Genomic DNA, 57671 nt, shown 5'->3' with positions numbered 1-57671 from the left:
GCTCTAAGCATGAGTGTTTAGGAATAGTGCATTAAGCATAATCGGCTTTGTGACGATACTGAGTAAATAAAGATGGCTTTGATTCATTTTTGAGAGTGGTTTCATATTTTCTGTTTTATTTGTGATATTGATCGGTTGAGGTGATTTTTTGTTCTGCTTCAGTAAGCCAGATAAGTGGCAAAATGAGGATTTACATTCAACAATTACATGAGAAGCGCAGACCAGTTCAAAAACTGACGCTAAGCTGCAGATGGAAACTCGACAAATGCCTAGCTTTAGCTTTGAATGGGAATGAGACAACGTAGCGTGAGTAGAGTATGGCGAATTCACAGGCTTTGAGTACCACCTTTCAAACCTATATGGAAAACCCTTTGTTATGGCCGATCCTAGAAGTTTTGAAGCGGCAATCTTCTGGTTGGAAGGTACATACCTTAGCGGCTCATCTTAGCGAGCAGGGTTTAATTCCTGTGCTTGATAGTGCTGCTGATAAAGATCTTTTTAAGCGAAACTTTCTGATCATGAACGCGTTATACCAGTTACAAGAGATGTTGTATCCGAAAAACTGGTTACAAGTTGAAGCGATGGATATTGCGCTATTGCCAGTATTTAGTCATTCGCACTATGCGATAGATCCTGATGATCCACTGCGTGATTATTATTCGCGTTGGGAGCACTATGAAGTCAGTGAAGGGGAAGTGAAGCGGTTACTGAATGAATTTTGGACCCGTTATCAGCGTTTTGTGGGTGGGGACGACATTAAAACCCTCGATCGTTCTCAAGCTTTACGATTATTTGAATTGCCCGCTGATGCCTCTTCTTTTGAAATTCGTAAGACTTGGCGTCGATTAGCGTTGCGTTGGCACCCGGATCGCGATAATGGTAATGCTGCTCAATTTCGAATCTTGTGCGCCGCTTGGAATGTCTTGAGGCATGAGCATTAGATAGGATTGAGCATTTATCGTCGTTGTATAATATCCCCAACTCACAGAAACGGTTTGTTATCATGTGTGTTGAGGATATTGAAAATGACCATCTTTAAGCGACGTGGATTATTCGGCTATTTTAAATTGTGCTTTACGTAGACGATTTAAGGTGGCCATCGCATCTAAAATACGTGGTTTCGCCAAATCGCCTTGATTGGGCATCTTGCTGTACCATTCACCTTCCAATAATGCCTCCAGCTCTCGTGCCGGATGAGTTGCCCAACCAGGCTGCTGGGCAAGTTGAAAACAAAGCCAGCCGATAGCGTTAATCTCCGCAGAGGACTCTAACTGTTCCAGTGCCGAGATATCAGCAAATTCTTTACCAAAGCGTAGTGAACTGGTGCCTTTAGCCGATACTCTAAATTTACCCTCTGCCAATATTTTTTGTAAAACACTGCGGTTTAATGATCGAGGAGGGAAAGCGGTTAATGGCGTTTCACACTCATTGCGACGTAAGGTTGGATGCTGTTGGATCACTTGTTGTGCTTTCGCAGTAACATCGATCGCTTGATAATCATGCATTTGAATCACGGTATCTGCGATATCTAAATAATCTCCCGAACCACCCATGACTAACAAGGTTGAAATGCCGAGTTCATCTCTTAATTGACCAATTCTATCCACCAATGGCGTGATGGGTTCATCGCCTTTCGCGACTAAAGCCTGCATTCTTTCATCACGGATCATAAAGTTGGTGGCAGAAGTATCTTCATCAATCAACAGAGTGCTTGCGCCTGCTTCAATAGACTCTTGTAACCAAGCGGCTTGTGAGGTTGAGCCTGAAGCATCTTGAGTACTAAAATCATGGGTGTTTTTACCCATAGGTAGATGATTGATGTAATTTGATAAGTTTAAGTTGTGAACACAACGTCCTTCTTCCGCACGAATTTTCATGGCTTGCGGATCGGTCACGATACCTTCTCGACCATCTCCGGGGATGTGATTGTAAATCGAACGCTCTAATGCGGTTAATAAGGTTGATTTACCATGAAAACCACCACCGACGATTAAGGTAATACCTTTAGGAATTCCCATGCCGGTGATCGGGCCTTGGTTTGGCGTCGTAAGTGTTATCTGCAGGGTTTTTGGCGCTTGAAAAGGCACCGCTTCTTTCATCGGTAGATCGCAGTTACCCGCAACACGAGGTAAGACACTACCATTAGCAACAAAAGCAACCAATCCATTAGCTGATAACTGATCACGCAGCGCTTGCTGATCTTCAATCACTTGGCAATGGGTAATCAACGCGGGTTTATCCAGTTCACGCTCTAAGGTGGCTCGACGGATAAATTTTGGCAGATGAAACGTTAAAATATTAATGGCTTTTTTGGCCAAAATATCACGACCTTCTGCGGGTAAATTGATTCGAAAACGAAGCTCAATACCTTGTTGATTGAACAGAACAGACGTGCTGTCCAATACGGTTTGCCCAGTCAATGAGATAGATAGGCTGTTTTCTTGTTTGGCTAATTCAGCAAAGCGGCGAGCGATAAAGTCGCGGGCGGCTTGTTGATATGTGGCTGAGCAGTCTTTTAACCACTCTAATCCAGTCAGTGACCAAGCACGTTGTGCTCGCAAACGAGAGGCTGATGCGTAAGGATCGGACTGAACGTGATCGATAGACAGGGTAAAATCACCAAAGTCATACTGGCCCTTAATTTTCTGATAGGCACGGTAGTTCTGTTTTTCGAGTTTTTTCAGGTTTGCAATTAATAGATCCATCTCGAGTATCACTTATTGAGAATGACAAAGGCGCGATTATAGGGACCGCTATAGACAGAGTAAAGCAATCATCCGATCTTCTCATCACCTTTACCTGTTAAGGTTTACGGCTTTACTGGTTTAGTACTATCATCTCCAAGCGCCAACTTATCGATACATCATGGGGAGATGATGGTTGATTGACGGAGTAGAACACCCATCACATGTTAAATGTGGTCCATAAAGGGCGAAAGGTCGACGTCTTGTTGGTAGTCAATCTCAGGAAAACCAAAGCCGTTTAAGCGTAAAAATTCTTGCTTGAAGCCTTGATAGTCACCCAATTCAGTGAAGTTAGAGCCATTCATTTGATGAACCAGATCTTGAACTTGTGCTTGAGTATCAGGAGCTAATTCCCATTCATCGACTCGCACTAATCGTTCACTGTCGACGGGAACAGGCTTACCTGTATAAAGCTTATCGCTAAATAGACGTTGCATTTGCTCAATACACCCTTCGTGGGTGCCTTTTTGTTTCATCACGCGATACAAGGCAAGCATATAGGGGGTAAATGCGGGGATAAACACACTGGCTTTGGTTACTAATGCTTTACAGACAGCGGCGTAAGCGTTGCCATCGTAATTAGCGAGTTTCAAGTTTAAAGCATGGCTGGTTTGGTGCAGATCGACTTTTGCTCGGCCTAATGTGCCATCAAGGTAGATAGGATGAGTCAGTTCAGAACCCACGTAAGAGAACGCTATGGTTTTACATCCTTGGGCTAAAGAATCATGGTTAATCAATGTGTCGATCCAGTTTTCCCAATCTTCGCCGCCCATCACTTTTAACGTGTCTGCAATTTCTTGTTCTGACGCTGGCGCTAAGGTGGTGTCTAGCCACTGATCATTTTCTAATAAGACCGTGGCACCCGTAACACTGTCACCAATCGGCTTGATGACTGAATGCCAAAATTCTTCGCTATCGCCTTTGCGGCGCATACCACTGGCAATACTATAAATCACTAAATCGACTTCACCTTCAAAATAGGTTTCAATCGCTTCCACCACTTGGTCTCTGATGTTTTTCGAAAAAACGTCACCAGTAATATTAATCGCTACTCGTCCGGCTTGTTCGGCGTATTGTTTAAAAAAATGATTATTATAAAACCCCGCGCTGCCAACGCCTTTACTCGAAGGTCCGCGTTCTAATGAAACACCGATGGTATCGGCGTCTGCACCACCAAAGGTCAAGGCAATGCGAGCGGCGAGCCCAAAGCCGGATGAAGCGCCTAAGATCAATACTCGCTTAGGGCCTTGACTGATCGATGGCGCGGATTTTACGTAATGAATTTGTTGAAGAACGGCTTGCTGGCATCCATAGGGATGAGCAGAGCGAGCAACCATGCCTTGAATGAGTGGTTCAATGCGCATAAAGATGGCCTGTGTGCAGTGGATGAACCAATAAAATAACGTAAAGCATGGTAAAGTTTATTGAGCTGAACCATTAAATCAGACAGTTTTAGGCAATTTACGGTTGCTAGGGTGATTAAATCGTCAAGCTGGTGTTGCCGTCATGAATGATTATTTACAGTAACGGCGCGAGTTTTTGGGCCATAAATTGAGCGATCCAAGGTTGAGCGGCTGAGTTTGGGTGTAGCCCATCGCTCATCATCCACTCGGGGTTGATGATCACTTGCTCAAGGAAAAAATCGATCAGAGGTAGGTCAAACTCTTTGGCTAAGCGAGGGTAGACGTCAGCAAATGAGTCACTGTAACGTTTACCATAGTTGGGCGGTGTTTTAATTTGCATTAACACAGACTGTGCATTGGCTTGTTTAATTTGTTCGATCATTGTGCGCAGATTATTTTCTACTACTTGAGGTGGAAAACCACGTAAGCCATCATTCGCGCCAAGGGTAATCAGTACGGTTTGAGGTTGATGCTGCTCAAGTAGTGAAGGAAGTCTCGCTAACCCGTTACCTGTGGTATCTCCAGAAATGCTGCCGTTAATAATCGTAACCTCGTGGTGTGATGCTAATTGGCTTTCAAGTAAGGTCGGCCATGCTTGCTCAATCGGCATTTGATAGCCTGCGCTCAAACTATCACCCAAAATTAGTAAGGTTTGACTGCGTGCCGTCGTTGTAAATAGCATCATGCTAGAAAAAATAAACCCTAAAAATAACAAAGGAAGTCGTTTCGCCATGCAAAGCTCCGTTAGCTCAGTACCATCTGTAATTTCAGTACAGTCGGTTTCAAAAGTGGTCTCCACTGAACAGGAGACCTTGACCATTCTTCATGATATTAATCTTACCATCGGTGCTGGTGAAAGCGTAGCGATTGTCGGTAGCTCTGGCGCAGGTAAATCAACCCTAATGACGTTATTAGCCGGTTTAGATACGCCAACACAAGGCGAAGTGTATCTACTTGGTCAGGGACTCTCTTCACTCGATGATGAAGCGAGAGCGGCGATCCGCAGTCAATCGATTGGGTTTGTATTCCAGAGTTTTTTACTGATCCCAAGCTTATCGGCGCTCGATAATGTCACTCTACCTTGCCTGTTAAAAGGGGAACCTGAAAATCGAGCGCGAGCTGAGGCGTTATTGACCTCGGTTGGTCTTGCTCACCGTTTACACCATTCACCCAATCAACTGTCTGGCGGTGAGCAGCAGCGCGTTGCCCTTGCTCGGGCCTTTATGGTTGAACCTCAAGTGCTGTTTGCCGATGAACCCACCGGCAATTTAGATCAAGAAACGGCCAGTAAAGTGATTGATTTGCTGTTTGAACTCAATCAACAACATGGCACAACGCTAGTGTTGGTGACTCATGACCCTAAACTGGCAGCACGTTGTCAGCGCCGCTTTTACATGCAAGCGGGTAAGTTGGAGGAACGCGAGTGAAAACAAGCCCAGCCCTTACTTTGAATCAGCGGTTTTTACGTTGGAGTTTGAGTGAAATTCGTCATGGTCAGTTGTGGCCGATTTCGTTGGCGTTAACCTTGATTATTGCTTGTTTGTTTGCATTAAGCGCTTTAGCTGAGCGCATGGAACAAGTGGTCGTCAAACAGGGGAAAGAGGCGCTTACCGCCGACAGCGTGTATGTGTCGGCTAATCCTATTCCAGACTCTTTATTGGCGCTCACGGAACAGAAGTCGTTAAGTACTTCGCAGATGACGCGTTTTGCGACCATGGCGTTCAGTGATCATGGTATGCAATTGGTCGGAGTTCGCGCGGTGGATTCATCCTATCCGCTACTTGGCAAAATGACCCTAAGTGATGGTGTTGCGCTGTCTCATCGTGTGCAAGCCAACCAGTTATGGTTGGACGATCGCGTGTTTGCTCAACTTAATGTAGAGATAGGTGATACGGTTACTTTGGGGGACGCTGATTTTCAGGTCAGTGGTCGAGTTATTGACGAGCCAGGGTTAAGTTTTAATCCTTTTCAACAAATGCCGGTAGTTTATATTCATCAAGCGGATGTAGCGAAGACGGGGGCTCTTCAACTGGGTAGCCGTGTTCAATATCGGTTATTCATTCTCGGCGCGGATCGTCAGATTGAGCCATTAAAATCATCGCTCGAACTCGGACCGAGTGACGAATGGCGAGATCAAGAAACCACCAATCAGAGTAATGAAGTTTTTGAACGTACTCAGCAATATTTGTCGTTAACCGTCGCGATTGTGATCATGATGGCGGCGACGACGTTAGTCTTAACCTGTCAGCACTATGTTTCGACGCGCCAACGTACGATTGCCATGTTAAAAAGTCTTGGCGCGAGCAAAAAATGGATCGTGCGTTGGTTAACGATTCAAATTGGACTGTTGCTACTCTTTGCTGCAATAGGCGGTACTCTGATTGGCGTTGGATTGGAATTTTTACTCAGAATACCGTTGGTTGATTTATTGCCTGATCCTCTACCGACTTATGGTTTCCAACCTGTCGCGGTGGCGTTGTTATCGAGTATTTTGATTGCCGTACCCGCATTAGGCATTCCTCTTGGTTATCTACTGAATGTTAACGCTGCCAGTGTCATACAGCCCGTTAAAGCCGCTCGCCGTCGCTTGTGGAATACCCTATTACTCGCTGTACCATTGGTGCCTATGGTGGTGGTTTATTGGCAAAACCAATTGGTGTGGATCATCTTATTTGGCATTCTTGGGCTGTTTTTTGTCTTAGCCGTGATCAGTCTGTTGTTAATCCGCGTATTGGGTTTGTTACCGCTGAATACGGCGATGCGTTTAGCATTGAGCCGAATCAATCGTTCGAGTGTCGCTACGGGGCTACAGTTTGGCGCGTTATCGTTATCGCTAATGTTATTGGCTGTGATGTGGTTGGTGCGTACCGATTTACTGACGGATTGGCAAAAAGTATTACCTGCCGATGCACCGAATGCCTTTGCAATTAATATTGCTGATTATGAAAAGCAGGCTTATTTGCAAGCTCTCGATGAGGCGGGTCTTGAACGATCTGAGGCGTTTCCGATTATTCGTGGTCGACTAACCCATATTAATGGTCAAGTCGCTCAGGAAAGAATTGAGAATGGAGATGGCCCTAACGCGCTGCGCCGTGAACTTAATTTTACTTGGGGTGATACATTACCGAGTTATAACACGATTGTGGAAGGGCAATGGGTAGCCAGTCAGGCCGTTTCAATTGAACAATCCCTAGCTCAAGAATTAGGGATTGAAGTGGGGGATACACTGAGCTTTATGATCAGTAGTCAAACCATTAGTGCGGTTGTTAATACGATTCGTCACGTAGAATGGCGCGAAATGAAACCGAATTTCTTTTTTATATTTTCGCCGGATGTGATGCAAAACGTATCAGGTAGTTGGATGGTGAGCTTTCGGATTGAATCTGATCACCAACCCTTGCTCAGTGAGTTGTCTCGCCAGCACCCGACAGTGAGCTTAATGGATATCCGAGCGATGGGTGAAAAGATTCAGCAGCTACTGACGCAAATCGTTTGGTCGATTACGGTATTGGCCGCGCTTGGTATGTTAGCCGGTATTTTGCTGATTTTTACCTTATTGCGTTTAAGTTTGAGTCAACGTCAACAAGAAATCCAGCTTTACCGTACGCTTGGTGCAAGTCGCCGCCGAGTAACAGCAACCTTATGGGCTGAATATGGGGTAATGGCGTTAATAGCTGGGTTGGTGGCGGCAATCAGTGCCGATGTGATTGTTGGCAGTATCATGTATTGGGGGTTTGACTTATCCCCAGTGACGCATTTTTCGATGTGGTTGGCTCTACCAGTGATGACCTTTGTTACTTTAGCCCTTGTGGTTAGTAGCTTGTTACAGCGATTGTTAACGCCGATTAACCGAGCTTTAAGTTAATCGTATCTTGAGTAAGTAAAGAACTTATCCACAAAAACGGTGGATAAAGGTTGGGATAACTTGATTGGTCATAGATAGCGATCAGCATGCTAAGCCAATGCCGCTCAAGCTTACTGATAATCCGTTATTCACAGTGAGCGACAGTTGAAGATAAGCGGATAATCAGTCAAGGCTTTTTTGATAAATTTTGCACAGTTGATAACGGTGCCACGTTACATCAAACCCCCGTTATCCTGTGTGCATTTAGGGAAGGTCTCGCGACTCATGGCTTTCACCGATGATCGGTTGAGTCCATTGTCGAGCGAGCGAGGCCCATTTGGGTATAACATCGATAAGACCTTGTGAAAAATGTGATTTTCATAACCTTTTACACGTTTTAGAATAGGCAGCAACGTAATGACCAACGGCAGTGAAATGTTACTTACTAAACCAGAAATACAAGCCCCGAGCGTCGCCATTATTGGTGGTGGTGTCGCAGGTGCCACCGCCGCGGTGCATCTAAGTGAACTCGGGTTAAAGGTGACCTTGTTGGAAAAGAGTGCTGGTCTCGTCAACGGACCACCGATTTGCCATCTTCATGCAGGCGGTAATTTATATCGAGAAATTTCTCAACAGCAGTGCATTGAATTACTGCGTCAATCGATAGAAACCGTAAGGTTATATCCGCACACCTTAAATCGTCGACCCACAGTGATCGCCATTCCACACGGTGATCCTGGATCTGTACAGGAAGTGTTACCGAGGCTAGAAGTCATTCGTTCCGCTTACCAGCAGCTCGTCGCCGAAGACTGTCACAATAAAATGCTCGGTGAACCCAGTGACTATTTTCGTCTTTATCAGCAAGATGAGCTTGAACGCCTTGCACTTAAGTCACAACCGAAGGTACCAACCAGCTTCGATGATTGGTTAATTCCTTTTGCCCAGCATACGGATTTATCTCAACTGAAATATCCGGTTGTTGCTGTGCAAGAATATGGTTGGAGCGTCTTCCGATTAGCCGCCAGTGCACACTTAACCTTAGACGCGTTGCCAAATTGCCAAGTCATCACCCAAGCGACGTTGGTTGACTCCCAGTTCGTCGATCAACAGTGGCAGTTAACCTATCAAGATCGTCATGGTCATCAGCAATTGTTACAGTGTGACTACTTAATTAATGCTTGCGGTTATGAAACGGGTAAAATTGATGATTTAACTCAACATCCTCGGCAGCGTCTGGTTGAGTTTAAAGCGGCGTTTGTGACCCACTGGCCGCGTTGTCATCAAGAGTGGCCTGAGGTAATTTTCCATGGCCCGAGAGGCACACCACAAGGAATGGCTCAGCTAACCCCTTATGCAGATGGTGTTTTTCAATTGCACGGTATGACACAAGACATTACGTTGTTCAGTGACGGCTTGGTGTCTTCGACGGCGGAATCCTCACAACCTTGTTTGCCCGCTTATCTGCAGGAAAAGCTGACTCAAGGCTGGTCAAGCCAAGCGCTAAGTGAACGGACTTTAAGAGCAATTCAACACATGAGTCAATTTGTGCCCGAATTCGCTTGTGCAGAGGTTGGTGGAAACCCATTATTTGGTGCTCAGCAGATCCCAGGTGTCGATGCATCACTGCGCGCGGCAGATGTTACGTTTGAGGCCAACCAGTATGCTCGCATTGAGGTAGTAAAAGGCTCATCGGCTTTGGAAGCAGCGAGACGACTGGTTTCGACATGGCAATTAGCCGACGTTGATTCTGGATTATCGATTGAGCAGCAGCACCCGGTGTGTTTAAGTTTTAGCGAGCAACAAATTGAGCAAAAAGCCATCGAGTTAGCGGAGCAGCGTGGTTATCCGATTGCGTTAGCTAAGGTTGTTGGCATTAGTAATCATTAACGCAACTGCTCACGGATGCGGTTGAACAATTCAACCGCTTTTGGATGTCCTGGGTTGACGCATAAGGTGTCTGCTTCAATCGCCAAAATAAAACCGTCTGCACTGGTTACTTTTCCATAACGAGAGATTTGTTTGACTTGGTTTAATACCGCTTCTTCGCTATGCAGTATCGCATTAGGTAGCGTGTCGGGCGTTAATTGCCCGTTAGCCAGATACGTTCTATCGGCAACCGCTTCAAATAACAGCGGCACATCAAAGCGATCCGCCAGATCAAGATAATCTTGGTTATTCGGCGAGGCTAAAATCATCAGGGGAAGATTAAAACAAGAGATCGCATCGACCATTGAGCGGAAAATATTTTTATCTCTCATCATGTCACGATATAACGCGCCATGGGGTTTGACATAGCTTAGCTCGGCATTTTTGCTCTCACACAAGGCCTTGAGCGCACCAACTTGATAAATCACAATATCGCATATCTCTTCATCCGATAGGGCAAAGGAGCGTTGACCGAAGCCTTGTTTATCAGGATAGCCGGGATGAGCACCAATCATGACGTCATTTTGTAGTGCTAAATCAATGGTTTTACTGATGAGATGTGGATCGCCAGCATGAAATCCACAGGCGATATTAGCCATATCGATATGAGGCATGATGTCTTTATCGGTCCCCATCTGCCATGCACCAAAGCCTTGGCCCATATCACAATTTAGTTTGATCGTTCGCGTCGTACTCACAGAAGGTGATCCTTATTGGTTATCCCTTACTTATCTGATGTTGAATATTAGTCATCGTTTGAGCCTATTTATCATTATCTTATAGGATAAGATCAATACGATGACAGGTTTTTTTCTTGGATTCTTTATTAGTATTTTGAAAGTACTTAACGATAGAATAGGTTTATGAACGTGGTCAATCGTGCTGCAATCGAATCAATGACTCAAACAGATAACTAATATGTACAAATTAACGAACAAAGGTAGCTAGGTATGAAAGTGTTAGTCACCGGGGGAATGGGCTATATCGGTAGTCATACTTGTATCCAGATGATTCAAGCGGGCATGACGCCAGTTATTGTTGATAACTTATACAATAGTAAAGCCTCGGTATTGGATAGAATTGAGAAAATATCAGGTTGTCGCCCCGTTTTTATTCATGGCGACATTCGTGACAAAGCGCGGTTAATGAGCATTATGGCCGAACATGAGATTGAATCGGTGATTCACTTTGCGGGGTTGAAGGCGGTCGGTGAGTCGGTACAAAAACCGCTCGAATATTACGATAATAATGTCAATGGTACCTTAGTGCTCGTTTCCGCGATGCGTGAAGTGGGGGTGAAATCATTAATATTCAGTTCTTCTGCGACCGTGTATGGCGATCCTGCTAGCGTGCCAATCACTGAACAGTTTCCGACCAGCGCGACGAATCCCTATGGGCGTAGTAAATTGATGGTCGAAGAGTGTTTGCATGATTTTCAACGTGCTAATCCAGATTGGAGCATCACGCTTTTGCGTTATTTTAATCCGGTTGGCTCGCATCCATCGGGAGAGCTTGGTGAAGATCCGCAAGGCATTCCGAATAATTTAATGCCGTTCATTTCTCAAGTTGCTGTCGGGCGGCGCGAATGTCTGTCTATTTTTGGCAGTGATTACCCCACCAAAGACGGTACTGGTGTACGCGATTATATTCATGTGATGGATTTGGCTGATGGGCACATTGCGGCACTACAAAAAGTCGGCATTCAGTCAGGGCTACATATCTATAACTTAGGCACAGGTCAGGGTTACAGTGTGTTAGAGATGGTCAAAGCCTTTGAAACCGCTAATCAGTGTCAAATACCGTATCAGTTAGTGGCAAGACGCCCGGGTGATATTGCCGAATGTTGGGCCGATCCAACGAAAGCTCAGAAAGAGCTAAATTGGCAAGCGACGCGTACCCTCCAAGAGATGGCGCAAGATACTTGGCGTTGGCAGTCACAAAATCCTCAAGGTTATCCGGATAGTGAAGCGATATAACTAAACGACGTTATTAGCCATCACTTATTTTGGGCTATGGTCAGTCGTTATTGGTCATCAACAAATGGTTATCAATAAAAAAGCCAGTCACATTAGTTGACTGGCTTTTTAATAAATCACTTTTCATCTCAAATGAGAGGAGAAAGCGGCGAATTAATTCGTTTGGTAGCGACTTAATATTTGACTGAGGTTTTGCGTCGCTTGACTGATTTCATTAATCCCAGATGAGGATTTTTCTGCGACGCGACGAATGGTATTGGACTGACTACGGATATCGCTCAATTCTGATGCAATATCATTGGCTACCGAACTTTGCTCTTCTGCAGACGTTGAAATTTGTACACTCATATCATTGATCATCCGTGCCGAATGAGCGATTTTTTCAATATCTTGGCCAATTTCCATTACTAAGCTGCTGCTACTTTGCGCTTGTCCTACCGTTTGTTCGGTCATTTTTGCTATCGTACGGCTTTCACTTTGCAGTTTTTCAATCATCGATTGAATATCAATAGTGGCTGATTGTGTACGGCTAGCGAGAGTGCGAACTTCGTCAGCAACCACAGCAAATCCTCGACCTTGTTCACCAGCTCGTGCGGCTTCAATCGCTGCGTTGAGTGCGAGAAGATTAGTTTGTTCAGAGATAGCGTTGATGGTGGTGATCACTTCATTAATCTTGATCGCATTTTCATTTAAGGTTGTTACCGATGAGGATGTTTGACCGATAAAGCGTGATAATTGTTCAATTTCGTTGATCGCTTGAGTGACTCGACGATGACCAATCTCAACTTGTTTCGCATCTTGTTCTGCTTGTTGAGTGGCTTGACGAGAAATGCTCGACACTTCCTGTGCGGAGGCGGTCATTTGTTCCATTGCGGTGGCAACAGAATCTAACGACGCGTATTGATTATGAATTTGTTTTTCACTCTCTTTCATTTCACCGGCAAACACTTTTGAGGTATCGGTGAGTGTCGCTGAGTTGTCTTTTACTGTGACCACTAATTCAGTCAAGGTATCCATGGCTTTATCTAGTGCGCAGCCAATGGTGCCAAACTCATCACGTCCAGGATGAAAGCCTAAGCGGGAAGTCAGATCGCCTTTCGCAATTTTTTGCGTCGTAGTGTAGAGATCCCACAATGCTCCACCTAAGAAAGTCGCAATCCAATAGCAAAGAAGCCCGAACGGAAGAACCCACAAGTAACTGAATAAAAGCACCTTGAAAGCGGCAGAGCGCATTTGCTGCTCTTGACGAGAGAAGTCTTCCGTTAAACGATAGACCTGCCCATTGTTGCTTTGAGCCGTCGCCATGACTCGACCTTGTTGATACTGCGTATCTTGCAAAGCAGCGCGAGATTCTAATCCCGGGATCAGGGTAATGGCATTTTGACTGATGATCCCTTGCAGCTTATATTCTACCGCTTGTTTCGCTTGAGTCTCAAAGTTGGTAATAGTGTTGATATAGCGAGCGCCAGCTAGGGCACTTAGTGTGATAAAAAAGAGCGCAAACACGGCCCACATCTTATCGTTGATGGATATTTTGATGAATACACGATCAATCATCCTGAATGGAACTTGTTTCATATCTTCTCCGGTGCAGCACAATGGCGTAGGGGTTGAGCGATTTTACGGCTATCTGAGCGATTAAAGTGTGTAATATCCCATATATTTATGAAATATATATGTACCAACATATAAGAATTGAGAGGTAGATCGATATATTCAGCATTTATATCAAAGCCCGAATAAGGATTCTTATTCGGGCTTTGATAAAGGTCATAAAGAATTCCAAGCAGGGCGCTTGAATGGCAGTGATTAGCCGAGTGCGGGAAGTGCGCCAATGGTGATCATTAATTGGGCGGCAACAATTAATAAGCCAATGACCCCTGTAATCATCAAGGCTGGCTTACCACCAATCACTTGGTAATACTCAGGTGAGGAGCTTTGACTTCTAACGCGCACGACCATCGCAATCGGTAAAAATATCGCCAACACCGCCAAAGCAATTGCCGCATAACCTAAGGCCATAATAAAGCCTTGCGGGTAGAATAAAGCAAACAAAAGCGGTGGGGTAAAGGTGGCGACAGAAGCGACGAACCGATTCACACCTGCCCCTTTTTTACGTAACGTATCACCCATAAACTCAAACAAACCTAAGCTAACACCGAGGAAAGAAGTCAATAACGCTAAATCCGCGAAAATACCGATCATACTCCCTAGGCCCGATTGATGTGCACTGCGTGCCAATGTGCCAATTAAGGCAGACAAACCACTATTTTGAACCAGCTCAGCTTGGCTAACGACACCGAGTGTGGCTAATTGCCACAGGATATAAATGATCAGTGGAATAGCCGAACCAAAGACGATGGCTTTACGCAGTGATGGGGTATGTCCATCAAGATAGTTGACGATAGCAGGGATACTGCCATGAAAACCAAACGAGGTGAAAATCACGGGGATAGAAGCAATGATCAGCCCCTGTCCAAGTGGCATACTCAATAAGTAGGACTCAGTAACATTAGGGGCAAGAAACGTCAGCACCATGATCATGGCAATGATTTTACCGGCAAATAATAAGCGGTTGACTTTATCGACCGTCGCTGTACCGATGGTGACTACCGCAGCGACAATAACGGTAAACAGCAAAGTGCCTGTTGGCGCAGATATAGTGAATCCAGTAAATTCACTGATCCGTTGAGTAAACTGCCCACCACCTCCAGCGATATAAGCAGCACATAACGAGTAAAATAAGAACAGCATAGCGAAGGTTGCTATCCACTTGCCTTTTGTGCCGAGTATCTCTTTCGCGAGGGTATGCAACGTGGCGTCTTGACTTGAGTATTGATGGATTTCTACCATCAATAATGCGGTGAAGGCCATTAAGGCCCATAGACCTAGCATAATCACTAATGCCGTCGAAAATCCAAGCCCAGCGGAAGCCAAAGGCAGAGCGAGCATACCTGCGCCAATCGTCGTTCCTGCAATAATTAAGCTACTACCTAACAGTTTTGATTTAATCATATTGTAAACTTATCTGTACGTATTTAGTGGTTAAATGGGTGCGACGGAGTCAGTTAAACGATGTTTAGGCCGCTGCTTAGGTGTTTTTGGCTATTTTGAATAAATTAATCAATAAGGTCAATGGTGTTGTAAAAAATTAAGTTCATTAGTGTAAATTTATTTTCACACTTAATCTTTAGTTTGGTCTGACTGGTGATGCATCGCTGACTGTGTTAAATCTGTAGTTGGTATTGTTCTCGTTGAGTACGACACAAAATTACACGGAGTGGAAAAGTGATTCACCTTTCCAGTAATAACACAGGAGGTCGAGATGACAGACCAGATAAACCTTAATGATGATACTTTAGAGCTGTTAGACGCGTTGGAAATTGGTTGTGAATTAAGTCACTACGATACTACGGCTTATGACACTAGCGAGGCTGACGTTACCTTACTCTGTTAGTTCGCATCATGATTTCCATTTGCGTACAAAATAATCACTATAGGTGGCGATTCTCATTTTCGCAAAGCCAAAGCCATAACTATTTGCTACAATCCGCGCCCAGATTTTCTTTACGCTCAGCGTCGAACGCTGGGCGTTTCTTGTATTTTTAAAAGGAAAGTAGCATGTCTTCACCCTTCAAAACCTTTTTAGACTTGGGTATTGCACCTACTTTAGTTGAGAGCCTGAATGCGTTAGGTATTGAGACGCCAACAGAAATTCAAATTCAGGCCATCCCGCCCATTTTGGCGGGACATGATGTGCTTGCTGGAGCGCAAACAGGAACGGGTAAAACGGCGGCCTTTGGTCTGCCAATATTACAACGCTTGGCGGCATCAAAAACTAGTATCGATTTGAGCAGCAGGGATATTCGTGCTTTGGTATTGGTGCCAACACGTGAGCTTGCCCAGCAGGTATTTGAGAGCCTGACTGCTTACGCGAAAGGCAGCGAGTTAAAAATTGTTGTTGCGTATGGCGGCACCAGTATGAGTGTGCAAAAACAGCATTTGCGTGGTGGTGCTGATGTACTCATCGCCACGCCAGGACGGCTTTTGGATCATGCACATGTGAAAAGTCTTTATTTGGGTAACGTACAAACCTTAGTGTTGGATGAAGCGGATCGAATGCTGGATATGGGCTTTATGCCTGATATCCAAAGAGTCTTGCGTAAATTAAATCGTGCACGACAAACGTTATTCTTCTCTGCCACCTTCGATCAAAAAATTAAGGCATTGGCTTATCGGATGATGCATGAACCGATAGAGGTGCAAGTGACGCCAGCGAATACGACGGCAGACACGGTGTCACAAATGGTTTATCCGGTTGATAAAAAACGTAAAAGTGAGTTATTGGCGTATTTGATCGGTTCACGTAACTGGCAGCAAGTGTTGGTCTTTACTAAGACTAAGCAGGGCAGTGATGCTTTAGCTCAAGAGCTGAAGTTGGATGGTATTAAAGCAGCCTCGATCAATGGTGATAAAAGCCAAGGCGCGCGACAAAAGGCGTTGGATGATTTTAAAGCCGGCAAGATTCGGGCGTTAATTGCTACGGATGTCGCCGCGCGCGGGATTGATATCTGTCAATTAGAGCAAGTGGTTAATTTCGATCTGCCTTATAAAGCGGAAGACTATGTTCATCGTATCGGCCGTACGGGACGGGCAGGACAATCCGGTTTGGCGGTCTCTTTAATGAGTCCACAAGAAGAGCCGTTGTTGCAAGCGATTGAGCGGTTGCTGGATCAGCGCTTATCACAAGAGTGGTTAAAAGGTTTTGAACCATCGCCATTAGAACGCTATGACGATACGCCTTCTCAGCGATTGAGCCGCTCGGCGGAGAAACGTCAATTAAAGGCTAAGCTGAAAATTCACGCCAAGCGTGGTAAAAGATAGTTAAACATATAACCCCCTGAAGACGTGAGCCTTTAGGGGGTTATATGTTAGATATTGGCTTAATCGGCTGTCGCTGATGAGTCTTCGTCAGTGGAGAGGTTTTCCGATGGCTGAGAGAGGGCGCACTGTTTTCGCCAATCATACTGCACATCATAAACCAGCTCTTTGACTGAGCGAGGAGATAAAGCGTACTCGTCGGTAATACGGTATTTTTGAATCATTAACCCATTAAACAGTTGCCAGTGATTGAGTAAGCATTGGTCGAGGTCCGCTTTTTCATCTCGCCATGTTTCTTTAAGAAAAGGCGTTAAACTGGCCGCACTGTGGGTGTACATGATCATCTGCCATTTTACTTCCCAAATTTTGATCGGTGCTTCAGGGCATTGCTGATTGTACTGTTCGGCAAAACCTTCAATTAATCGTTCTATTTCACCCGAAGTATCGATAAAGTAGTCGATTAATGCATCTTCTTGACGCACAGCATCGGCAATCAATTGGATGGGTTGCTTAACAATCAATCCATGAGCCAGCAGGCGCATGATAAACAGATAGACTTTCACGTTAGCTGGCATGGATTCTGGGATCTCTTTGATCACCCTACGCATATAATGCTCAACATACAGATGCAGGCCGTCACTAATGCTGTGCCAGATTTTCTCTTTACTACCGAAATGATGACGAATCAAACTGTGTGACACTCCGGCTTTTTCACTAATGTTACGCAAAGAGACTCGTGCATAACCGAAATCACAAAACAGTTGTGCTGCAACTTTGAGGATATGATAGCGAGTGTTCAGTGCATCTTCAGCACTGCGCCGCCCTTGTCGTTTTTCCGTCATGGCACTTCTTCATTGATTGATTACTGTGATGTTTTACCAGATCTACCGCAGAGTTTCACGGATAACTGGCGCATGGAGAGATTGACTGCACAAAACCTCACCTTAATTAATGCGAAGGTTCATACATAACCGCAGAGTTTGGCTTTACTTAAGCAAGCGATGGTTTTTGCATCGCTGATATCGCCATCAATAATGTATTGTTCGAGCTCTTCCATCGTTAGGCTTAATACTTCTATCAGTTCATCATCATCACACTGAAAGCGCTGTGTTTTCGTCAGTTGTTTGGCGACAAATAGATATTGTATTTCGTCACAAAATCCGGCCATCGGAGTGACTTGGCCTAATTCAAAAAATTGTTCGCCACTGTAGCCAGTCTCTTCCTCTAGCTCACGTTGTGCACATTCAAGTGCAGTTTCATTATTTTCGATGGTCCCTGCGGGTAATTCGAGTAACCATTTTTTTAACGAAGGTCTGAATTGACGAATAACGATAATTCGTTTATCTGCCGTGATGGGCAAGATGACTGCGGCACCCGGGTGTTTGATGGTGGTATGAACCAAGGTTTGTCCGTTTGGATAGATAATGGTTTCTTCAACCAGTGCAATGTTTTTCCAGTGGTGTATGGTTTTTATCATGGACTAATAATCTATTTTTATCTGTTGAAATGCCGTGGCAGTCAGCGATGAATAAAAGCAATAGGGTATCAACAGAGGGCGGTTATCGTTAAGCGACTAACCTTACCCCATTTAATCGGATACCCCAACTCAATTGATGTCCAGACGTGACGTTTCTATGAATTTGTTATTTACGCATCAATGAGTTGAGAAGTAATTCTGCAAACTTTGATCTCAACCCTTTTCTCACTATTGAGATCTGGTATAAGGCTGTGCGAGTTTAAAATACAACTTGTAACAAATTAATAACGAATGTATAAATCCCGCTGTACCCTCAGCCAGTTACGGAGCGCCTCTATGATCAACCCTTCTTCTCATGCACAAAAAGCGTTACTGGCAGAAAGAATTAATAAATTAGCCAAAGCATTGGCGGATGGCGTGTATGAGCGTGAAAGTACGATTAAGCTCTGTTTGCTCGCTGCCCTGACGGGTGAAAGTGTTTTCCTGCTTGGTCCTCCCGGGATTGCAAAAAGTTTAATTGCCAAACGTCTTATCCAAGCTTTTGATAGTAGTAGCTATTTTGAATACTTGATGACTCGATTTTCTACCCCTGAAGAGGTGTTTGGTCCATTAAGCATTCAAGAATTAAAAGATAATGGTCGCTATCTACGCCTAACGGATGGCTACCTGCCGACGGCACAAGTGGTTTTTTTGGATGAAATATGGAAAGCGGGACCGGCAATTCTAAATACATTACTGACAGTCGTTAATGAGAAGACGTTTAAAAATGGCAGTGACATTGAACGAGTCCCAATGCGTTTGTTGATTTCGGCTTCCAATGAATTACCTGATGAAGAGAGCGGTCTTGATGCTTTATACGACCGTATGTTAGTGCGTGTTTTTGTCAATCGTATTCAAAATAAACAGAACTTTAAATCGATGTTAACGGTAGGGACGCCACAAGAAGCGAAAATCCCTGATGGACTGGCAATTACCGATCAAGAATATCATCAATGGTTAAGTGAATTAGATAAGCTGACGTTAACCGATCCGCTGTTTGAAAAGCTCTATCTGCTAAAAGCGCAATTAGAGCAAGCGGCGCAAGAGAGCGGTTTACCGGCCGATGATGTCTATGTTTCTGATCGTCGCTGGAAAAAGTCAGTAAAGTTACTGAAAGCGTCCGCATTTTTTAATGGACGCGATCAGATAAGCCCGCTGGATTTACTGTTATTACAAGATTGTTTATGGAACAGTCCCGAGTCTCGTGAATTGGTGTATCGAGTGACGCGTGAGTTTGCTTTACGTGATGCATTTGATCAATCTCAGGTTGAGCAACAAATTGACCGCTGTCGTATTGAATTGACGTCCATTCAGCAAGCGTTAGAAAGTGAATTAGCCATGGAGCCGTCACTAGAAACCACCAATGGCTTAAGAAAAAAACAATTTCATCAATACGATCTCAGCCAAGCTAAACTTTATCAAGTGGGGCAAACAAAAAATCTCGTTAAACTGGTATTGCTGCAAAACAATTTATCGGTTGCTGAAGCCGAAAAAGGCGATAGCCGGTGGATTTATCTTAGTAAACCTGAGCTGCAAAAGGCGATTAAACAAGGGCAGGGAGAGATTTACGGTTACGTTAACCACAACCCGAATGTATTCCGTTTACGGATCGAATTGGATGGACAAGGGAAGTTAGTTATCAAAGATATTGCCAACCGTTCCGTGTTATTAGCCTTGGTGACTAAGCAAGGGTTAGACGAGCAACAGTATCAACTTTGGTTACAACAAGCAGAACAGGCGTTGGCACAACTCAAGCAGACGGAGCATCATTTACGTCAAGTACGTTCAGATTTTCATAGTGCGTTACCACATAACTTTATTGAACCAGAACTGCCTGTGGCGATGCAGTCGATACTGCATGAGCTACAGCAGCAATTAGAAGAGACGCACAGTGAGTTTGAGAAAACCGTTCAGCGCTTTAGACAGTTAAGCGATTTTTTTAGTTAATTGAGGTCGGATTATGCTCGGTGCAGACAGCTTGAATATTGTTTTAGCCATCGCGGAATCTGGCATTATTGAAACCGCCGTCAATGATTTATTAGCACGCTCACAAATGATGATGGTTGAAAATGATGGTATTCGTGCCTCGGTAAAAAATCATTTAGCGAAGTGGCATAGTCAAGTTAAACAACAGATTACCCAAGTCACAGAGAGTGAGCATTTTCAAACTGAAATGGCACTTTACCAACAAGTGATTCATTGGGATGAAGAAACCTTTTTTAGCAAACTACCGGAACTGGTCAAGCAATTAGAAGGGATGTCGCCTTTTTATCTGAAAGCTCGTCAATTAATGGAAGATAACAACGCACTGAAAAATCCGATGTTTGCCCATTTTTTCTGTGACCAATGGTATAAAGCTTTAAGCGAAGAAATTAAACAAGCGCAGATTATTGAGCTTGAAGCGAGTAAAGAACAGGCTTATGCCGAGTTGTATCAGCGGATGGAAACGTTGCGTAATATGGATAATGTCGCTCAAGCTGGGGATGAAAATCACGTCGGACGTTTATGGGATATGGCGGCCGCTAAATTAAGTCGAACCGATCTGAGCGTCATGAAGCGTCACGCTGACTTCCTCAAAAAACACAAAGGGCTACAAGAAATCGCTGAGCAACTTGGACGAATGGCCAGTCAAATTGATGATCCTTCGCTCAATCCAACGTTAAATGAACATCCCGAGGTGGTGGAAGAGAAATCTGATCAAGCGACCGATGATATTGTGGGCATTCACCCTAGTGATGATCTCAATAAGTTACTGCCGAATGAAATTCTTTTCTTGAGTCATCCAGAACTCGAAGTGATCTTCTATAAGCATCTAATAGATAAGCGCTTAATGAACTATCGTATGCAAGGTAAGTCACGCACGCTGCGTAAGGTTCGTGCTCAATCTACCGAGCATGCACAGTTAGAATTAGAAAAGGGGCCGTTTATTATTGCTATTGATGCATCAGGCTCAATGAAAGGCTTTCCTGAGCAGTGTGCCAAAGCGATGGCTTACGCTTTGATGCAAATTGCGTTAGCCGAAGATCGTGATTGTTTTGTGATGCTGTTTTCAACACAAGCGATTGTCTATGAGCTCACGCGACAAGATGGTCTGCGTGAAGCGAGTGATTTTTTAAGTTATACCTTTCATGGTGGCACCGATTTGCAGCCAGCGTTAGAAAAAGCGATCAGCTTGATGCAAGGTGAGCGATACAAAAATGCCGATCTGATGGTGATTTCAGACTTTATTGCTCCCAAGCAGAACGAATCGATTTTGCAGCAGGTCGAGGATTTAAAACGAAGCCGCAACCGCTTCCATGCGTTAACCTTGTCTCGTCATGGTAATCCCGAACTGATGACCATGTTTGATCACTGTTGGCATTACCATCCTAATTTATTGGGTAGACTGGTGAAGAAATGGTAGCCATCAACGTTTGCTGTTAAGGATCTGCTGAATACGTGGGTTGAGCGTTTTCCCGTGCTGTTGCTCATACTCTTCCCGTTTGAGATCATTAACGTTTTTCACTGAATGGGACGGCAGTAAATTATTAGGTAATTCAGTGACTAATTTCCCCTTTTCTTCAAGCCTTTTCGCTTCCAAATAATATTTCTTAAACAGTTGATCTAACTTGGCTTCCGCCACTCGTTTTAAGTCATACAGCTTGTTTTGAACTAACCATTTCTCAATATTATTCTCCGGTTCGCGAGAGAGTACGCGGATCCGGCTGTCGAGTAGCTCTTCGGCAGTAAGGGCATCACGCAGCACCCAAAGCTCGCCCATCTGTGGTGGCCAGCTATTGCCCAACTGAATACGTTCATGACAATGTTTAAGTACTCGGTTGAGACTATTAGGGTCAATCGATTCAGCGAAATCAACAAATTTCCCTGTAGGCAAACTGCCATACTGATATTCCCATTGAGTTTCATAAACACTCAAGAACGAGCCAAAAACATGTAAGCACCAGTCGGAAGGCTCCTCAGGATGAACACTATCGGCCACGATGGGCTCAGAAGGTGGGCTTTTTTCCTTTTTGGATAAGCTGCTGTCGGAAGCGCTCAGATGGGCTAAGCTTTGGTTTATACCCATTTCCCGTAGTTTGCTCTCGATTTCCTGAATGTTCAGAGGTTTTCGCTTGCTGTCTTTCATTGAGTTTCTCGTTGGTCAACCAATACTGGAGTTTGTTTTCTAATCGGGCGACGGTTAATAGCTCGCTGGCTTTAGACTTGTGCCAGAGAACAAATTTTTTCCACACTAATAGATGATCATTATTAATGCCAGAGAATTTAAAAGCCCGCTCTGCCCACATAGGGATTTCACTCTCATCCAAATCATGAGTCGCAATCGCGTTCCCTTGCAGTAAATTAGATGAGTTATTGCGATATTGTAACGCTTGCTTTGGCAGATTAGGAAAGTTTTCCTGTGGTGCAGGTGCAGGTGCAGGTGCAGGTGATTTCATCGTCATAGGGTGGTGCTCTTGAGCACTAATTCGCATCTGGAAAATATGCAGTTCATGACCATGACGATAGTCTACTTTGATTTTTTCAAGCCGTTGCTGCTCACACAAAGAACGTAAACATTCGGCTAAACCAAAGGTAGATAAGCAGCAGAGCGGGCCCATATGTTCTAAGTTAACCGTCACATAGCCCATATCATCGGTGCTATCGGCAAGCATTAATAACACCAGTTTTTCTGCTGCGCTTGCACAGTTGAGTTGCCAGGCTAGATGGGTATATTTTGCGCTCACTTATCTCGCTCCGACTTTATGTAATATTAAAAGGAAGCGTTATTGTATGTCAGTCGCATAGGGAGTTGTAGGCTTGAGAGTAATTAAATTCATTTGCACAATAGCGATAAGCCAAAGAAATGAATTGGCCCCATTATGTTTTGGGGCCATAAGTATGATCAATGGTGGCTTAGGCGTTGATTACAGTAGTGCAAGTAAGGTTTCTGCTTTACTGGCTTCGAATGTTTTCGCTTCTTCAACATTGAGGGTGGTGACCACACCATCTTCAATGATCATCGCATAGCGTTGTGAGCGAATGCCACCAAAGCCCGCAGTATCCATTTCAAGGCCCAGAGCTTTGGTAAAACTGGCATCACCATCGGCAAGCATTAACAGTTCAGAGGCATTTTGCGCTTCGCCCCATGCTTTCATTACAAATGCATCATTAACCGCAACACAGGCAATCAGGTCAACACCTTTCGCTTTGAAAGTATCGGCATGAACCACGTAACCAGGTAAATGGGCTTCTGAACAGGTTGGGGTAAATGCGCCTGGGACGGCAAATAAGACCACTTTTTTGCCCGCAAACAATTCTTGAACATTATGATTAACCATACCATCTGCGGTCAGTTGGCTGAGTGTTGCCGCAGGTAAAGATTGTCCTTGCTTGATCATCTTGGTTCCTTAATCGTGAGTTGTCCCTGCGGTTTGAAAATCAAATCGCCTGAGGGAAGAGATTACTCATCCAGTGTAACTCTAAATACGATGACCAACCACCGACAAACTGTAGGGAAATCATAATGAGTTAATGGCGTTATTATGCTTGTTACCGCATGCTATCGATGCCCCGAGTTTAGGGCTGATATTTCATTCTGCTAACCTGATTGAAACGGAGTGATAAGCACGGACAATTGGCGCGGCTTTTTCAGGGTGACTTTTTTCAACACGCTGATAATGGCCAAGTAATGTGGTTAAATATCTTTGCGCCTGCTGATATTCGGCGAGGGTCTTGACTTGCCAGAGTGAGTCGCCCACCAGACTGATCGTTGGTGCGTTATTATCAGTAGAAGGTGGGGCTGCGATATACAGCACTTCATAATAGCGGCGGTTGTCTTCGACCAGGCTTTCATGATACAGCTGGCAGGACAACTGACGTAACTGTTGTCTTAAGCGATAGGTATGATAAACCGGACAAAGTATAAAATCGATCGATTGGTTTGGATGAGCCGTGATGATTTTGCTCACCAACTCCGCGGTTAAATCACCACCGACACCCGCGATGATCACTAAATGACGACCATGATGCTTATCAAGCGGCAACCTTGCTACATCGATGCAGTCGGCGCTCCACTGAGTTTGATTAGGGTAGTGGCGAGAAAGGCGCTGGCGTAACACGTCAATCAGCTCAGGGACAATATCAACAAAATGAATGCAGCTCGCCGCTTGGCGCGTTAATAGCGCTTGTCCCAACCAACCATGATCACAACAGCAATCCCAAATATGATCATAAGGCTGGGTAATCAGTTGCTCAATGTGTTGTAGGCGTTGGCTTAGCTTCATGGACAATAACGGTTAGTCAAATAAGGAAGCGGATTATACTCAACTTAACTCGCGAACCATAATTCTAGATGCAAAACCAATACACATAGTAATAAGGAGAAGATAATGTTAACCATCCATGGTTTGGATCATGTGGTATTACGCACCACTCAGTTAGATAAGATGCTCTATTTTTATGGCACCGTGCTTGGTTGTCCGATAGTACGCACTTTACCCGATGAAGTGGGATTGATTCAGCTACGAGCTGGTTCAGCTTTAATTGATATCGTTACTGTTGATAGTGAGCTGGGTAAATTAGGCGGTAAAGCGCCGCAACAAGATGGCCGAAATGTTGAGCATATTTGCCTGCAAGTCTCTCCACTCGAAGAGGCGGCTTTATTAGCGTTTCTTGATCAGCACGAGATTCCGCATTCTGATTTTGACACTCGTTATGGCGCACAAGGTTTTGGGCGTTCGATTTATATTGAAGATCCAGAAGGCAACGTGATTGAATTAAAAGCTTTTCAAGTGTAACTGTCGATTTTCACGGGTTGAGAACTTAATCTTTACATCTTGTAACAACTGGTTATAGTAAGCAACGCGTTGAAATGAGAGAGGAATGCCATGCTGGCTCTGTTTTTGAAATGCTTACTGGGCGCAGTAGCGGTGTTGATTATTGCTCTTCTCTCGAAGAGTAAAAGTTTTTTCATTGCTGGTTTAGTACCACTGTTTCCGACTTTCGCTTTGATTGCGCATTATATTATTGGCGCTGAGCGCACGATGGCTGACCTGCGTATCACGGCTTTATTCGGCCTCTATTCCTTGATCCCTTATGCCGCCTATCTATTAGCGATTTATTATTTTAGCTATCACTTCTCTTTGCTTTGGACATTGAGTTTATCGACTTTGATTTGGCTAGCTTTCGCTGGGGTGTTGATTGTGAGCTGGAGCCGTTTTCATCCAAGCATGGCCGTGTGATAGGCGGTGTTATCTGTGAAGTGGGAGTCAGTATGTGCACTCGAATAATAAGCTTTAACCTAGTGGTGATTACCCTAATTGCTTTGTGCTCCATGTTAGTGGGAAGCTTTTTTTCCTTGCCGTTAAGCGAGTTATTTATCGCGGCTATCGTGGTGGTGCTATTGCGTAAGCAAGCGCAGATAACATTGAATTTACCAAAAAGTCTGTTGATGTTTGTGCAGGTGATATTGGGGATCAGTGTTGGGGCGACGATTTCGCTGATTGAGTTAGGGCAAACCCTGAATGTCTCGGTAGTGGCTGGATTAATGGTCTGTCTACTGTTACAGACGGGCGGCGGTTTTTGGTGGCTACATAAACGGGAAGGTTGGCACCCGTTTGAAGCATTATTGGGCGCCATTCCCGGTGCGATGGCGGCGATACTGGTGATCAGTGAGTCGGGGAGTAAGCCATCGAGTAAAGTGGTTTATGCTCATTCAGTTCGGTTAATTATTTTAATCCTATTAGCGGGGGTCATTTCCCTTAATGGTACCCGTATCGCGGTTAGTCACCCGTTGATGGGCAGTGAACAATGGTTAATTTTAGGGGCTATTGTTGGCCTAAGTATGCTTTGTGGCAAACTCTCGATAAAGCTGGGTATTCCCGCCCCCTATATGTTGGCCTCATTATTGATCGCTGCTGCCTTTAATAGTTTCGTCCCTACATTTTCTTTTGCGGTACCGATCAATTTGGTGCTATTTGCTACCGCGTTATTGGGAGTGTTAATTGGCGTGCGTTTGGCAGAAACGACATTGCGTGAAGCGGCTTCTTATTCTAAAGCTGGGGTGATAGTCACCCTGATTGGCTTAATGGTTGCCGTAGGCGTATCTTGGATTGCTGCCAATCTATTGGGTATGAGTTGGTTAGTGTTACTGTTATCTTGGGTGCCCGGTAGTGTTGAAGCGATGACCGCGGTGGCGTTACTACTCGGTTTAGAACCCGCTTTTGTGATGGTCAATCATGCCATTCGCTTACTGCTTTTATACACCATGCCAGCACTGTTTAAGAAGCAGTTAGAGCAGTTACGTCCTTCGGAACAGTAAATAAATTCATCGCATAAAAAAACCACCGCGTAAGGCGGTGGTTCAATCATGGTTGTCTGTATTGAAGGGGCTTAACCAACGGCCCGTTGGCTAGTGTCTGCCTCTGCCTTAGCGGCTAAATATTGTGTGATTTGTTCAACACAGGTCACATCGTGATCGATACCTAATTTAGTACGACGCCAGAAGATATCATCCGCTTGCTGTGCATACTCATGTTCAATCAAATAATCGACTTCGATTTGATACAAGTCATCACTAAATTGAATACCTAAATCCGCTTGGTTTTGCACGCCATCAAGCATGGTATTACAGCGCGTACCATAGTTAGTGACCCAGCGCTCTAACATTGCTTGATTGACAAATGGCAGCTGTTGTTGCAGTTTGGCCAGTAGCTTATCGCGTGCAAAGGCTTCCCCGCCCGGTAAAGCAGATTGTGCTGTCCAACTTGGTTTCATCTGTGGGAAGAAGGGCGCAAGCTGCTTCATTGCTGATTCGGCCAATTTACGATAGGTGGTCAGCTTACCACCAAAAATCGACAGTAGCGGAGCTTCATCACCGTCTTGGTCGAGAGATAAGGTGTAATCACGAGTAATCGCTTGTGGTGAGTCTGATTCATCATCACATAAAGGCCGCACACCGCTAAACTCAGAGACGATATCACTGACAGCGATCTCTTTCGCAAAATGCTTATTGACGATATCAATCAGGTACTGACGCTCTTCTGCTGAAATCGTGACTTGTCTTGGATCGCCTTTATACTCAACGTCTGTGGTGCCGATCATTGAATACTTACCCAAATAAGGGATAACAAATACGATACGCTTATCTTCATTTTGCAAGATATAAGACTGCGGCTCATCGTGAATTTTTGGCACAATGATGTGTGAGCCTTTGATAAGACGAATGCCATAGGGCGAGTCGATTTGGATATTGTTATCTAAAAATTGCTTAACCCAAGGTCCGGTAGCATTGACTAAGGCATGGCTTTTACGCACAAAACGGGTTTGCGTTCGCTCATCAAAGAGCGTAACAGACCAGATATCATGTTCACGAGTGGCTTTTTCTACTCGGCAATAATTGATCACTTCCGAGCCGAGCTCTTTAGCTTGCATCGCATTCAGTATCACCAATCGAGCGTCGTCTACCCAACAATCAGAATATTCAAAACCGACCGACATTTCAGGTTTCATTACGCTGCCTGCCTGCAAGGCGACTTTTTTACTCCCCGGCAGTGAAGTGCGTTTGCCTAAATTGTCATACAGGAATAGACCCGCACGAATCATCCATGCCGGGCGAAGAAACGGGCGATGAGGAAGACGAAAACGCATCGGCGTGACAATGTGCGGTGCTTTTTTAAGTAAGACTTCGCGTTCAGCTAATGCTTCACTCACTAAACGAAACTCATAATGTTCGAGATAACGTAGGCCACCGTGGATTAGCTTTGAGCTGGCTGACGAGGTAGCGCTGGCAAAATCTTGTGCTTCATAGAGCCCGACTTTTAAACCACGCCCAGCGGCGTCGGCGGCGATGCCGGCACCATTAATGCCGCCACCCACCACGATAATATCTAACACTTGGTGTTCGTTAAATTGCGTTGAACTGTGCTGTTGTTTCATTTTGATGGCCTTTGTGTTCGTTTTTGTCTTTTAATGTTCGTATGAAACCATTAAATGGTCAAGATTGGCAGTTGTTACGTGTGATTTTTTGATATGGATCATATTTAATGCGCGTTTGAAGGTGTTTATTGGTAATTGAACGCTCTATTGCGCGTTTATTTATATTAACGATAGGAGAAACGGCTTATTAGATGAGTATAGGGTATGTCGATAACGACGAAATAAAAGAAACCAGGAGGGATGACAACAGGCTATTAGGGATGGTCTATAGGTGAAGCGAAATAACGTGAGTGTTTAGAAAATAAAAAAGCTCGCGATTACGGTTAGATAACGGCGAGCTAGGTATCAATGGTTATTGAACTATTTAACAAACACGTCTTTAAAATCACGTTTTAAAATAGGATCACGACGGGCTTTTTTGATTTGTTTGACCATGTCTTTAACACAGTTATGTAAGACTTGATCGAGCAATTCGGCGCGGTACTCTTCTTTGTCTTGCTCACTCATGTCTTTAGGTAATTTTAGTGTCGGAAACTCTTCCATTACATTGACGCCTGCAAACGCTTGGCTTACTGAGATCAGTGCATGGAACTGCTCAAAGTTATCAAGAATGTTTTGCGCACTAGCAGGAAGGCTATTCCATGCTTCTCTAACGACCTCTTCTGAGACTTCATGAATTGAAGCCACCATGTTGTACATTTGCTCGGGTACTTGGTCAAATTCAATCACCTGACGCAGTTCAGGGGATACGGTATCCAAATTAACGATCGGTGCTTCAGTTTGAGTCGTGTCTGACATGAAAAATTTCTCATCAAGGAAAAACCTCATGCTAAAAAGTTACGCTGAAATGTCAACCTAAACGTATCAATAAAGCGCTAAGCGCGGAGATTTTGTTCGTATCATCAGCATGACTAGCAGTTGGTAAAGGTTGATGCTGAGCTTTTCTGCTAAAAATTAGACTAAAAGCCACATCGCTATTGAATTCATAACAAAAAAAGACTCTCACGACAGCGACCTAGAAAAGGAGTCAGCCGCGTCGTAAGAGTCATATTGGTTATGTTAAGCCAAGATTAGTTCTGTTGGCGAATCAAGTAATCAAAAGCGCCTAAGCTGGCTTTAGCTCCTTCGCCCATCGCAATGATGATTTGTTTATAAGGGACCGTTGTTGCATCACCAGCAGCAAATACCCCCTCAAGGCTGGTTTCACCACGACTACCGATTTCAATTTCACCACGCGGTGATAAGTTAACCGCTGAATCTTTCAGCCACTCAGTGTTCGGTACTAAACCGATTTGCACAAAGATCCCCGACAATTCAATGTGTTTAATTTCATCAGTATGACGATCTTTGTAGTTCAATCCGGTCACTCGGGTACCGTCACCGATCACTTCAGTAGTTTGCGCCATCGTGATGATATCAACGTTTGGCAATGAGTTAGCTTTGTTGATCAATACTTGGTCTGCGCGCAAAGTATCAGCAAACTCCAGTACCGTAACATGCTCAACGATACCCGCTAAGTCAATCGCCGCTTCAATACCTGAGTTACCACCACCGATCACTGCGGTTCTTTTGCCTTTAAATAATGGGCCGTCACAGTGTGGGCAGTAAGCCACGCCTTTATTGCGATATTCTTGCTCTCCTGGTACGTTCATTTCACGCCAGCGAGCACCTGGGCTTAAAATCACGCTGCGACTTTTAAGGCTAGCACCGCTTTGTAAACCGACATGAATACGTCCATCATCGGTAAATTCTGCGCCCATTAATTTATCGGCTTGCTGTTCAGTAATAATATCAACGCCGTACTCTTTTAAATGCTCAGTTAGGTTAGCGGTAAGCTTCGGACCTTCAGTATGTTTGACCGAGATAAAGTTTTCGATAGCCATGGTATCCATGACTTGACCACCAAGACGCTGAGCAACAATACCGGTGCGAATGCCTTTACGAGCCGCGTAAATCGCTGCTGCTGCACCGGCTGGACCACCGCCAACAACCAATACGTCGTAAGGGGCTTTCTCATTGAGGCTGGCCGCTGCTTTTTCGGCGGCGCCATCGTCTAACTTATGCAAAATTTCAGTTAGACTCATGCGTCCTTGGCCAAACAGCTCGCCGTTTACGAATACGCTTGGCACCGCCATAATGTCGCGCTGTTTGACTTCATCTTGGAATAGAGCGCCATCGATCATCGTGGTGCGAATATCAGGATTAATTGCCGACATCATATTGAACGCCTGCACGACATCGGGGCAGTTTTGGCAAGACAGTGAAATAAAAATCTCTACGTCTAATGTTTTGTCTAACTGGGCAATTTGCTCAATGACTTCTGGCTCCAGTTTCATTGGATGGCCGCCAGAGTGAAGCAGGGCAAGAACTAAAGAAGTAAATTCATGGCCCATAGGCACACCAGCAAAACTTAATTGGGTTGCTTTCTCTGGGTTACTGACCGTCATAATAGGTTTACGCGCACTGGCATTATCGTCACGCTCGACCGAAACTAATGGGCTGAGTTCAGCAATTTCATTAGCCAGAGCTAGAATATCTTGCGCTGCTTTACTTTCATCGAGGCTGACCACTAAACGGACGTCTTGTTTCAGATTACTGAGATATTGTTTTAATTGTTGTTTAATCGCTTGGTCTAACATAGAAACACCTTGTCGAATACGTTGAAAAAAATGGCCACTCTGGATGAATGTTTTTAAGAGAGAGCAAGCTAGGCATTTAGGTCGTCAGAGTAAAACACCCAGCCTGCTCTTAATCGATTAACGTCTGTGCTTGCGGATGTGGTTTAACACCACAGGTTCGCTATCAGCGTTAATTAGAATTAGATTTTGCCTACAAGGTCTAAAGATGGCGCTAGCGTTTCTTCACCTTCTTTCCATTTTGCAGGGCACACTTCACCTGGGTGAGAAGCTACATACTGAGCCGCCTTGATCTTACGCATTAGGTCTTGTGCATCACGGCCAATGCCTTCAGCGGTGATTTCCATCGCTTGGATAACACCTTCTGGATCGATAACGAAAGTAGCGCGGTCTGCTAGGCCTTGACCTTCACGCATCACACCGAAGTTGTTGGTGATGTTGCCAGTTTGGTCACCGACCATGTAGTAGTTGATTTTGCCGATCGTGTCAGAACTGTCGTGCCATGCTTTGTGAGTGAAATGAGTGTCAGTAGAAACTGAGAACACTTCAACGCCGCGTTTTTGTAACTCTTCATAGTGATCAGCAAGGTCACCAAGTTCTGTTGGACAAACAAACGTGAAGTCAGCTGGATAGAAGAAGAACACGGCCCATTTACCGAGAACGTCTTTTTCTGTGATTTCTACGAATTCACCGTTTTTGTATGCAGTTGCGCTAAATGGTTTGATTTGAGTGTTAATCATTCTTTACTTTCCTTTTCTGTAAGTTTTTGATTTCGCAATGTGTTGCGCTCGGTAAGTATATTCCCACTTTGAGTTGATAAAGGAAAATTGCTTGTGTCTATCCTATTGATAGGTGAAAGCTATGTTTTGGGGCTAATAATGGTTCTGTCGTTGATTGGTTGGGGAAATCACGCTATATAGTCAATTACATGATTGTGGAGTACATAAATGCGTAAGATGATATATCTTTGGCTCTTGAGCACAGCTTTACCGTTTCACGTCAACGCAGAAACAGCAAGTCGATATGATCGATTCGATGAGTTATCTCTCCGTATTATTGGTGGTGAAAAGTCATCAGAAAATGATTGGCCTTTTATGACTGCATTAGTCAAAAACAATGCAATTAATACTTATAAAGGACAGTTTTGTGGGGCGAGTTATATTGGGCAAGGATTTGTTTTAACCGCAGCTCATTGTATAGATAATAAAAGAAGCCATGATTTTCATGTGCATATTGGTATTTACGATTTATCGAAATCCAGTACACAAGGTCAAGCCGAAGAAGTGAGGGCTATCTATATTCACCCTGCTTATAACAGGCTCACTCATGTCAAGGATATTGCTTTGATTGAGTTGATTAGCCAACCAAATTTACCAACCGTTAAGTTGGCGACAGGGTATAAGAACAACGAGATATCAGAAAGAACTATGTTAACGGTGATAGGCTGGGGGAAACTAACCACAAAGATAAATAGTTATCCTAATATCTTGCATCAAGTTAACTTACCTTATGTGCCGCGTTCAAGTTGTCAGAATTTAGGTAAGCGCTATAACAATATTACAGATAGTGATATATGTGCTGGCTTTTTGGAAGGTGGAAAAGATTCTTGTCAAGGGGATAGCGGTGGTCCATTAGTGTACAGCCATAATGGTGGCATTGAGCAGGTGGGTGTGGTGAGTTGGGGAGACGGCTGTGCTCAGCCAAACGCCTATGGGGTTTATGCTAATGTTGCTTATTTTCAAGATTGGATCGCTGAGATAAAAGAATCGGGTATCAGTTATACCCAATATACTTATCGTAAAGTCACTCAACCAACCGTAGAAGAAGAGCTTGTTATAGAGAATACCTCTGATACGGCATTATCTATTGTTGACATAGAACTTGAGCCTGATTCCAAACTCACCATAACAACCAATACTTGTCTTGATGCGATTTTGGAACCTTCTAATAGCTGTAGTATCCATCTAACCTCAACCTCAAAAAAACTGTTTACTCAACTGGATGATATTCGCGAGGTACAACAGTTAGTGGTGACGACTGACCGCTTGAATGATGAATTATCGCTTTTCTTGGTGTTTGAACGTGATAAACCAGCCTTGCCTTCTTCTTCCGGCTCAGGCGGCAGTATCGGTTGGTCTTTATTTGGGTTAGGCTTACTCGGTTGGTTACGTTTTCGTAAAGGAGTGAGATTGTGATAAGAGTCGTATTCAGTACATTATTAGTATTCATATTGAGCGCTTGCAGCGGCGCTGAGAGTGCAGCAACTGACCCAGTGGTTGGAGATAAAATTCCTCTACTGAGTTATCAAGTCAACCCCAATCATATCGCCTTTGAAGCGCTAGGTAATGGATGCAGTCAAGCGGATCATTTTGCGCTACAAATCGATTCAATTCATCGACAAGCAGCAACGGTATCAGTGATACGCGTTAAACAAGATATGTGCCGCCGTATGCCGATGTGGGAATCGTTCACGCTTGCTTTACCTAAAGAGCTCCAAGGTAAAACCCTTTCTGTGACCAACCCCCAAGGGCAGGCAGATAGTAAAGGTTAATAATCACAACGTGTTTATGGTTTGTGAGATAAACCCGCGGCGCAGTGCCTAGTTATGGCTGCGCCGTTTTTAGTCGTCACGCATTAGGTCATCGACGAGCGATAGTGCCTGCCATTCAGAACACCCTAAATCGTTAACTAGACGATTCAACGTTAATCGAGCCACTATTGAAGAGGATCATTCGGTACAAAAGTTAAGCCCGATACTGACTCTTTCTCCTTTCTTTTTATCTGATTCTTCAACAAATAATGATATCAGTGCTAATTTTTAAGCTTTTCTACCCTTTATTGGTCGATAGTACTTGAAATGTCCCATTAACTTTTGATTTACTCTGCGGCAGCATTACCAAGCTGAATGCAATTGACTTGGTGATATATGCTGAGCTGATGGACAATAGCCACCATTTGTCTATTGAGATAGCCACTCAGCTCATCGCAATAATTCAGCTTACTCTCTTTCTACTTACTGTGATGGTAGCGTAAACCATGGCTATTTTTCCTCATATATAGTGATGATTGAGGTCGATATAGAGTGTTTCGCTAAGTAGTTTGAGCATGGCAATGATTAATGGATGACATAAGGATAGAGAAATCAATGAGTGAAATCGCGGATAAGGAATCAACGCAAGGCCGTGGTGTACTGCGTTTTATTGCCCTTGCGGGACAGAAAATCCCAGACCCTATTGTGATATTTATGGTGCTATTTGCTGTCTGCTTACTCCTCACTGGGGTGATGAACGGTGTGCAGTTTGTAACCACGGGGGCGGATGGCGCGAGCACCACGCATAGCATTAAAAACATGCTGGCAACCGAGCACGTGCGTTGGGTGTTTGATAATGCGTTATTGCAAAACTGGCTAGCCTTTGGTGGCGGTGTATTGGGTGTCATTCTGATCGTCATGATTGGTGTCGGCATTGCCGAGCATTCCGGTTTATTGAGCACCGTGATCAAACGAGTTGGCACTAAAATCAGTGATCGTTGGTTACCTTTGCTACTGGTCTTTTTAGGGATCATGAGTTCGATCGCCAGTGATGCTGGTTATTTAGTCTTAATTCCTTTAGCTGGTATGCTTTACGCTGGTTTAGGTAAAAACCCACTAATCGGTATGAGCGCGGCATTTGCGGGTGTTTCTGCCGGCTTTAGTGCCAACTTGATCCCAGCTACGCCTTCAGACGTGATCATCGGCGTTAATGCCCGAGTCTTTGCTGAGGCGCAAGGTGTCCCGTTTGTGAATGCGGCGGGAGAGGCGCTTAATCCTGCAACAATGCATTATTATTTTATTTTTGTTTCCACCATTTTGCTTGCCGTTGTTGGTGCTTGGGTGACGAAACGTTTCGTTACTCCACGCTTAGAAAAGATGAGTTATCAGCTTCCCGAAGACTTGAATTTAGATGACTTTAAAGTCACTGAGAAAGAGCAAAAGGGATTACGCGCTGCAGGAGTGGGTTTAATTCTTGCGCTATTAATGGTGTGGGGACTGATTGTTGGTCCATTAGCAACCTATACCGATGCCTCTGGCCGTGAAGTGACGCCGTACCTGAATAATGTCATTTTATTGATTGCCTTAGTTTTCACCATTATTGGTGTGTTTTTCGGTGTAGCGAGCGGTAAATTCAAGAAAGTGCAAGACGTTGTACAAGCGATGGTTAAGCAGATGAACACCATGGGCTATATCTTAGTCTTGACCTTTTTCTGCTATAACTTCTTGGCTTTACTTAGCTATTCCGGTCTTGGCACTTATATTACCTATCTTGGTGCGACCTTCTTACAATCTCTTGGATTGCAAAAATTCCCGATCTTATTGATTGTTGGTTTCTTGCTGACCACTGCGGTGATTAACCTCTTTGTGGGTGGTCTAACTTCTAAATGGATGCTATTAGGCCCTATTTTTGTGCCAATGCTCTATCAAGTAAACCCGAATATGACGCCAGATTTAGTGGCTGCTGCTTATCGTGTTGCGGATTCATCAACCAATATTATTACGCCGATGATGAGTTATGCTGGGGTTATTTTAGCCTTTATGCGTAAGTACAAACCGGAGCTATCGTTTGGTGATGTGATTGCGATGATGATCCCTTATTCTGTTGCCTTCTTAGTTTCTTGGACAGTATTACTGATTGGTTTTTTCACACTTGGATTACCGTTAGGTTTCTAAAGGTGGTGCTGTTTTGCTGGAAAGCCCGATTGCATATCGGGCTTTTTTTTGCCTCCCTATCTTGGTTTTTGGCTTTCTATTGTTATCGTTACCACTATTTTGGTCTTTAAAATTGAAGATTTAAATGTTTATTTTATTTCATTTGAATGATTTTGTGTAAACGTTACCACTTTGAGGTTTTTATCACAGAAAAATAGATCTCTCTACTGATAGACTGAATGTCATTGAGGCAACGTTGAAGAGTAAGAGGGTTTATGAGTGTTTTGATTACTGGTGGGATGGGCTACATTGGCAGCCATACTTGTGTTCAGATGATTGAAGCGGGCCTTGAACCGATTATCATCGATAACTTATGTAATGCAAAAGTGGAAGTGTTAAACCGAATTGATGCGTTAACAGGAAAGAAACCTATCTTTTATCATGGTGATATACGTGATGAGGCATTTTTAGATTCGGTCTTCACGCAGCATGATATCCAAGCAGTGATTCACTTTGCGGGCCTCAAAGCAGTTGGTGAATCGGTGGCAAAACCACTTGAGTATTATGATAATAACGTCAATGGTTCATTGGTCTTGACGCGTAGTATGCGTAAAGCCGGAGTGAAAAGTCTCGTCTTCAGTTCATCGGCGACAGTGTATGGTGACCCAGACATTGTACCTATCACCGAAGATTCTCCAACAGGATCAACAACGAATCCATATGGTCGTAGCAAATACATGGTGGAGCAGTGCCTAAGTGATCTGTTCCACGCTGAAAACGACTGGAGCATTACCTTGCTGCGTTACTTCAATCCGGTCGGCGCACATCCATCGGGCTTGATGGGGGAGGATCCGCAAGGTATTCCCAATAATTTGATGCCGTTTATTGCACAAGTCGCGGTAGGTCGAAGAGAAAAACTCTCTCTATTTGGTAACGACTACCCAACTCCAGACGGTACAGGTGTGCGTGACTACATTCATGTGATGGATTTGGCCGATGGACATCTTGCGGCACTTCAGTCTGTGGGAGAGAAATCGGGGTTGCATATTTACAACTTAGGTACGGGTAAAGGTTCTAGCGTACTTGAGATGGTTAACGCTTTCAGTGAGGCTTGCGGCAAACCAATCCCTTATCAAACATGCCCACGTCGTCCGGGTGATATTGCTCAGTGCTGGGCGAGTACAGAGAAAGCGGCGCGTGAATTGAGCTGGAGAGCGACGCGTAACGTAGCTGAAATGACGGCGGATACGTGGCACTGGCAAGTTAAAAATCCGAATGGCTATTCTTAGCATAATTGAACACATTGCTGTTTACTGTGCTTCTCACGCTGTTGGGAAGCTCAATTTGAAGAATCTTTAAAAGTTGAGTAAGTCAGATGTCAAATATCAAATTTAATCCTGTGGATCATCCTCATCGCCGTTACAACCCGTTGACGGGGCAATGGATTTTGGTTTCCCCCCATCGTGCAAAACGTCCTTGGAGTGGTGCTGACGAAAAGCCAGCGCTTGATGAGTTGCCAAATTATGATGACAAATGTTTTCTTTGTCCGACTAACGAGCGTATCTCGGGCGATATCAATCCAGATTACAAGGACACATACGTATTCAGTAACGACTTTGCTGCATTGATGGTGGATTCTCCAGATGCGCCAGAGTCGGACAATCCACTGTTCAAAACGCAAGGCGTCCGTGGTTTAAGTCGAGTGATTTGCTTCTCTCCTGACCATAGCAAAACGCTGCCAGAGCTACCCGTTAATAAAATTCGCAACGTAATTGACACATGGAACGAGCAAATCGAAACCTTGGGTAAAGAGTACGTATGGGTTCAAGTGTTTGAAAATAAAGGCGAGACAATGGGCTGCTCTCAGCCGCACCCACATGGTCAAATTTGGGCGAACAGTTTTTTACCCAATGAAATCGAGCGTAAAGAGCATCATCTCAAGGCGTACTACCAAGAACATGGCACTAACTTGTTAGTCGACTATGCACTGGCTGAACGAGCTGATGGATCGCGAACCGTCGTTGAAACGGAACACTGGCTTGCGGTAGTACCTTATTGGGCAGCATGGCCATTCGAAACGATGTTGCTACCGAAAGCGCATATTCGTCGTATGAGTGAACTCAGCGGTGAACAACGTGATGATCTTGCTGTTGCCATCAAAAAACTCACCAGTCGTTACGATAATCTTTTCCAATGCTCTTTCCCTTATTCAATGGGTTGGCACTACGCGCCGTTTTTTGAACCGGGAACCAACATCGAACATTGGCAATTGCATGCGCTGTTTTATCCCCCATTGTTGCGCAGTGCCACCATTCGTAAATTTATGGTGGGTTACGAAATGCTAGCAGAAAGCCAGCGTGATTTAACCGCTGAGCAAGCCGCGCAACGTCTACGCGATGTCAGTGATGTGCACTATAAAGAACAATAATTTCGATCATTGTTGAAGCTGTAGGCTGCCTGACGAATGAATAAATCAACTGCATATGAATAATCTATGCTTTCGGAGTGAATTCGTTTGTCGCCTTGTTGCAGCTCTACCTATTTAAGGGATGTGATAATCGTGGCTTGAGATTTACGCTGCGATTAGAGAATTAAACCGTTTGAGAATTTACTATGTCTGATCTAATTCAAAATGTGAAAGCGTCTTTTGCGCAAGTGTTTGGTTACTCACCTAGCCATATTGTCCAAGCACCTGGTCGTGTGAATTTAATTGGTGAACATACCGATTACAATGATGGTTTTGTCCTGCCATGTGCCATTAATTATCAAACGATGGTGGCGGCAGCAAAGCGTACGGATAACCTCGTGCGCGTGGTATCAGTGGATTACGGTAACGAGATTGATGAGTTTGATATCACTGAAGACATTCTCTTCCAACAAGACAAAATGTGGGCCAACTACATTCGTGGGGTGGTGAAGTGTCTGTTGGCTCGCGGATACCAGTTTACTGGCGCAGATATTTCAGTGAGTGGCAACGTACCTCAAGGTGCCGGCTTGAGTTCATCTGCAGCATTGGAGGTAGTTATTGGTCAAACGTTTAAGGTGCTGTTCAATCTCGAAATTAGTCAAGCAGACATTGCGTTAAACGGCCAGCAAGCAGAGAACGAATTTGTCGGTTGTAATTGTGGCATCATGGATCAAATGATTTCGGCTGAAGGACGTGAAAATCATGCCATGCTATTAGATTGTCGTAGTCTAGACACTGAAGCGGTATCGATGCCAGAAGATATGGCGGTTATGATCATTAACTCAAATAAAAAACGCGGTTTGGTTGATAGCGAATACAACACTCGTCGTCAGCAATGTGAAGAGGCGGCCCGAATCTTTGGTGTGGCAGCATTGCGTGATGTGACGATTGAGCAGTTTAACGAGAAAATCGCTGAACTGGATGAAATGATCGCAAAACGTGCTCGTCATGTCATCACGGAAAACGATCGTACTTTGGCTGCTGCTCAGGCTCTTCGGGCGCACGATATGAAGCGGATGGGGGAGTTGATGGCGGAATCACACGCATCGATGCGAGATGATTTCGAAATCACTGTACAAGAAATAGACACCTTAGTTGAGATGGTCAAAGACGTGATTGGTGTTCAAGGGGGCGTACGTATGACGGGTGGTGGTTTTGGGGGATGTATTGTTGCTCTCGTTCCGCCAGCGTTGGTCGATGCAGTAAAAGCAACGGTTGAAGCAAAATATCAAGCAGCGACAGGCTTAACTGCGTCAATTTATGTGTGCCAAGCCAAAGATGGTGCTGGCTTAGTTGAAGTCTTGTAAGGGTATTTGATGAACGCACATTTTGAACTCCTAGAACAAGCTATGGCTAAAACGCCGTCGTTTGATGGCCAAGTCGCAAATTTGGTTCATCTTACTAACGCGAATGGTATGACCGCATCGTTTATGGATATCGGCGCAACGTGGCTGAGTTGCACACTACCAGTGAATGGTGAGAACCGTGAAGTGCTATTGCGTTCGCCAAATATGGCTGAACACATGAAGCAAGGCGCTTACTTTGGTTCTATTGTTGGTCGTTTTGCTAACCGAATTGCCAAAGGCCAGTTCGAGATAGATGGAAAATTGTATCAAACGGGCATCAATAATGGTGACCATTCACTGCACGGCGGGTTGGATGGCTTTGATAAACGACGTTGGAAAGTCGAGGAACAAAGTATTCAACATGTGGTTTATTCGCTTCAATCGCCAGATGGTGACCAAGGTTATCCTGGTAATCTCGATATTAGTGTGACTTACAAGCTCACTGATGACAATGAATTGTCTATCTCCTATGACGTGACGACGGACAAAGCATCACCAGTAAATTTAACCAATCACGCTTACTTTAATTTGGCTGGTGAGGCAAGCCGTGCGAAAAGTTTAGATCACGTTTTACAGCTTCATGCGGAGTATTATTTGCCTACGGATGCGGGGTTAATTCCTCTTGGTGAGCAGAAGTCGGTTTTAGGTACCAGCTTTGATTTCACTGCTCTCAAACCGATTGGTCAAACCTTTCTTGCTGAGCAGGATCAGAAAATGGCTGGTGGTTATGATCACGCCTTCGTATTCGAACCAGAAGTGACCGATGGCATATCTACCGCCGCGATTCTTATTGCACCAGAGAAAGAGGTGGTGATGACGATTAAAACCACAAAACCAGCCGTCCAGTTTTATTCGGGTAATTTCTTAGCTGGCACTCCTGGTGCAAGTAAAATCTATGAATCTTATGATGGTCTTGCTTTAGAAACACAGTACTTTCCAGATGGCCCAAACAAGCCACAATGGGGACGTAACCGAGGGATATTGATGCCGATGGAACGTTACCAACATCGGACTATTTATCAATTTGAATGTTAGCAATCTCGTCGTAAACCCTCGCCCGATCTTAGAGCGGGGATATAAGGCGAAAGGACGATAGCACTTTAAGATAGACAGAGGTTATCTTTAACATTTGCCACTGTCGTATTACTGATATTCCAATGTTGGGGCTGTCATAGTGGGCTAGATGCCCACTTTCTTTAGTTTTGCCGAAGAGGTCCGAATGATAAGCTCACCTTCCACTTTACGTTTATTGGTAAGTAAGGGTTGGTTTTCAATCAATGCCATTAGTGATTCGACAGCAAGCTTACCCATGTCAGAGTAAGGTAGCTCAACGGAAGTCAATGCTGGGAAACTCTCAGAGGCGATTTGTTGATTATCGTAACCGACTACGGCGATATCTTGTGGAATTTTCAAACCTAATTCAGCTATCGCTTGATAGCAGCCCATCGCCATATAATCGCTACTGCAGAAAATCGCTTCTGGTCGAGGATTCATGTTCATCAGTACTAATGTTTGCTGATAGGCTTCTTTTAGTGACCAGTTTGCTTCGACTAGATAATCCGCGTTAGGAATAATATCTGCATCAATGAGTGCTTGACGATAACCATCAGCACGTTGCTTACTGGCTAACATCCAGCTTTCACCAGATAGCATAGCAATGCGACGATAGCCTTGTATTGTCAGGTGCGAAACGGCCTTATAAGCTCCAATCATATCGGCGGGTAGAATACTTGGTGTTTCAGTATTTTCCTCGTTGGTGCAGTTTAGCAATACCGTCGGGAGCAAGGTTACAACCCTTTGCTGCTCCAACTCTCGTGTCATACTTGATGCGTAGATTAAGCCTGCATAATCACCACTGTTGATTTCCGATTCTATCTTACTGGCCAACACCTCATCATGGTTGTAATTAAACGTCACTAAAATATAGTCATTTGACCAAGCTTCTTCCCTTGCAGTATTGATCGCATCGATAAATGGGTCATAGCTAGTTAATCCATTGATCACTAGTGCTATTTTTTTTGGTCGCCCCAGAGCATGGGCGACCTTTTTACTTTTATAACCCAGCAACTCTGCGGTTTCGAGTACTTTGCGTTTGGTTGCTTCAGCAATTTTTACGGAGGTTGAGCCATTCAATACCAGCGATACAGTGGACTGAGATACTCCAGCCGTTGCTGCTATGTCACCCATGGTAATTTTCTTAACCATTTTGATTTTCCACTTAATCTCGTTAGCTAAAGATATTAGCTAAAGATTAAGTTTGGATCATCCTTTAAAGGTTAAGATCACAAAAGTAACTTATAGCGCCTGAAAAGCTGTGACTCCCACCACGTTTCTTCTCTTATCATCTAGTCATAAAATTATTAATAAATATATTAGCTAATATTATTAGTTAATTAATGGTTTAGTTTTAAGGAAATCAAGATGAAAAGATGGTCAGAAGAAAAAGCGTGGCAATGGCAAAAAGAGCATGGTTGGTTACGTGGTTTTAACTATTTACCGCGTACCGCAGTAAATTGGAATGAGATGTGGCAGGAGGAATCTTTTTCACCCGAGATAATAGAGCAAGAGTTAGCATGGGCACATGAGGTGGGCTACAACACTTTACGTACTAATTTACCATTTATTGTCTGGCAAGCGGATCGTGACGGTTTACATGCGCGAATTGAGCATTTTCTGGATATCTGCGAACGCAATCAAATCAAAGTAATGATGACGCCTATGGATGACTGTGGTTTCTCTGGTGATCATCCCTATCTTGGTGCCCAAAAAGCACCGATACCTGATTTACACAACAGCCAAGCTGCGGCTAGCCCTGGCCGTAATGTGGTAATGGATAAATCCATGTGGGGTGATGTCGAAGCCTATATCCGCGACATCATAGCTACTTATAAAGATGACCCTCGGATTGTTATTTGGGATCTCTATAATGAGCCAACCAATCGGATGATTTTCACCACCACAGGTGAGATAGCTTATGACGAAGAGATGGAAACCTTCAGTCATGATTTGATGGAAAAAGCGTTTGAGTGGGCACGTGAAGAACACCCAACTCAACCACTCACGGTTGGTGCTTGGCATGCCCCAAGCATTCTTGACCGAAGCTTACCAATTTATGAACATCCAACCGACCGAAAAGCGATGGAACTGTCAGACATCATCACTTTCCATGCTTACTTACCACTCGATCTATTCCATCAAGCTATTGAGATTGTTGAAAGATATAACCGACCAATGATGTGTACTGAGTGGCTTGCTCGTCACGCGCAATCGTACTTGCATGAACAACTGCCTATCTTCAAACAGAAGAATATTGGCTGCTATCAATGGGGATTGGTGAAAGGGAAAACCCAAACACACCTTCCTTGGCCGGAAATCAAACGTAACGATGCCAATTATGCGAGTCAATGGTTCCACGATCTGCTTGATGAGCAAGGACAGCCATATGACGTAAACGAAGTGCAATTAATTAAAACGCTCGCAGAAGTGGATTAATTGCCTGTGAGCCGACCTTGATAAATGGGTCGGCGCCCAACCTATAATTAACTTAATTGAGACGTGAACGATGACTACTCTACAAAACAAACTTACCAATAAGGAGCTGATGTCTTACTTCGGCTACGGAGTAGGCCAGTGCTTTAGCTTTGGCCTAGTCGGCTCTTTTATTCTCTATTTCTATACCGATATTTTGGGGATTTCACCGATTGCAGCAAGTACGATTTTTTTGATTGCTCGAGTTTGGGATGCAGTCAATGACCCGCTTATTGCCGGATACATGGACACTCTTGAATCTCGCTTCGGTAAATTCCGCCCTTACATGTTGTTTACGCCGATTCTGATTGTTTTGGTCACGGTCGCGGCGTTCTACAACATCGATGCTGATACGTCGACAAAAGTGATGTACGCCGGTATCACTTACATTCTTTGGGGTACGCTTTACACCATTTCTGATGTGCCCTTTTGGTCTATGTCTTCTGTTATGACGGATGAACCGCAAGAGCGAGCAAAAGCGGCAACCTGTGCCATGTTAGGGGTGAATGCGGGTATCGGCGCGACTTTGGTTGTATTTCCGAAACTGAGTGTGTACTTCTCTGATGGCCGTGCAGATCAGGGTTACTTACCAGCGGTAATTGTACTGATGATTGCGGGTTTACTCTTTATGTTGAACGGTTTTTACAACACTAAAGAACGAATCTCGACGAAAAACTGCGAAAAAGTTACGTTAAAACAAACCTTCCAAGCCGTTCGTAAGAACAAGCCGCTGTTTTTTATTTTGGCTGCGTTTTTTATGAATGTATTCTTCAACCTAGTTAACGGACTGTACATTTTCTTTTTCACTTACAACATGGGTGATGCTGGATTAGTCTCTTTGATTGGCACAATTACTTTGGTTAGTGCGATTGCATGTTTAGCTACACCTGTATTAACGAAGCGTTTCAAAAAACGTGACATTTTTATTGCGCTGTGTGTTTTAGAGATCATCGCTCGTATTGGATTCTATTTTACTGGGTACACCAATCCAACCGCTGTGATGATATGGTTAGCGGTAATAACAGGGATCTTTATGATGACTAACCCTCTCATCTCAGCAATGATCGCTGATACGGTCGAATATTCTTACTACCATAGTGGTAAACGGACCGCCGCGATTACTTTTTCGGGACAGACCTTTACTGGTAAGCTTTCTGTTGCTGTAGCTGGTGGTTTAACTGGGATAATTTTAACGATGATCGGTTATGTTCCCAATGTAGAACAAACAGAAATGACGCTGAATGGAATATTTTTCTGTATTGCATTGCTACCAGCGTTAGGAGCATTAGTGCGCATCTTCATTATGTCCCGTTATACATTTACTGAAGATCAACACGCAATTTTACGAGAGAAGTTGCAGCGAGGTGAATTTGCTGAAGGTGTAGATGTTAAGTCTGTAAAACCACATGAAGCATTGAGCTAGATACCCACAATTGTTTACAATTAAAGCCCGCTTAATAAACAGTGCGGGCTTTTTATCGTAATTAGATTGTGATCAGCAGCGTTCGACAGAGTTTCTACGTACGAGAGTTGGGGTGAATATGGCTGTTTCTTCTTCAATCACGTCATCACGTGATAATGCCAAAGCTAAGTGAGCGGCGCGTTCAGCCATCATCTCAATAGGATAACGAATCGTAGTAAGACTTGGATGAACAAAACGAGCAATTAATCCATCATCAAAGCCAATGATAGAAATCTGATTGGGCACTTCAATCCCATTTTGTTCTAAGGTCACCAATGCGCCTGCCGCCATATAATCGTTATAGGCGACGACTCCCGTGATCTCTAATGACTTTGCTAATAGATTAGTCATAGCGAGTTCGCCGCCATCGCTATTAGGGTGGCCGTACTCGATGTAGCTTTTAGGTAGCTCAATACCATAGTCACTGAGCGCGGCTTGATAACCTTGTAGACGTTCATCGGTATCTTCTATGTCTTGTGAGGAGGCAATACAAGCAATTTTTCGATGACCATGACGAAGTAAATATTCCGTTGCTAAGAATGCTCCTTTGCGGTTATCGAGTGAAATACAGCGCTCGGCTAGCTCTGGGATATAGCGATTAATCAGAACCATACCTTTGACCTCTTTGGCGTAACCAATCAACTCCTCATCAGATAAGCCTTTAGCATGCACCACGAGTGCATCACAACGGTTGTTGATGAGTAACTCTAAGGCTTGGCGCTCATCATTGGGGTTATGGTATCCATTACCGATCAATATGTGTTTACCATTTGCTCGGGCAATGGTATCGACGGCTTTGACTAAAGTACCAAAAAAGGGATCAGAGACATCTGATACTAAGACGCCCATTGTTTTTGTGCTCTGACTAACGAGAGCACGAGCGGCCGCATTGGGTCGATAACCGAGGGCATTCATTGCTTCTGTAACGGCGTGGATTGACGCTTGACTGGCTTTCGGGGATTTATTGAGTACGCGGGAAACGGTAGCAACGGATACGCCCGCAGCTTTTGCAACATCTTTAATGGTAGCCATGGGTAATATATAACCTTTCATTTTAATAAGTGATGAATACACTCACACAACGGTTGGTGAGCGGACTACGTTAATAGCCTAAAGAGAGGTTTTCATCAGCGTCTTTAATGGCAGATTTAGCCTAGCAAGTTAGATTGATGATAATACCATGAATCAATAATAATTTTTCGACTAATTAATTGAATAATATGCCAATTAATGATTCAAGCTGTTTGTTTTTTTGACTACCGATTAATCCCCTTAAGGGATGTTTTGATTGTTCACTGCCACAGTAGAACGTCTAACCAATATTGGTAAGAATAGACGTTGTGTATGGGATTGTATTACCTCTTTATTTATCAACTGAGTTGAAAGTTTGACGGCTTCAGCGGCCATGACTTGTATTGGGTAACGAATAGTGGTTAGGCGAGGGTAGATGTAACGTGCGATATGACCATCGTCAAAGCCTACAATAGAGATATCTTGAGGGATTCGTATCTCATTTTCTTGTAGTAATGCCATGCAACCTGCAGCCATATAGTCGTTATAGGTTGCAATTGCAGATAACGGTATATTTTTGGCGAGAAGGTTGACCATGGCTAACTCTCCGCCTTTTTCATCTGGTTCTTCAAATTCAATATAACTTTCTTTTATCGTAATATGATTGTCTCGCAGAGCATCGTAATAGCCTCGGAGTCGATCATGCGCATCTGCAATATCATGACTAGAACAAATATAGCCAATATCCCTATGACCATTTTTAATTAAATATTCAGTTGCAATGTAGGAGCCTTTATAGTTATCTAAAGCCACACAGCGAGATTCTATTCCAGGAATACTTCGATTAATCAGCACCATTCCCGGAATTTCATTAGCCAGTTGTCGAAGTTCTTCATCGCTCATACCTTTGCTATGTACAACTAAAGATTCGCATTGGCTATTGATCAGTAGGTTGATGGCGTTTCTTTCTTTATCAGCATCATGGTACCCACTGCCTATTAATAGTTGTTTTCCTTGTTCACTAGCGACGGTATCAATGGCTTTGACCATGCTGCCAAAGAATGGAGATGAGACATCATTGACCAATACGCCAATAGTATTGGAAGATTTACTTACTAGTGCTCTAGCGTTTGCATTGGGTCGATAACCCAATACTTTCATTGCTTGTTGTACGGCTTTAACCGCTTTTTCACTCGTTTGGGGTGAGTTATTGATGACTCGAGAAGCGGTCGCTATGGATACACCTGCAGCTTTTGCAACATCTTTGATAGTCGTCATAGGGTTCTCTAGTATTGTCGGCCGTGCCATTTAACACCTCATCACTAGAAAATTCAAATCCTATCAATGTAATTGTTGTGTTGTTTCAAGATATTGAGTTAACGACTTTAGAAAAAGCCCCTAGAGATAATCAAGGGGCTAAATCAAATTTAGTTAACTAACGGTGTTAAGCATGGATTTTAAAGTAAGGCTATATTGATAGGATTTCGCACAAAGTTGATACTCTTTATGTACGCTTGGGCTCCATGAGTCGTCACCACCGACCCCCATGTGTTGGTGATCAATCCTCACATATATTTTATCTTCTATGAGCAGTTCATTGGTATGCTTTGCTTGGGTTAACTGTTCTTGATTATATTGACTAACACTAAATTGAAAGTTTCCTATAATTTCTAATTGGTTAATGCTTAATCTTTGAACGTTGCAGCGTAGCCCGCTATCGGTCGGGAAGATATAGGGTGTGTGCATTTGCTGTAATGTTTTTTCGTAACAGCCAAAACGTGCTGCGGACAAGCGATCTGGATAGTTTTCAAATGGACCTAAGCCTTGCCATGTAATGATAGGGTTTTTCTCATTCAAGGGCAAAATGAGTTCCAAACCAATGCGTGGTATTGGAGGGAGTTCGTCGGCCAGTTTTACATCAACGTTTAGTTGCATCTCTCCGCTATTTTTTAGTGTTTGTGTCCAAGTGGCGATCGCTTGAATGACGCCATTAAAATGATAAGCGAAACTTGAGGTTACTTGCACCGAGTGTGTTAGTGTTTCACTATAACAGCTTACACATTCGCGCTTCCATCGGCCAATACCAGCGCTGTCCCAACGACATACCCAAGCGTTGGGATCCACATTATCCACTTCACTTATACCGATGTCGTTATCCAGTGGTGCTCGGAAGAAGTTGTCTTGTGGCGCAGCTAGTAGCTGAGCTTTACCGTTGACTTTCCAATCAATCATCAAGCCTGTTTGGCTATCCCAACACCATTGATGCTGACCATCTAGGCTCGTGACCATAATCATGTTATTGGTTTGGCTCGTTAGTGGTGGCGGTTGGACTTCCAGTTTAGGCATCACTAGGCCTTTGCCATGACAAAGTGCAAACTGTTCCGAAGCGCAGATGTGGCCAGCGGGTGCCCAAAGTGTCTTTTCAACCAAGATAATGTCAGTATTTAAGTGATATTGTGCGTCTAATCGGGGGGCAAAATTTAAATCAACCGATATGATTTCTTGGCTATCTGCCTTGATATTCAGTGCGATTGAACCAGATTGAATCGCTTTGCCATTTTCCAACAGTGACCAGTTTAATTGTTCGTTATCGGTAGCACGGAATAAATGTTCATTTGTCACGAATAGCTGACAAACTCCATTCGTTTGTCCTTGTAGTGAAACGCTAATCATACGTTGACAATGTTTGGCTTCTTCTAACGTAGGGTGTACCGTGCGATCTGGGAAAATCAAGCCATTGATGCAGAACTGTCGGTCGTTGATTTCATCACCGAAATCTCCACCATAGGCCCAAAAGTGTTGACCATTCTCATCCCACTGGCTTAAACCTTGATCAACCCAATCCCAAACAAAACCACCTTGAAGGCGAGGGAATTCTCGAAATGCATCCCAATACTCGTTAAAACTGCCTAGACTATTGCCCATGGCATGGGCGTATTCACATAATATTAGTGGGCGAGTTTCATTGGGCAAAGAAATCCATTTCTTGATTGACCATTTTGGTACGGCTTTATCTTTTATCGTTGTATTCACGCGGGCATACATAGGGGCAATGATATCCGTTGCCTCAGTGTTAGCTCCACCTCCTTCGTATTGAACTGGACGAGAAGGATCGTAATTTTTTGACCAAGCGTACATGGCATTGTGGTTACTGCCATGACCAGATTCGTTACCCAACGACCAAATAATAATCGACGGGTGATTCTTATCACGCATGATCATTTGGGTATAGCGACTCATGTAGGCGTGTGCCCATTGTGGATCGCTTGAAAGGCGATTCATCGGTTGCATACCGTGAGTTTCGATATTGGCTTCATCGCATACATACAAACCGTATTGATCACACAGTTCATACCAACGTGGGTGATTGGGATAATGAGCGGTACGAACTGCGTTGAAGTTGTATTGTTTCATTAGACAGATATCGTGGATCATATCTTCTTCTGTCATGACATGGCCTAGCTCTGGATGATGCTCATGGCGGTTAACGCCACGGATCAACAAGGGTTTACCATTGAGTTTCAATTGACCATCACGGATTTCCACTTTTCGAAAACCAACTTGGTATGCTTCACTTTCTTGGTGGTGACCATTTTCATCCAATAATGAGACGATTAAGCGGTATAGATGGGGAGTTTCTGCGGTCCATTTTTTAGGATTGTGTAGATGTAGAGTCTGGAATACAACGTCATTCCATGTACCACGCTCATCAATACGACGGTTATGTGGTCGATCAATTTTTGGTTCTGTTACTGCCTGCTCGCCCTCAAAAAGTTGGACTTGAACTTGGTAAGTGTCTGGCGCTGAAATGTGAGTCACGATAGACAGAGAACCATCACGATAACATGCGTCGAGATCCGGAGTAATGAAGACATCTTCAATGCAGTGCTTAGGTTTAGAAAGTAGGGTGACATCTCGGAAAATACCACTGAGCCACCACATGTCTTGGTCTTCTAAGTAACTGCCGTCACACCAACGAATCACCATTACGGCAAGCGTATTTTCGCCTGCAAAAAGGTGTGGCGTTAGGTCAAATTCAGCGGGCAAACGACTATCTTGACTATAGCCTACCCACGTCCCATTACACCAAAAGTGGAATGCAGAGTTTACGCCATCAAAGATGATGCGTTGAGTATGGGTAAGATCGTCTGCTGATAGTGAAATTTTGGTTCGGTAGCAGCCCGTTGGGTTCTCTGCTGGAACAAATGGTGGCTTTACCTCAAATGGATATTTGACGTTAGCATAGATGGGCTTGTCGTAACCTTGTAGCTGCCAGTTGGAAGGAACCGTGATCTCAGCCCAATTTTCATCATTAAAGTTGGTTTCAATGAATTGTCCATCGACTAGTTCTGGTTTATTGAAAAGCTTGAATTTCCACTGACCATTGAGTGATTGACGTTGAGTATGAATACCATCACGTGCATGGTTAATGTGACGAAAACTGTGAAGTGGGCTGTGTGCTTTTAGGCAGTGAATGTTCACGGACTGCGGATTCTCCCAGTCACGTCGTTGAATAATATCTACAAATGTTGTCATGAATTCTTTACCTAATTATCGGTTTTTAAATAAAGTTTTAAGGAGAGCTTAAGCGTTTTAGTTAACGTAACCCACGGTTGCTGCTAATTGATTGACTCGCCAAACTTCAGCTTGTGTATAGAGGTTAAATCCCAGCGTTATCACCTGTCTTTTTACTTTATGTCTATGGATTTATTTTTCGCTAAGCTTCTAATCTGGCAAATAGTATAAATAATTTTGGAAACGTTTTCAAGATAAAGGTAGCATTTTAATATTGACTATTGTTAGGGAGTTTTTTTTTGTGATTCTCATCATGTTTTCATGAGGCGTTAAATAAGTAAGAGACAAGAATACCTAATAAAATGTGCTGGCATAGGTAAGGAAAAAGAACAGGTTTAGACACGTTATAACGGTTCTCAACGTCTTGAGAACACGAGTATTGATCTCAATCGCTAGCAGTAAGGTGCGCTAATGAAGATGACTATAATAACAGGATGTGCGTTATTTCATTAGGTTGGATTACGTTTTTGACGCACTAAACTGTGCCTTCTTGTTTTCTGACTCTTTTCGTCATAAAAATAACTAATTCCAATAAATATTTCCAAAGCTTTGCGCATGAAATGGAAACGTTATCATTATTTGTCGAAGCTCACAGTTTATTTCGTCAATTTATTTATCATACCAAACTGTACCCAACATCAAGGTAAAAAACATGCGGCAAAAAACACTGGTTCAGCTAACAGGTAAGCAGACTCAACTTATTGTTGAGCTTGGAGATTATGCTGAAGTCTTATATTGGGGGATAGATGTGGGGGATGGCGTTGAGCGATCGCGTCTCACTTTGTCCCGTCCTGTACCATATGGGCGTTTAGATGATGATGTACCAATGACTTTGCTTCCTGAGCTTGGCCGCGGAGTGTTTAGTAGCCCGGGTTTGGAAGGTCATCGTGATGGTCAACATTGGTCCCCCGTATTTGCGATAACTCAAATCGAGAAAAATAAAGATAACATTGTTATTGAGAGTGAGGATGTCACTGCTGGTGTTCATTTAAAAACGGAGTTAAAACTCGATGAACATGATGTTTTGCAAACTCGCTGTACGTTGACCAATATTCGGGCAGGGGTTTACCAAGTTAATCGTTTTGCTAATACGCTCCCTCTGCCTGTTCGTGTTAATGAGTTGATGACTTATTATGGGCGCTGGGTGCATGAGTTCCAAACGGTTCGTCAGCCCCTGTTACAAGGCGGTTATCAACAAGAGAACCGACGCGGTCGAACTTCTCATGAGCATTATCCTGCGCTTGTTGCTGGGACTTCGCATTTTGATGAAATGAACGGAGAGGTATGGGGTTTCCATTTTGCTTGGAGTGGAAATCATCGATTAAGAGTCGATGTAAAAGCAGACGGTCGTCGTTACATGCAAGCTGAAGTCATTTATTTCCCAGGAGAAATCGCGCTCAAAGAGGGTGAAAGTCTCACAACTCCTTGGCTTTATGCAAGTTATAGTCATTCGGGGTTGAATGGAATGAGCCATCATTTCCATTCACATGTCAGGGATGCCATTTTATCGAAAAGCTTTCGTGATAAACCTAGACCCATTCATTTAAATACATGGGAAGGTATCTACTTTGATCATAATCCTGAATATATTATGTCAATGGCAACCCAAGCAGCAGAGATGGGCGTTGAGCGTTTTATTATTGATGATGGATGGTTTAAAGGAAGAAATGGCGATAAAGCTGGCCTAGGAGATTGGTTTCTATGCCCCTTTAAGTACCCGAATGGTTTACAACCTATTGTCGAACATGTGAATCAATTAGGTATGGAGTTTGGATTGTGGTTTGAACCTGAAATGATCAATACAAACTCCGATCTCTTTCGCGCACATCCAGAGTGGTTGCTCGCTATTGATGGATATGAGCAACCCACTGGACGCAATCAATATGTGATTAATCTACAGAATGAAGAAGCTTTTAACTTCTTATTTGAGCGACTTGACTATTTTTTATCAACCTACAATATTGCCTATATCAAGTGGGATATGAACCGTGAAGTTGTTCAACCGGCTCATCTAGGCCAAGCCTCAGCGTACAATCAAACATTACGTTACTATGAATTGGTCGATAAAGTTCGAGTCAAACATCCTCAAGTTGAGATTGAATCGTGTGCTGCTGGAGGAGGGCGTATTGATTTTGAGGTGCTTAAACGAACACATCGTTTCTGGGCTTCAGATAATAATGACGCGTTAGAGCGTCAAACGATTCAACGTGGGATGAGTTACTTTTTCCCACCAGAAGTGATGGGAAGTCATATAGGATCGAGCCATTGTCATAGTACCCGAAGACAGCACAGCATAGAATTTCGTGGTTTGACTGCGCTATTTGGCCATATGGGAATAGAACTAGACCCTGTTAAAGAAACAAAATCAGAAAAAAAAGGTTTTGAGCGTTATATTAAATTACACAAGATATTACGTCCATTACTACACACTGGTAGAACTTGGCGAGTACCTACCGATGACCAAGCGCACCAAATCCATGTTGTGGTAGCCAATGATCAATCTGAAGCGGTTGCGATGATCGCTCAGCTTGCGATGCCAACCAATTCATTAAGCGGCCAACTGAGAGTTCCGGGATTAGCGCCACAAGGCTTATATCGAGTTTTTCTTCTAGATAAACCTTCAAATTACGATGATATTGTCAATTATCAGCCTCTCTGGACTGAGTCTGGTTGTGAAGTTTCGGGGTTATGGTGTGAGAAAGTTGGTCTAACAATACCAATTTTGGATCCTGAAACGGCAATATTGGTCAAGTTCGAACGTATGGATTAAGTGTAATCGTTAAATCCTCACTGTTGATATTTTTAGGCCGTTTAACCAGAAGGTTAAACGGCTGTTCGTGTTGCTTAAAAGTAATGTTAACCATAATTTTATTATTATAACGTTTTGATTTTAATAATTTTTAATGTTATCTAGGGATTATTTATGTGCTATGTCTCATTTTTTAAACTCCGATGTAAACGTTTCCATAAGCTGGTGATAGATCACAGTAAGGTATCAGGTGTATAGATAGCATTAGCGTCGAACAATAAATAAAAGACATTGATGCCATGAGTTCTTATCAAGAAACTCATAGCAGTACGATACTAAGGAACGATTATGTCTGATAAAATTACGCTACAAACTAAGGTTTCTTACGGCCTTGGTGCACTCGGTAAAGATTTTGCCTGTGCTCCTATCTATATTTTCTTAATGTTCTACTTCACTGACGTTGCCGGCTTACCCGCGGCTTTCGTTGGTACCATCTTTTTAGCTGCTCGTATTATTGATGCGATCACTGACCCTATGATGGGAGTCATTGTCGATAATACGCGCTCAAAGTTTGGCAAATTCCGCCCATGGATTGTCATTGGTACACTGCTAAATGCGGTCGTTCTGGTTGGCTTATTTAGTACACATATGTTTGAAGGTACAACGCTTTATATCTATGCTGCCGCCGCTTATATTTTGTGGGGATTAACATACACCATCATGGATGTTCCTTACTGGTCAATGATTCCAGCGCTATCTAGTTCTCGTCAGGAGAGAGAAAAATTAGTGGTATGGCCGCGTTTATTTGCAAGTCTTGCTTGGTTTGTGACCGGAACTTATGGTCTGTATATTGTTGGCGAGCTAGGGCAGGGTGATCAAGGTAAAGGATTTTTTAATGTTGCGATGCTGATTGTTGTACTATTTATTATGAGTGCTTTTTTAATTGCGCGTAATGTAAAAGAAAAAATAGCCCCTCCGATGACGATAGCAAAATTTAGCTTTAAAGATGTATTAACGATTATTGGAAAAAATGATCAACTTAAAGCATTGATTGGTACCGTTCTTTCATTTCAAATCGCGAACCTTCTTGTTGGTGGTTTTGCTATCTATTATTTTTCTTATGCATTAAATAAAGCAGAATTATTTCCTGTTTATATGATGTTTGCCGGTATTGCTGAAGTAGCTGGTGTGTTTTTATTTCCGAGAATTGCAGCTTTATTACCTCGTAAATATTTGTGGATGATTGCCTGTGGCTTTCCAATTTTATCCTGCTTTATTTTATTAATTATGGGATTTGTTGCTCCGGCCAATGTAATTATCATTGGAATCGCAGGGGCTGCTATTAAATTTGGTGTAGGTATTGCCAACGCTCTTCAAACCGTAATGTTGGCTGATGTCGTAGATTATGGTGAATATAGAACGGGACGTCGTAGTGAGAGCGTTATTTTTTCTGTGCAAACCATGCTGGTTAAATTTGCTGGTGCAGCAGGCGGTTTTATCGTTGGTATAGGTCTGAGCATTATTGGCTATGTACCCAACGTTGAGCAAACAGAGAGTACGATCGCTGGACTAGAGTTCATCATGATAGGATTACCTGCCGTTTTAATGTTAGTGAGCGGTATGATTTATCAGCGTTATTACCATTTGCATGACGGTTTTGATGCAACCAAAATGAAAGAAGAGACTGTTCGAAAGCAAGTGGTAGCATAATTATATGATGAGCATCCTACGCTGACTGTTCAGGATGCTCTATCTCTTCGATATATAAAGTGGTTATCACACTTTGGAATAAAAATAAGTACGATATCCACCAATCAAATTACGAGCTTTAAAGCCGTTGTTGACTAGTTGACGATAAGCGACGTTACCGCGTAACCCGACTTGGCAGTAAATAACAATCTCTTTATCTTTTGGTAGTTCGTTCATACGTTGACGTAATTGATCAACCTGAATATTGATATCCCCTTGTAGATAACAACCCTCTTGGCGTTCTTCAGGATTGCGCACATCTAAAATGATCTGATCGTCACTCAGGGTGGCGAGTTGATCAAAGTGAATCGCTTTTGCATCACCTTTCATCAGGTTGGTAGCCACAAACGCGGCTTGGTTAATCACATCTTTTGCACTGCCGTACGGTGGCGCGTAAGTTAACTCTAGGTGCTGAAGTTGTTCCACTGTCATACCAGCGCGTTGCGCTACGGCCATCACATCAATACGTTTATCAATTCCGTCTTTGCCAACCGCTTGCGCGCCGAATATTTTGCCATTATTGGGATCAAATAACATTTTAAATGAGACAATTTCTGCCCCCGGATAGTAGCTGGCATGGCTGGCGGTGTGGACGTAGACTTTTTCGTATTCGATCCCTTCACGTTTTAACTGTTTTTCGTTTTTACCCGTGGAAGCAACGGCAAGATCAAAGACTTTACAAATAGCGGTGCCTTGTGTTCCTTGATACGTTTCTTGGCGACCAAACATATTGTCGGCTGCCATTCTACCTTGTCGATTTGCAGGCCCCGCCAGTGGCACGAGTGTTGGTTTACCTGTTACAAAGTCTTGCTCTTCAACCGCATCGCCAACGGCATAAATAAAAGGATCACTGGTTTGCATTTCTGCGTTAGTCCAGATACCACCGAGTTGACCAATCTCTAATCCAGCTTGTTGCGCTAGTGTGGTTTCAGGCCGTACGCCAATCGCCATAATCAATAGCTCAGTGGTTAACGAGTCGCCATTACTTAATGTTAATGACAGTTGGCCACACAAATGCTGAGTAGAATCTTGCTCGCCAGCATCCGTATTCGCAATAGAAGTGGTTGCGACAAATTCAACCGATTGCAATGCGACACCTAAACGTAAATCGATGCCTTGGTTGCGAATTTCATGGTGGACAAAGCCGGCCATTTCTCTATCGACGGGTGTCATGACTTGATCGGCCATTTCAATCAGCGTGGTTTTAATCCCAAGTTGATGAAAAGCTTCCATCATTTCTAAACCAATAAAACCACCACCGACGACAGTCGCGTGAGTGGGCTTGTTCATCTGGATCGTTTGGATAATGCGATCCATATCGGGAATGTTACGCAGCGAATGTGTGAGTGGATTATCAAGACCAGCAATAGGAGGAACAATCGGACTCGCCCCTGGGCTAAGCAGTAAGAAATCATACGATTCGTTATATTCGGTACCATCGACAAGGTTTTTCACGGTAACCGTTTTTTCTGAGCGATTGATTGCTATCACTTCATTCATCACTCGCACATCAACGTTAAAACGAGCAAGAAAACTTTCTGGTGTCTGTAGCAGTAATTTACTGCGATCCTGAATATCACCGCCGATGTGATAAGGCAAACCGCAATTAGCAAAGGAAACGAACGCTCCTCGTTCGAACATGATAATTTCAGCCTCTTCACTTAAACGACGAGCTCTGGCTGCGGCAGATGCGCCACCTGCGACGCCACCAATAATAACGATTTTGGTCATGATTACCTCTTCTAGCTTCTAAAAATGCTGACAACGAGTATAAGCTAATGAATTAGTTTTTTCTAATTTTTATTAATCTAAATAAGTGTTGACTAATTTAGTGGTTGATTACTATTATGTTGACAGTGTGACCGGAGATAAGCGTATGGCTGAGATAAATATTGATCAAATGCAAGTTCATATTGATGAGGTCACGGAATTACTAAAAATTATGGCCCATCCTGAACGGATGATGGTGCTGTGTCAGTTGATTGAAGGTGAAGTCGCGGTAGCTCAGTTACAACAAGCGTCTTTATTGAGTCAATCCGCCTTATCGCAGCATCTTGCTTTACTGCGTAAACAGCGATTGATCAGCGCACGTAAACGCTCGCAACAAGTTTTTTATTCTTTGGCTGATCATAGAGTTAAACAACTAATCGCTAGTTTACAACGTATTTTTTGTCACCCAAATAACGCTAACTCATGATGAGGTAATTATGACATTTTCAATTCCTTGGTATTCGCTATTTGGCGGAATGTTACTTGGCGTCTCCGCCACTTTATTGCTGTTATTAAACGGTAAAGTTGCTGGGATCAGCGGCATCCTTGGTGGTTTATTAACCCCCAAAGCGCAAGATACCGCATGGCGCTGGTTATTTATGATTGGTTTGGTGGCGGGAGGCGTGTTTGGGGTGCGCTTACTGGGAGCCGAAGTGCCTTTACAGTACTCATCGAGTACAGGAATGTTAATCATCGCCGGTTTACTGGTTGGTTTAGGCACTCGCTTAGGTAATGGTTGTACCAGTGGCCATGGTATCTGTGGTATTGGACGTTTGTCGCTGCGCTCTATTGTTGCTACGGGAATCTTTATGTTGGTTGCTGGTATTACCGTCTTTGTTCGTTTGCATCTTCTTTAAACGCATAGCTTTTTTTATTAGTAAGGATAGATCATGAATACGTTCTTATTTCGTTTAACGTCACTGGTAACGGGCTTATTGTTTGGTCTCGGTATGGTGATTTCTGGTATGGCGGATCCGACCAAGGTGATCGGCTTTTTAGATGTTGCTGGCGCTTGGGATCCAAGTCTAATGTTTGTGATGGGTGGTGCATTATTGGTCTTTATGCCTGCTTATTTTATTGTGATCAAACCAAAATCTAAGCCCCTTAATGCCTCGAGTTTTAGTTTGGCGAATAATCCTCATCTCGATAGTCGTCTGATTAGCGGCGCGGTTATTTTCGGCTTGGGTTGGGGGTTAGCAGGCATCTGCCCTGGGCCAGCAGTGTCAAGTTTAGCGCTAGGTAACCGTGACGTATGGGTATTTTTTGTGGCTATGTTGGTGGGTTTATTTGTCATGGGACAATGGCTAAAAACCAAAAACTAGTTACTTAAGTGGTTTGGTTTATGGCGTATTGAAAAATGTCAGTAAGTGTTCACCAAGCCCCTATTGACAGAAAAAGTGTGACACTCAGCACTTGATCCACTTTTTACTATTGAGTGATCATTCCAGTGCTTCATCCTGTTTGTTATGAGCAGAAAGAAAGCCCCTAA

At 43.7% G+C, this 57671-nt stretch carries 47 protein-coding genes; 26 read left to right on the top strand and 21 right to left on the bottom strand.

Annotated elements, in window-relative coordinates:
- Positions 1–317 precede the first annotated feature (317 nt).
- The gene (locus FKN93_RS11845; protein WP_158145436.1) at positions 318–941 is read left to right on the top strand and encodes a DNA-J related domain-containing protein; all 624 of its coding nucleotides are present in this window, start codon (positions 318–320) and stop codon (positions 939–941) included.
- 108 nt (positions 942–1049) lie between these two features.
- Here FKN93_RS11845 and FKN93_RS11840 read toward each other — a convergent pair whose 3' ends face one another.
- The 3 genes from FKN93_RS11840 to tesA form a co-directional block, all read right to left on the bottom strand.
- Positions 1050–2705, bottom strand: a complete 1656-nt coding sequence (locus tag FKN93_RS11840) for an ABC-ATPase domain-containing protein (RefSeq protein WP_170905165.1) — start codon at positions 2703–2705, stop codon at positions 1050–1052.
- Positions 2706–2911: 206 nt separating this feature from the next.
- Positions 2912–4108 (bottom strand): enoyl-ACP reductase FabV, encoded by a 1197-nt coding sequence (gene fabV, locus FKN93_RS11835; protein ID WP_170905164.1) that lies wholly within the window; start codon positions 4106–4108, stop codon positions 2912–2914.
- 154 nt (positions 4109–4262) lie between these two features.
- Entirely contained in the window at positions 4263–4880 is a 618-nt protein-coding gene (tesA, locus tag FKN93_RS11830) for a multifunctional acyl-CoA thioesterase I/protease I/lysophospholipase L1 (protein WP_154171151.1), read from the bottom strand.
- On the opposite strand from tesA, the gene FKN93_RS11825 reads away from it, so the two are divergent.
- The 3 genes from FKN93_RS11825 to FKN93_RS11815 all read left to right on the top strand — a co-directional run bounded on the left by FKN93_RS11825 (position 4879) and on the right by FKN93_RS11815 (position 9878).
- Positions 4879–5574 (top strand): ABC transporter ATP-binding protein, encoded by a 696-nt coding sequence (locus tag FKN93_RS11825; protein ID WP_158137276.1) that lies wholly within the window; start codon positions 4879–4881, stop codon positions 5572–5574. The two genes, tesA and FKN93_RS11825, sit on opposite strands and share 2 nt — an antisense overlap.
- Entirely contained in the window at positions 5571–8012 is a 2442-nt protein-coding gene (locus tag FKN93_RS11820; RefSeq protein WP_170905163.1) for an ABC transporter permease, read from the top strand. The genes FKN93_RS11825 and FKN93_RS11820 overlap by 4 nt, the downstream gene beginning before the upstream one ends.
- A 396-nt stretch (positions 8013–8408) precedes the next feature.
- Positions 8409–9878, top strand: a complete 1470-nt coding sequence (locus FKN93_RS11815; protein ID WP_170905162.1) for an FAD-dependent oxidoreductase — start codon at positions 8409–8411, stop codon at positions 9876–9878.
- Here the strand turns inward: FKN93_RS11815 and FKN93_RS11810 are convergent.
- Positions 9875–10615, bottom strand: a complete 741-nt coding sequence (locus FKN93_RS11810) for a 5-oxoprolinase subunit PxpA (RefSeq protein WP_170905161.1) — start codon at positions 10613–10615, stop codon at positions 9875–9877. The two genes, FKN93_RS11815 and FKN93_RS11810, sit on opposite strands and share 4 nt — an antisense overlap.
- Before the next feature lie 252 nt (positions 10616–10867).
- Here FKN93_RS11810 and galE (FKN93_RS11805) point away from each other — a divergent pair, with 252 nt between their 5' ends.
- Positions 10868–11893 (top strand): UDP-glucose 4-epimerase GalE, encoded by a 1026-nt coding sequence (gene galE, locus FKN93_RS11805; RefSeq protein ID WP_154171148.1) that lies wholly within the window; start codon positions 10868–10870, stop codon positions 11891–11893.
- A 153-nt stretch (positions 11894–12046) separates the two neighbouring features.
- On the opposite strand, the gene FKN93_RS11800 is transcribed toward galE (FKN93_RS11805), so the two are convergent.
- Together FKN93_RS11800 and FKN93_RS11795 are read right to left on the bottom strand one after the other, a co-directional pair.
- A complete protein-coding gene (locus FKN93_RS11800; RefSeq protein WP_154171147.1) occupies positions 12047–13471 on the bottom strand; it encodes a methyl-accepting chemotaxis protein in 1425 nt (474 codons plus the stop codon).
- A 231-nt stretch (positions 13472–13702) separates the two neighbouring features.
- Entirely contained in the window at positions 13703–14908 is a 1206-nt protein-coding gene (locus tag FKN93_RS11795; protein ID WP_154171146.1) for an aromatic amino acid transport family protein, read from the bottom strand.
- Between the two features lie 310 nt (positions 14909–15218).
- Here FKN93_RS11795 and FKN93_RS18055 point away from each other — a divergent pair, with 310 nt between their 5' ends.
- Together FKN93_RS18055 and FKN93_RS11790 are read left to right on the top strand one after the other, a co-directional pair.
- Positions 15219–15350 (top strand): hypothetical protein, encoded by a 132-nt coding sequence (locus FKN93_RS18055; RefSeq protein WP_261384366.1) that lies wholly within the window; start codon positions 15219–15221, stop codon positions 15348–15350.
- Between the two features lie 164 nt (positions 15351–15514).
- Positions 15515–16777, top strand: coding sequence for a DEAD/DEAH box helicase (locus FKN93_RS11790; RefSeq protein WP_170905160.1), 1263 nt, complete (start codon positions 15515–15517; stop codon positions 16775–16777).
- Positions 16778–16836: 59 nt separating this feature from the next.
- Here the strand turns inward: FKN93_RS11790 and FKN93_RS11785 are convergent, their stop codons facing one another.
- Positions 16837–17616 carry a TetR/AcrR family transcriptional regulator gene (locus FKN93_RS11785; RefSeq protein ID WP_170905159.1) on the bottom strand — a complete coding sequence of 260 codons (780 nt, stop codon included), beginning with the start codon at positions 17614–17616 and terminating at the stop codon, positions 16837–16839.
- Positions 17617–17735: 119 nt separating this feature from the next.
- Positions 17736–18251 (bottom strand): NUDIX hydrolase, encoded by a 516-nt coding sequence (locus FKN93_RS11780; RefSeq protein WP_154171143.1) that lies wholly within the window; start codon positions 18249–18251, stop codon positions 17736–17738.
- A 336-nt stretch (positions 18252–18587) separates the two neighbouring features.
- Between FKN93_RS11780 and FKN93_RS11775 the strand changes: the two genes are divergently transcribed.
- Both FKN93_RS11775 and viaA read left to right on the top strand, forming a co-directional pair.
- On the top strand, positions 18588–20237 hold the full coding sequence (locus FKN93_RS11775; protein WP_170905158.1) for an ATPase RavA domain-containing protein: 1650 nt from the start codon (positions 18588–18590) through the stop codon (positions 20235–20237).
- 13 nt (positions 20238–20250) lie between these two features.
- A complete protein-coding gene (gene viaA / locus FKN93_RS11770; RefSeq protein WP_158137280.1) occupies positions 20251–21693 on the top strand; it encodes an ATPase RavA stimulator ViaA in 1443 nt (480 codons plus the stop codon).
- Between the two features lie 3 nt (positions 21694–21696).
- Here viaA and FKN93_RS11765 read toward each other — a convergent pair whose 3' ends face one another.
- The 4 genes from FKN93_RS11765 to FKN93_RS11750 all read right to left on the bottom strand — a co-directional run bounded on the left by FKN93_RS11765 (position 21697) and on the right by FKN93_RS11750 (position 24553).
- Positions 21697–22356: a hypothetical protein gene (locus tag FKN93_RS11765; protein ID WP_040905069.1), complete on the bottom strand. Its 660-nt coding sequence runs from the start codon at positions 22354–22356 to the stop codon at positions 21697–21699.
- Positions 22277–23014: a hypothetical protein gene (locus FKN93_RS11760; RefSeq protein ID WP_170905157.1), complete on the bottom strand. Its 738-nt coding sequence runs from the start codon at positions 23012–23014 to the stop codon at positions 22277–22279. The genes FKN93_RS11765 and FKN93_RS11760 overlap by 80 nt, the downstream gene beginning before the upstream one ends.
- 180 nt (positions 23015–23194) lie before the next feature.
- A complete protein-coding gene (locus tag FKN93_RS11755) occupies positions 23195–23668 on the bottom strand; it encodes a peroxiredoxin (protein ID WP_154171140.1) in 474 nt (157 codons plus the stop codon).
- Between the two features lie 192 nt (positions 23669–23860).
- Positions 23861–24553: a tRNA (adenine(22)-N(1))-methyltransferase TrmK gene (locus FKN93_RS11750; protein ID WP_170905156.1), complete on the bottom strand. Its 693-nt coding sequence runs from the start codon at positions 24551–24553 to the stop codon at positions 23861–23863.
- 105 nt (positions 24554–24658) lie between these two features.
- On the opposite strand from FKN93_RS11750, the gene FKN93_RS11745 reads away from it, so the two are divergent.
- The 3 genes from FKN93_RS11745 (at position 24659) to FKN93_RS11735 (ending at position 26589) form a co-directional block, all read left to right on the top strand.
- Positions 24659–25066, top strand: a complete 408-nt coding sequence (locus FKN93_RS11745; RefSeq protein ID WP_170905155.1) for a VOC family protein — start codon at positions 24659–24661, stop codon at positions 25064–25066.
- Between the two features lie 90 nt (positions 25067–25156).
- On the top strand, positions 25157–25510 hold the full coding sequence (locus FKN93_RS11740) for a GlpM family protein (RefSeq protein WP_158137435.1): 354 nt from the start codon (positions 25157–25159) through the stop codon (positions 25508–25510).
- Between the two features lie 32 nt (positions 25511–25542).
- Positions 25543–26589 carry an AbrB family transcriptional regulator gene (locus FKN93_RS11735; RefSeq protein ID WP_170905154.1) on the top strand — a complete coding sequence of 349 codons (1047 nt, stop codon included), beginning with the start codon at positions 25543–25545 and terminating at the stop codon, positions 26587–26589.
- Between the two features lie 71 nt (positions 26590–26660).
- Here FKN93_RS11735 and glpD read toward each other — a convergent pair whose 3' ends face one another.
- The 4 genes from glpD to ahpC form a co-directional block, all read right to left on the bottom strand.
- On the bottom strand, positions 26661–28205 hold the full coding sequence (glpD, locus tag FKN93_RS11730) for a glycerol-3-phosphate dehydrogenase (protein ID WP_170905153.1): 1545 nt from the start codon (positions 28203–28205) through the stop codon (positions 26661–26663).
- 360 nt (positions 28206–28565) lie between these two features.
- On the bottom strand, positions 28566–29003 hold the full coding sequence (locus tag FKN93_RS11725) for a DUF3069 domain-containing protein (RefSeq protein WP_004396583.1): 438 nt from the start codon (positions 29001–29003) through the stop codon (positions 28566–28568).
- A 272-nt stretch (positions 29004–29275) separates the two neighbouring features.
- Positions 29276–30844: an alkyl hydroperoxide reductase subunit F gene (gene ahpF, locus FKN93_RS11720; RefSeq protein ID WP_170905152.1), complete on the bottom strand. Its 1569-nt coding sequence runs from the start codon at positions 30842–30844 to the stop codon at positions 29276–29278.
- Positions 30845–31023: 179 nt separating this feature from the next.
- On the bottom strand, positions 31024–31581 hold the full coding sequence (ahpC, locus tag FKN93_RS11715; protein ID WP_004396579.1) for an alkyl hydroperoxide reductase subunit C: 558 nt from the start codon (positions 31579–31581) through the stop codon (positions 31024–31026).
- A gap of 207 nt (positions 31582–31788) precedes the next feature.
- Here ahpC and FKN93_RS11710 point away from each other — a divergent pair, with 207 nt between their 5' ends.
- From FKN93_RS11710 to galM, 7 genes are all read left to right on the top strand, one after another.
- Positions 31789–33036 (top strand): serine protease, encoded by a 1248-nt coding sequence (locus FKN93_RS11710; protein ID WP_170905151.1) that lies wholly within the window; start codon positions 31789–31791, stop codon positions 33034–33036.
- On the top strand, positions 33033–33392 hold the full coding sequence (locus tag FKN93_RS11705; protein ID WP_050782746.1) for a hypothetical protein: 360 nt from the start codon (positions 33033–33035) through the stop codon (positions 33390–33392). Before FKN93_RS11710 ends, FKN93_RS11705 begins: the two co-directional genes overlap by 4 nt.
- A 594-nt stretch (positions 33393–33986) precedes the next feature.
- A complete protein-coding gene (locus tag FKN93_RS11700; RefSeq protein ID WP_154171135.1) occupies positions 33987–35546 on the top strand; it encodes an AbgT family transporter in 1560 nt (519 codons plus the stop codon).
- A gap of 254 nt (positions 35547–35800) precedes the next feature.
- Positions 35801–36814: a UDP-glucose 4-epimerase GalE gene (galE, locus tag FKN93_RS11695; RefSeq protein ID WP_154171134.1), complete on the top strand. Its 1014-nt coding sequence runs from the start codon at positions 35801–35803 to the stop codon at positions 36812–36814.
- An 86-nt stretch (positions 36815–36900) separates the two neighbouring features.
- Positions 36901–37953: a UDP-glucose--hexose-1-phosphate uridylyltransferase gene (locus FKN93_RS11690; RefSeq protein ID WP_170905150.1), complete on the top strand. Its 1053-nt coding sequence runs from the start codon at positions 36901–36903 to the stop codon at positions 37951–37953.
- Positions 37954–38138: 185 nt separating this feature from the next.
- A complete protein-coding gene (gene galK, locus FKN93_RS11685; RefSeq protein ID WP_170905149.1) occupies positions 38139–39299 on the top strand; it encodes a galactokinase in 1161 nt (386 codons plus the stop codon).
- Positions 39300–39308: 9 nt separating this feature from the next.
- Complete coding sequence (gene galM / locus FKN93_RS11680; RefSeq protein WP_170905148.1) at positions 39309–40373, top strand: galactose-1-epimerase; 1065 nt, start codon at positions 39309–39311, stop codon at positions 40371–40373.
- 144 nt (positions 40374–40517) lie between these two features.
- Here the strand turns inward: galM and FKN93_RS11675 are convergent, their stop codons facing one another.
- Positions 40518–41543 (bottom strand): LacI family DNA-binding transcriptional regulator, encoded by a 1026-nt coding sequence (locus tag FKN93_RS11675; protein ID WP_170905147.1) that lies wholly within the window; start codon positions 41541–41543, stop codon positions 40518–40520.
- Positions 41544–41759: 216 nt separating this feature from the next.
- Between FKN93_RS11675 and FKN93_RS11670 the strand changes: the two genes are divergently transcribed.
- The gene (locus FKN93_RS11670) at positions 41760–42830 is read left to right on the top strand and encodes a cellulase family glycosylhydrolase (protein ID WP_170905146.1); all 1071 of its coding nucleotides are present in this window, start codon (positions 41760–41762) and stop codon (positions 42828–42830) included.
- A gap of 109 nt (positions 42831–42939) precedes the next feature.
- Positions 42940–44289 (top strand): MFS transporter, encoded by a 1350-nt coding sequence (locus FKN93_RS11665; protein ID WP_170905145.1) that lies wholly within the window; start codon positions 42940–42942, stop codon positions 44287–44289.
- 72 nt (positions 44290–44361) lie between these two features.
- On the opposite strand, the gene FKN93_RS11660 is transcribed toward FKN93_RS11665, so the two are convergent.
- From FKN93_RS11660 to FKN93_RS11650, 3 genes are all read right to left on the bottom strand, one after another.
- Positions 44362–45360 (bottom strand): substrate-binding domain-containing protein, encoded by a 999-nt coding sequence (locus FKN93_RS11660; protein WP_170905144.1) that lies wholly within the window; start codon positions 45358–45360, stop codon positions 44362–44364.
- 240 nt (positions 45361–45600) lie between these two features.
- Positions 45601–46617, bottom strand: coding sequence for a substrate-binding domain-containing protein (locus FKN93_RS11655; protein WP_170905143.1), 1017 nt, complete (start codon positions 46615–46617; stop codon positions 45601–45603).
- 153 nt (positions 46618–46770) lie between these two features.
- On the bottom strand, positions 46771–49875 hold the full coding sequence (locus tag FKN93_RS11650; protein ID WP_170905142.1) for a beta-galactosidase: 3105 nt from the start codon (positions 49873–49875) through the stop codon (positions 46771–46773).
- A gap of 691 nt (positions 49876–50566) precedes the next feature.
- On the opposite strand from FKN93_RS11650, the gene FKN93_RS11645 reads away from it, so the two are divergent.
- The gene (locus tag FKN93_RS11645) at positions 50567–52684 is read left to right on the top strand and encodes an alpha-galactosidase (protein WP_170905141.1); all 2118 of its coding nucleotides are present in this window, start codon (positions 50567–50569) and stop codon (positions 52682–52684) included.
- 327 nt (positions 52685–53011) lie between these two features.
- Positions 53012–54373, top strand: coding sequence for a melibiose:sodium transporter MelB (gene melB / locus FKN93_RS11640; RefSeq protein WP_170905140.1), 1362 nt, complete (start codon positions 53012–53014; stop codon positions 54371–54373).
- A gap of 66 nt (positions 54374–54439) precedes the next feature.
- Here the strand turns inward: melB and FKN93_RS11635 are convergent, their stop codons facing one another.
- A complete protein-coding gene (locus tag FKN93_RS11635) occupies positions 54440–56143 on the bottom strand; it encodes an FAD-dependent oxidoreductase (protein ID WP_170905139.1) in 1704 nt (567 codons plus the stop codon).
- A gap of 145 nt (positions 56144–56288) precedes the next feature.
- Here FKN93_RS11635 and FKN93_RS11630 point away from each other — a divergent pair, with 145 nt between their 5' ends.
- The 3 genes from FKN93_RS11630 to FKN93_RS11620 are packed head-to-tail and all read left to right on the top strand — an operon-like array spanning position 56289 to position 57504.
- Positions 56289–56609 (top strand): metalloregulator ArsR/SmtB family transcription factor, encoded by a 321-nt coding sequence (locus FKN93_RS11630; protein WP_154171127.1) that lies wholly within the window; start codon positions 56289–56291, stop codon positions 56607–56609.
- Between the two features lie 10 nt (positions 56610–56619).
- A complete protein-coding gene (locus FKN93_RS11625; RefSeq protein ID WP_158145028.1) occupies positions 56620–57039 on the top strand; it encodes a YeeE/YedE family protein in 420 nt (139 codons plus the stop codon).
- A gap of 33 nt (positions 57040–57072) precedes the next feature.
- A complete protein-coding gene (locus FKN93_RS11620; RefSeq protein ID WP_170905138.1) occupies positions 57073–57504 on the top strand; it encodes a YeeE/YedE family protein in 432 nt (143 codons plus the stop codon).
- Positions 57505–57671 lie beyond the last annotated feature (167 nt).

The organism is Vibrio sp. A8-1, assembly GCF_013048685.1.
GTDB classification, from domain to species: Bacteria; Pseudomonadota; Gammaproteobacteria; order Enterobacterales; family Vibrionaceae; genus Vibrio; species Vibrio metschnikovii.
The sequence above is the reverse complement of the archived record's forward strand: the minus strand, read 5'-3'. Positions and strand labels throughout refer to the sequence as shown.

Bases quoted from the DNA above. Each gene is read 5' to 3' on its own strand.
- FKN93_RS11845 (WP_158145436.1), top strand. From the start codon at position 318: ATGGCGAATTCACAGGCTTTGAGTACCACCTTTCAAACCTATATGGAA.
- FKN93_RS11840 (WP_170905165.1), bottom strand. From the start codon at position 2,705: ATGGATCTATTAATTGCAAACCTGAAAAAACTCGAAAAACAGAACTAC.
- fabV (WP_170905164.1), bottom strand. From the start codon at position 4,108: ATGCGCATTGAACCACTCATTCAAGGCATGGTTGCTCGCTCTGCTCAT.
- FKN93_RS11825 (WP_158137276.1), top strand. From the start codon at position 4,879: ATGCAAAGCTCCGTTAGCTCAGTACCATCTGTAATTTCAGTACAGTCG.
- tesA (WP_154171151.1), bottom strand. From the start codon at position 4,880: ATGGCGAAACGACTTCCTTTGTTATTTTTAGGGTTTATTTTTTCTAGC.
- FKN93_RS11815 (WP_170905162.1), top strand. From the start codon at position 8,409: ATGACCAACGGCAGTGAAATGTTACTTACTAAACCAGAAATACAAGCC.
- galE (WP_154171148.1), top strand. From the start codon at position 10,868: ATGAAAGTGTTAGTCACCGGGGGAATGGGCTATATCGGTAGTCATACT.
- FKN93_RS11800 (WP_154171147.1), bottom strand. From the start codon at position 13,471: ATGAAACAAGTTCCATTCAGGATGATTGATCGTGTATTCATCAAAATA.
- FKN93_RS11795 (WP_154171146.1), bottom strand. From the start codon at position 14,908: ATGATTAAATCAAAACTGTTAGGTAGTAGCTTAATTATTGCAGGAACG.
- FKN93_RS18055 (WP_261384366.1), top strand. From the start codon at position 15,219: ATGACAGACCAGATAAACCTTAATGATGATACTTTAGAGCTGTTAGAC.
- FKN93_RS11790 (WP_170905160.1), top strand. From the start codon at position 15,515: ATGTCTTCACCCTTCAAAACCTTTTTAGACTTGGGTATTGCACCTACT.
- FKN93_RS11785 (WP_170905159.1), bottom strand. From the start codon at position 17,616: ATGACGGAAAAACGACAAGGGCGGCGCAGTGCTGAAGATGCACTGAAC.
- FKN93_RS11780 (WP_154171143.1), bottom strand. From the start codon at position 18,251: ATGATAAAAACCATACACCACTGGAAAAACATTGCACTGGTTGAAGAA.
- FKN93_RS11775 (WP_170905158.1), top strand. From the start codon at position 18,588: ATGATCAACCCTTCTTCTCATGCACAAAAAGCGTTACTGGCAGAAAGA.
- viaA (WP_158137280.1), top strand. From the start codon at position 20,251: ATGCTCGGTGCAGACAGCTTGAATATTGTTTTAGCCATCGCGGAATCT.
- FKN93_RS11765 (WP_040905069.1), bottom strand. From the start codon at position 22,356: ATGGGTATAAACCAAAGCTTAGCCCATCTGAGCGCTTCCGACAGCAGC.
- FKN93_RS11755 (WP_154171140.1), bottom strand. From the start codon at position 23,668: ATGATCAAGCAAGGACAATCTTTACCTGCGGCAACACTCAGCCAACTG.
- FKN93_RS11750 (WP_170905156.1), bottom strand. From the start codon at position 24,553: ATGAAGCTAAGCCAACGCCTACAACACATTGAGCAACTGATTACCCAG.
- FKN93_RS11745 (WP_170905155.1), top strand. From the start codon at position 24,659: ATGTTAACCATCCATGGTTTGGATCATGTGGTATTACGCACCACTCAG.
- FKN93_RS11740 (WP_158137435.1), top strand. From the start codon at position 25,157: ATGCTGGCTCTGTTTTTGAAATGCTTACTGGGCGCAGTAGCGGTGTTG.
- FKN93_RS11735 (WP_170905154.1), top strand. From the start codon at position 25,543: ATGTGCACTCGAATAATAAGCTTTAACCTAGTGGTGATTACCCTAATT.
- glpD (WP_170905153.1), bottom strand. From the start codon at position 28,205: ATGAAACAACAGCACAGTTCAACGCAATTTAACGAACACCAAGTGTTA.
- FKN93_RS11725 (WP_004396583.1), bottom strand. From the start codon at position 29,003: ATGTCAGACACGACTCAAACTGAAGCACCGATCGTTAATTTGGATACC.
- ahpF (WP_170905152.1), bottom strand. From the start codon at position 30,844: ATGTTAGACCAAGCGATTAAACAACAATTAAAACAATATCTCAGTAAT.
- ahpC (WP_004396579.1), bottom strand. From the start codon at position 31,581: ATGATTAACACTCAAATCAAACCATTTAGCGCAACTGCATACAAAAAC.
- FKN93_RS11710 (WP_170905151.1), top strand. From the start codon at position 31,789: ATGCGTAAGATGATATATCTTTGGCTCTTGAGCACAGCTTTACCGTTT.
- FKN93_RS11700 (WP_154171135.1), top strand. From the start codon at position 33,987: ATGAGTGAAATCGCGGATAAGGAATCAACGCAAGGCCGTGGTGTACTG.
- galE (WP_154171134.1), top strand. From the start codon at position 35,801: ATGAGTGTTTTGATTACTGGTGGGATGGGCTACATTGGCAGCCATACT.
- FKN93_RS11690 (WP_170905150.1), top strand. From the start codon at position 36,901: ATGTCAAATATCAAATTTAATCCTGTGGATCATCCTCATCGCCGTTAC.
- galK (WP_170905149.1), top strand. From the start codon at position 38,139: ATGTCTGATCTAATTCAAAATGTGAAAGCGTCTTTTGCGCAAGTGTTT.
- galM (WP_170905148.1), top strand. From the start codon at position 39,309: ATGAACGCACATTTTGAACTCCTAGAACAAGCTATGGCTAAAACGCCG.
- FKN93_RS11675 (WP_170905147.1), bottom strand. From the start codon at position 41,543: ATGGTTAAGAAAATTACCATGGGTGACATAGCAGCAACGGCTGGAGTA.
- FKN93_RS11670 (WP_170905146.1), top strand. From the start codon at position 41,760: ATGAAAAGATGGTCAGAAGAAAAAGCGTGGCAATGGCAAAAAGAGCAT.
- FKN93_RS11665 (WP_170905145.1), top strand. From the start codon at position 42,940: ATGTCTTACTTCGGCTACGGAGTAGGCCAGTGCTTTAGCTTTGGCCTA.
- FKN93_RS11660 (WP_170905144.1), bottom strand. From the start codon at position 45,360: ATGGCTACCATTAAAGATGTTGCAAAAGCTGCGGGCGTATCCGTTGCT.
- FKN93_RS11655 (WP_170905143.1), bottom strand. From the start codon at position 46,617: ATGACGACTATCAAAGATGTTGCAAAAGCTGCAGGTGTATCCATAGCG.
- FKN93_RS11650 (WP_170905142.1), bottom strand. From the start codon at position 49,875: ATGACAACATTTGTAGATATTATTCAACGACGTGACTGGGAGAATCCG.
- FKN93_RS11645 (WP_170905141.1), top strand. From the start codon at position 50,567: ATGCGGCAAAAAACACTGGTTCAGCTAACAGGTAAGCAGACTCAACTT.
- melB (WP_170905140.1), top strand. From the start codon at position 53,012: ATGTCTGATAAAATTACGCTACAAACTAAGGTTTCTTACGGCCTTGGT.
- FKN93_RS11635 (WP_170905139.1), bottom strand. From the start codon at position 56,143: ATGACCAAAATCGTTATTATTGGTGGCGTCGCAGGTGGCGCATCTGCC.
- FKN93_RS11630 (WP_154171127.1), top strand. From the start codon at position 56,289: ATGGCTGAGATAAATATTGATCAAATGCAAGTTCATATTGATGAGGTC.
- FKN93_RS11625 (WP_158145028.1), top strand. From the start codon at position 56,620: ATGACATTTTCAATTCCTTGGTATTCGCTATTTGGCGGAATGTTACTT.
- FKN93_RS11620 (WP_170905138.1), top strand. From the start codon at position 57,073: ATGAATACGTTCTTATTTCGTTTAACGTCACTGGTAACGGGCTTATTG.